This window comes from Tunicatimonas pelagia, assembly GCF_030506325.1.
GTDB classification, from domain to species: Bacteria; Bacteroidota; Bacteroidia; order Cytophagales; family Cyclobacteriaceae; genus Tunicatimonas; species Tunicatimonas pelagia.
Map to the genome: position 1 here is coordinate 5,983,874 of NZ_CP120683.1, position 57,671 is coordinate 6,041,544.

At 44.5% G+C, this 57,671-nt stretch carries 50 protein-coding genes and 1 other RNA gene (2 of these 51 running past the window's edge); 26 read left to right on the forward strand and 25 right to left on the reverse strand.

Translation table 11 applies throughout. The features are described 5' to 3' along the window. Together P0M28_RS25605 and P0M28_RS25610 are read right to left on the reverse strand one after the other, a co-directional pair. Window positions 1-396, reverse strand: partial view of an Nramp family divalent metal transporter gene (locus tag P0M28_RS25605; RefSeq protein WP_302210940.1) — the 5' portion only. It extends 999 nt beyond the left edge of the window; only the first 396 of its 1,395 coding nucleotides appear in the window; its start codon is at window positions 394-396; its stop codon lies off the left edge, out of view. Between the two features lie 80 nt (window positions 397-476). After that, entirely contained in the window at window positions 477-2,027 is a 1,551-nt protein-coding gene (locus tag P0M28_RS25610) for a DUF4301 family protein (RefSeq protein ID WP_302206238.1), read from the reverse strand. A 286-nt stretch (window positions 2,028-2,313) separates the two neighbouring features. Between P0M28_RS25610 and P0M28_RS25615 the strand changes: the two genes are divergently transcribed. From P0M28_RS25615 to P0M28_RS25635, 5 genes are all read left to right on the forward strand, one after another. Beyond that, complete coding sequence (locus P0M28_RS25615; protein WP_302206239.1) at window positions 2,314-3,201, forward strand: lysophospholipid acyltransferase family protein; 888 nt, start codon at window positions 2,314-2,316, stop codon at window positions 3,199-3,201. A gap of 22 nt (window positions 3,202-3,223) precedes the next feature. Continuing rightward, on the forward strand, window positions 3,224-4,237 hold the full coding sequence (locus P0M28_RS25620; protein ID WP_302206241.1) for a fatty acid desaturase family protein: 1,014 nt from the start codon (window positions 3,224-3,226) through the stop codon (window positions 4,235-4,237). A gap of 180 nt (window positions 4,238-4,417) precedes the next feature. Then, window positions 4,418-4,846, forward strand: a complete 429-nt coding sequence (locus tag P0M28_RS25625) for a hypothetical protein (protein WP_302206243.1) — start codon at window positions 4,418-4,420, stop codon at window positions 4,844-4,846. Between the two features lie 21 nt (window positions 4,847-4,867). Next, on the forward strand, window positions 4,868-6,154 hold the full coding sequence (locus tag P0M28_RS25630) for a serine hydrolase domain-containing protein (RefSeq protein ID WP_302206245.1): 1,287 nt from the start codon (window positions 4,868-4,870) through the stop codon (window positions 6,152-6,154). A 14-nt stretch (window positions 6,155-6,168) separates the two neighbouring features. Continuing rightward, a complete protein-coding gene (locus P0M28_RS25635; RefSeq protein ID WP_302206247.1) occupies window positions 6,169-6,669 on the forward strand; it encodes a GNAT family N-acetyltransferase in 501 nt (166 codons plus the stop codon). A 28-nt stretch (window positions 6,670-6,697) separates the two neighbouring features. On the opposite strand, the gene P0M28_RS25640 is transcribed toward P0M28_RS25635, so the two are convergent. Further along, on the reverse strand, window positions 6,698-7,900 hold the full coding sequence (locus P0M28_RS25640) for an FG-GAP-like repeat-containing protein (RefSeq protein ID WP_302206248.1): 1,203 nt from the start codon (window positions 7,898-7,900) through the stop codon (window positions 6,698-6,700). A 177-nt stretch (window positions 7,901-8,077) separates the two neighbouring features. Between P0M28_RS25640 and P0M28_RS25645 the strand changes: the two genes are divergently transcribed. Next, a complete protein-coding gene (locus P0M28_RS25645) occupies window positions 8,078-9,352 on the forward strand; it encodes a hypothetical protein (RefSeq protein ID WP_302206250.1) in 1,275 nt (424 codons plus the stop codon). Window positions 9,353-9,377: 25 nt separating this feature from the next. On the opposite strand, the gene P0M28_RS25650 is transcribed toward P0M28_RS25645, so the two are convergent. The 4 genes from P0M28_RS25650 to P0M28_RS25665 form a co-directional block, all read right to left on the reverse strand. Further along, window positions 9,378-10,361 (reverse strand): DUF4340 domain-containing protein, encoded by a 984-nt coding sequence (locus P0M28_RS25650; protein ID WP_302206252.1) that lies wholly within the window; start codon window positions 10,359-10,361, stop codon window positions 9,378-9,380. Continuing rightward, the gene (locus P0M28_RS25655) at window positions 10,354-11,868 is read right to left on the reverse strand and encodes a GldG family protein (protein ID WP_302206254.1); all 1,515 of its coding nucleotides are present in this window, start codon (window positions 11,866-11,868) and stop codon (window positions 10,354-10,356) included. Before P0M28_RS25655 ends, P0M28_RS25650 begins: the two co-directional genes overlap by 8 nt. A 58-nt stretch (window positions 11,869-11,926) precedes the next feature. Then, on the reverse strand, window positions 11,927-12,649 hold the full coding sequence (locus P0M28_RS25660) for an ABC transporter permease subunit (protein ID WP_302206256.1): 723 nt from the start codon (window positions 12,647-12,649) through the stop codon (window positions 11,927-11,929). A gap of 88 nt (window positions 12,650-12,737) precedes the next feature. Then, on the reverse strand, window positions 12,738-13,667 hold the full coding sequence (locus P0M28_RS25665; RefSeq protein WP_302206257.1) for an ATP-binding cassette domain-containing protein: 930 nt from the start codon (window positions 13,665-13,667) through the stop codon (window positions 12,738-12,740). A 228-nt stretch (window positions 13,668-13,895) separates the two neighbouring features. Between P0M28_RS25665 and P0M28_RS25670 the strand changes: the two genes are divergently transcribed. The 4 genes from P0M28_RS25670 (at window position 13,896) to P0M28_RS25685 (ending at window position 18,079) form a co-directional block, all read left to right on the forward strand. Continuing rightward, window positions 13,896-14,942, forward strand: coding sequence for a DUF3500 domain-containing protein (locus P0M28_RS25670; protein ID WP_302206259.1), 1,047 nt, complete (start codon window positions 13,896-13,898; stop codon window positions 14,940-14,942). Between the two features lie 215 nt (window positions 14,943-15,157). Further along, the gene (locus P0M28_RS25675) at window positions 15,158-16,546 is read left to right on the forward strand and encodes a sensor histidine kinase (protein WP_302206261.1); all 1,389 of its coding nucleotides are present in this window, start codon (window positions 15,158-15,160) and stop codon (window positions 16,544-16,546) included. Continuing rightward, window positions 16,543-17,439: a sugar phosphate isomerase/epimerase family protein gene (locus tag P0M28_RS25680; protein WP_302206262.1), complete on the forward strand. Its 897-nt coding sequence runs from the start codon at window positions 16,543-16,545 to the stop codon at window positions 17,437-17,439. The genes P0M28_RS25675 and P0M28_RS25680 overlap by 4 nt, the downstream gene beginning before the upstream one ends. A gap of 64 nt (window positions 17,440-17,503) precedes the next feature. After that, complete coding sequence (locus tag P0M28_RS25685; protein WP_302206263.1) at window positions 17,504-18,079, forward strand: HD domain-containing protein; 576 nt, start codon at window positions 17,504-17,506, stop codon at window positions 18,077-18,079. Window positions 18,080-18,082: 3 nt separating this feature from the next. Here P0M28_RS25685 and P0M28_RS25690 read toward each other — a convergent pair whose 3' ends face one another. From P0M28_RS25690 to P0M28_RS25705, 4 genes are all read right to left on the reverse strand, one after another. After that, on the reverse strand, window positions 18,083-18,466 hold the full coding sequence (locus tag P0M28_RS25690; RefSeq protein ID WP_302206265.1) for an ester cyclase: 384 nt from the start codon (window positions 18,464-18,466) through the stop codon (window positions 18,083-18,085). 106 nt (window positions 18,467-18,572) lie between these two features. Continuing rightward, complete coding sequence (locus tag P0M28_RS25695) at window positions 18,573-19,394, reverse strand: helix-turn-helix domain-containing protein (protein WP_302206267.1); 822 nt, start codon at window positions 19,392-19,394, stop codon at window positions 18,573-18,575. A gap of 254 nt (window positions 19,395-19,648) precedes the next feature. After that, a complete protein-coding gene (locus P0M28_RS25700; RefSeq protein WP_302206268.1) occupies window positions 19,649-19,915 on the reverse strand; it encodes a DUF2442 domain-containing protein in 267 nt (88 codons plus the stop codon). 370 nt (window positions 19,916-20,285) lie between these two features. Beyond that, complete coding sequence (locus tag P0M28_RS25705; RefSeq protein ID WP_302206269.1) at window positions 20,286-21,530, reverse strand: redoxin domain-containing protein; 1,245 nt, start codon at window positions 21,528-21,530, stop codon at window positions 20,286-20,288. A 242-nt stretch (window positions 21,531-21,772) separates the two neighbouring features. Between P0M28_RS25705 and P0M28_RS25710 the strand changes: the two genes are divergently transcribed. From P0M28_RS25710 to P0M28_RS25760, 11 genes are all read left to right on the forward strand, one after another. Further along, entirely contained in the window at window positions 21,773-22,207 is a 435-nt protein-coding gene (locus P0M28_RS25710; RefSeq protein ID WP_302206271.1) for an Hsp20/alpha crystallin family protein, read from the forward strand. 249 nt (window positions 22,208-22,456) lie between these two features. After that, entirely contained in the window at window positions 22,457-23,407 is a 951-nt protein-coding gene (locus P0M28_RS25715) for a DnaJ C-terminal domain-containing protein (protein WP_302206272.1), read from the forward strand. Window positions 23,408-23,508: 101 nt separating this feature from the next. After that, window positions 23,509-25,065: a sulfatase-like hydrolase/transferase gene (locus tag P0M28_RS25720; protein ID WP_302206273.1), complete on the forward strand. Its 1,557-nt coding sequence runs from the start codon at window positions 23,509-23,511 to the stop codon at window positions 25,063-25,065. Between the two features lie 57 nt (window positions 25,066-25,122). Further along, an RNA gene (ffs, locus tag P0M28_RS25725) (signal recognition particle sRNA small type) lies at window positions 25,123-25,212 on the forward strand. 168 nt (window positions 25,213-25,380) lie between these two features. After that, complete coding sequence (locus P0M28_RS25730; RefSeq protein ID WP_302206275.1) at window positions 25,381-25,584, forward strand: fructose-6-phosphate aldolase; 204 nt, start codon at window positions 25,381-25,383, stop codon at window positions 25,582-25,584. Further along, window positions 25,584-26,303: a cell division ATP-binding protein FtsE gene (locus P0M28_RS25735; protein WP_302206277.1), complete on the forward strand. Its 720-nt coding sequence runs from the start codon at window positions 25,584-25,586 to the stop codon at window positions 26,301-26,303. The genes P0M28_RS25730 and P0M28_RS25735 overlap by 1 nt, the downstream gene beginning before the upstream one ends. A 141-nt stretch (window positions 26,304-26,444) precedes the next feature. Beyond that, on the forward strand, window positions 26,445-27,980 hold the full coding sequence (locus P0M28_RS25740) for a Ppx/GppA phosphatase family protein (protein WP_302206278.1): 1,536 nt from the start codon (window positions 26,445-26,447) through the stop codon (window positions 27,978-27,980). A gap of 240 nt (window positions 27,981-28,220) precedes the next feature. Next, complete coding sequence (locus tag P0M28_RS25745) at window positions 28,221-29,297, forward strand: zinc-binding metallopeptidase family protein (RefSeq protein ID WP_302206279.1); 1,077 nt, start codon at window positions 28,221-28,223, stop codon at window positions 29,295-29,297. A gap of 195 nt (window positions 29,298-29,492) precedes the next feature. After that, a complete protein-coding gene (locus P0M28_RS25750) occupies window positions 29,493-30,863 on the forward strand; it encodes a UDP-N-acetylmuramate--L-alanine ligase (protein WP_302206281.1) in 1,371 nt (456 codons plus the stop codon). A 315-nt stretch (window positions 30,864-31,178) separates the two neighbouring features. Continuing rightward, window positions 31,179-31,988 carry a 3'-5' exonuclease gene (locus P0M28_RS25755; RefSeq protein WP_302210942.1) on the forward strand — a complete coding sequence of 270 codons (810 nt, stop codon included), beginning with the start codon at window positions 31,179-31,181 and terminating at the stop codon, window positions 31,986-31,988. A 95-nt stretch (window positions 31,989-32,083) separates the two neighbouring features. Then, window positions 32,084-34,267, forward strand: a complete 2,184-nt coding sequence (locus P0M28_RS25760) for a bifunctional alpha,alpha-trehalose-phosphate synthase (UDP-forming)/trehalose-phosphatase (protein ID WP_302206282.1) — start codon at window positions 32,084-32,086, stop codon at window positions 34,265-34,267. Window positions 34,268-34,512: 245 nt separating this feature from the next. Here P0M28_RS25760 and P0M28_RS25765 read toward each other — a convergent pair whose 3' ends face one another. Beyond that, a complete protein-coding gene (locus P0M28_RS25765) occupies window positions 34,513-35,922 on the reverse strand; it encodes an ATP-dependent DNA helicase (RefSeq protein ID WP_302206283.1) in 1,410 nt (469 codons plus the stop codon). A gap of 145 nt (window positions 35,923-36,067) precedes the next feature. Here P0M28_RS25765 and P0M28_RS25770 point away from each other — a divergent pair, with 145 nt between their 5' ends. Next, window positions 36,068-38,677, forward strand: a complete 2,610-nt coding sequence (locus P0M28_RS25770) for an MBG domain-containing protein (RefSeq protein ID WP_302206285.1) — start codon at window positions 36,068-36,070, stop codon at window positions 38,675-38,677. A 49-nt stretch (window positions 38,678-38,726) separates the two neighbouring features. On the opposite strand, the gene P0M28_RS25775 is transcribed toward P0M28_RS25770, so the two are convergent. Both P0M28_RS25775 and P0M28_RS25780 read right to left on the reverse strand, forming a co-directional pair. Beyond that, window positions 38,727-40,649, reverse strand: a complete 1,923-nt coding sequence (locus P0M28_RS25775; protein ID WP_302206287.1) for a M23 family metallopeptidase — start codon at window positions 40,647-40,649, stop codon at window positions 38,727-38,729. Continuing rightward, window positions 40,636-41,247, reverse strand: coding sequence for a fumarylacetoacetate hydrolase family protein (locus tag P0M28_RS25780; protein WP_302206288.1), 612 nt, complete (start codon window positions 41,245-41,247; stop codon window positions 40,636-40,638). The genes P0M28_RS25775 and P0M28_RS25780 overlap by 14 nt, the downstream gene beginning before the upstream one ends. A gap of 267 nt (window positions 41,248-41,514) precedes the next feature. Between P0M28_RS25780 and P0M28_RS25785 the strand changes: the two genes are divergently transcribed. Further along, window positions 41,515-43,296, forward strand: coding sequence for a glycoside hydrolase family 15 protein (locus P0M28_RS25785; protein WP_302206290.1), 1,782 nt, complete (start codon window positions 41,515-41,517; stop codon window positions 43,294-43,296). Window positions 43,297-43,386: 90 nt separating this feature from the next. On the opposite strand, the gene P0M28_RS25790 is transcribed toward P0M28_RS25785, so the two are convergent. Together P0M28_RS25790 and P0M28_RS25795 are read right to left on the reverse strand one after the other, a co-directional pair. Further along, window positions 43,387-43,773: a hypothetical protein gene (locus tag P0M28_RS25790; RefSeq protein WP_302206292.1), complete on the reverse strand. Its 387-nt coding sequence runs from the start codon at window positions 43,771-43,773 to the stop codon at window positions 43,387-43,389. A 16-nt stretch (window positions 43,774-43,789) separates the two neighbouring features. Further along, window positions 43,790-44,740 (reverse strand): FKBP-type peptidyl-prolyl cis-trans isomerase, encoded by a 951-nt coding sequence (locus P0M28_RS25795; RefSeq protein ID WP_302206294.1) that lies wholly within the window; start codon window positions 44,738-44,740, stop codon window positions 43,790-43,792. 186 nt (window positions 44,741-44,926) lie between these two features. Here P0M28_RS25795 and P0M28_RS25800 point away from each other — a divergent pair, with 186 nt between their 5' ends. Continuing rightward, window positions 44,927-45,340, forward strand: coding sequence for a DUF1573 domain-containing protein (locus tag P0M28_RS25800; protein WP_302206296.1), 414 nt, complete (start codon window positions 44,927-44,929; stop codon window positions 45,338-45,340). 53 nt (window positions 45,341-45,393) lie between these two features. Here P0M28_RS25800 and P0M28_RS25805 read toward each other — a convergent pair whose 3' ends face one another. The 4 genes from P0M28_RS25805 to modA form a co-directional block, all read right to left on the reverse strand. Then, window positions 45,394-46,809 (reverse strand): sensor histidine kinase, encoded by a 1,416-nt coding sequence (locus P0M28_RS25805; RefSeq protein ID WP_302206298.1) that lies wholly within the window; start codon window positions 46,807-46,809, stop codon window positions 45,394-45,396. Between the two features lie 138 nt (window positions 46,810-46,947). Continuing rightward, on the reverse strand, window positions 46,948-47,799 hold the full coding sequence (locus tag P0M28_RS25810; RefSeq protein ID WP_302206300.1) for a sulfate/molybdate ABC transporter ATP-binding protein: 852 nt from the start codon (window positions 47,797-47,799) through the stop codon (window positions 46,948-46,950). Then, window positions 47,799-48,467 (reverse strand): molybdate ABC transporter permease subunit, encoded by a 669-nt coding sequence (modB, locus tag P0M28_RS25815; protein WP_302206302.1) that lies wholly within the window; start codon window positions 48,465-48,467, stop codon window positions 47,799-47,801. The genes P0M28_RS25810 and modB overlap by 1 nt, the downstream gene beginning before the upstream one ends. Before the next feature lie 5 nt (window positions 48,468-48,472). Next, complete coding sequence (modA, locus tag P0M28_RS25820) at window positions 48,473-49,213, reverse strand: molybdate ABC transporter substrate-binding protein (protein WP_302206304.1); 741 nt, start codon at window positions 49,211-49,213, stop codon at window positions 48,473-48,475. Between the two features lie 120 nt (window positions 49,214-49,333). On the opposite strand from modA, the gene P0M28_RS25825 reads away from it, so the two are divergent. Beyond that, window positions 49,334-50,203, forward strand: a complete 870-nt coding sequence (locus P0M28_RS25825) for a substrate-binding domain-containing protein (protein ID WP_302206306.1) — start codon at window positions 49,334-49,336, stop codon at window positions 50,201-50,203. 32 nt (window positions 50,204-50,235) lie between these two features. Here the strand turns inward: P0M28_RS25825 and P0M28_RS25830 are convergent, their stop codons facing one another. The 5 genes from P0M28_RS25830 to P0M28_RS25850 form a co-directional block, all read right to left on the reverse strand. Then, window positions 50,236-50,679: an ATP-binding protein gene (locus P0M28_RS25830; protein ID WP_302206308.1), complete on the reverse strand. Its 444-nt coding sequence runs from the start codon at window positions 50,677-50,679 to the stop codon at window positions 50,236-50,238. After that, window positions 50,669-51,013, reverse strand: coding sequence for an STAS domain-containing protein (locus P0M28_RS25835; RefSeq protein ID WP_302206310.1), 345 nt, complete (start codon window positions 51,011-51,013; stop codon window positions 50,669-50,671). Before P0M28_RS25835 ends, P0M28_RS25830 begins: the two co-directional genes overlap by 11 nt. 43 nt (window positions 51,014-51,056) lie before the next feature. Continuing rightward, on the reverse strand, window positions 51,057-53,144 hold the full coding sequence (locus tag P0M28_RS25840) for a PP2C family protein-serine/threonine phosphatase (RefSeq protein ID WP_302206312.1): 2,088 nt from the start codon (window positions 53,142-53,144) through the stop codon (window positions 51,057-51,059). A gap of 637 nt (window positions 53,145-53,781) precedes the next feature. Then, the gene (gene guaB / locus P0M28_RS25845) at window positions 53,782-55,251 is read right to left on the reverse strand and encodes an IMP dehydrogenase (RefSeq protein ID WP_302206314.1); all 1,470 of its coding nucleotides are present in this window, start codon (window positions 55,249-55,251) and stop codon (window positions 53,782-53,784) included. Between the two features lie 568 nt (window positions 55,252-55,819). Further along, a complete protein-coding gene (locus P0M28_RS25850) occupies window positions 55,820-56,578 on the reverse strand; it encodes a DUF4197 domain-containing protein (RefSeq protein WP_302206316.1) in 759 nt (252 codons plus the stop codon). Window positions 56,579-56,722: 144 nt separating this feature from the next. On the opposite strand from P0M28_RS25850, the gene P0M28_RS25855 reads away from it, so the two are divergent. Next, window positions 56,723-57,671, forward strand: partial view of a competence/damage-inducible protein A gene (locus P0M28_RS25855; protein WP_302206318.1) — the 5' portion only. 317 nt of this gene lie beyond the right edge of the window; 949 of the gene's 1,266 nt are visible here — the first part of the coding sequence; it begins with the start codon at window positions 56,723-56,725; the stop codon falls past the right edge of the window.

Sequence of the window (57,671 nt, forward strand, 5' to 3'; positions counted from 1 at the left end):
AAGGGCGACGCCACCCACAATTCCGCCCACTTGCAGTAGCTTAAAAAGCTGAATAAACAGCCAAGTCCAGAGAGTCCAGTTAGTTCCTCGCAACCGAGGGCCGGGTAAGCGATTGAAGGCCGTCATCACCGTTTCACCCGAGTAAATAGCGTGCTTACCAAATTCCAGTTGAAGCGTTACTTTCACCAAGCAGCTCAAAATGATGACCCAAAAGGTAACAAATCCGGCTCGAGCTCCTAAGGTAGTGGTAGCGATCAATTCTCCCGAACCCACAATGGCAGCTGATAGAATGAAGCCAGGGCCGAGCTTTTTCAGGGTTCCGCCAAAAGTATTCGGAGGCTCCTGAATAGCTTCTGGCTCAAGTACGTAGGGATTGTTGGTAGTAGTAGCGATAATCTAATATTAGGGAGGCCGGAAACTGGAAGCCGGAGACCAAAAAAATACGGTTTCCAGACTCCGGTCTCCCGTCTCCGTTTTTATTGATGTTGTTCTCGAAGTAGGTCGTTTACAGTTTTTACGGGGTTAAAGGTGATGATCGGTACTTCAACAAAAAGCGTGTTCCAGTCGGCCATGCTGCCGTTCCATAAGCCGGGTAGCTCCTGAGCCTTCAATTCTCTTCCATCTTTTGATTTTTTAGAAACAAATCCGGCTTGAGCATTCACGTAGCGGGTAAGATCAAACTTTTCCCCTCGATGATTTTTCATAGAACAGACAATATCCACCGGGTTGAAGTGGGTAGCATTTTCCCAGACCGACTGTTGCTTCGGATCATTCATATTGATTTGAGCACTTTCTACAATTTGCAGCGAAGTCGATCCATTAGGGTTCACTGCCCAGAATGGTCCACCGCCGGGCTCTCCCTCATTTTTCACCATACCGCATACTCGGATTGGACGATTAAGAGCTTCCTCAACGAATGCCACTTTTTGGGCACCGTCCATGGAGCTAAATACCTGGGCGGGTAGCACACACAACTGGTCTTCCACAAACTCCCGCATCTCCTCCAGTTTGACCTCCAAGATTTCTTCGGATTCATCTATCAAATGAAGGTACTCAAAGATTTTTTGCTGATAGCTCAATAACACTCCGCCAAGCAACTTTTTATTTTGAAAGGTTGCTTCCTTTAGACGATCCGGTACTACATTATCAATATTCTTGATGAAAACGAGATCGGCATCTAAGTCATTTAAGTTCTCAATCAGAGCGCCGTGTCCTCCGGGGCGGAACAGAATCTCTCCGTTTTCTTCCCGAAAGGGTTCGTTGTTCATGTCTACCGCTAAGGTATCGGTAGAAGGTTTCTGCTCGGAGAACGTAACGTAGTAATGCACTCCAAAGTGCTGTTCAAAATGACCTTTTACCAGAGCAATGTGCTCTTCAAATGCTTGACGGTGCTCAGGAGATACCGTGAGGTGCAGATAGACATTGTTATTCTGATCGCGGGCGTAATGGGCACCTTCTACCAGATGTTCTTCTACCGGGGTGCGGGAGGTAGTGCCGTATTTATGAAACTTTAGTAGCCCTTTGGGTAAGCTACCGTAGTTGAGACCATCTTCGTTTAACAGACTATCCAGTACTTCTACGTAACGACGCTGTAATATTGCCTCGTTTAAACCCATTCCTTTTTGCTGATGTACGTGGCTTAGATCGTCGTAGAAGGCAAAGTCATGAATCTGCTTAAAAAACTCAAACACTTTTCGTTGTCCAGGATCGCTTATTAGCTGATCGTACTCCGCATCGCTGCCGGAGTAGTCTTGTTGAAACTGAAACAGGTGTTTGAACATGCGGCTGGCCGCCCCGGAGGCCGGTACAAATTTAACGATCTTTTGCGTGGCGGCTGCACGGTCGTAACTCTTCGCGTATTCTGACGAAAGGTCGTCGCTAAACTTGAGGATGCCGTCATTAATGGTAGCAGCTTTTACAATTTCTAGGTCAGGAAACCCCTCTCGAAAATTTTGGATTTGTTGTTCAGCTACCTCAGTCTGAGTGCCTCGTTGTTTGAATTGGGCTCTATCTTGTTCCGTAAACATAAAAAATCTGGTTAGTTGTGCATTCTACAAAAATAAACCTACCGACACAAAGTACTACGGTAGGGCACTAAAAGTACTAACAATTAGCCGTTCTGTCAAAGGATACTTTCTTCATTAGATATGGATTACAAGAAGAGTAAGTAATCCACAGTCCATAGTCTACGGTCAACAGAGACGTAGCGGTGGACTGTGGATTACTGACCGTGGACTATATTCGCAATTAGGTTATTTTCGTAATAGTTGCGAGATTGCGCTTCTATTATCATTGTAGGGTTGGTCTTTCAATATGCAGGCAGCATTATTCTTTATACTTTATCCGTTTGTTCTACTCATTTCATACAGTCCTTTTTGGTTGTTATATAAGATATCTGATGGGCTCTTCGTACTGATTTACTATGTTGTAAGATACCGAAAATCAGTAGTGCTGACTAATCTTAAAAACTCTTTTCCTGAACGTAGCAACCAGGAAATAGAGGAGGTTTGCAGAAAGTTTTACCGCTATCTCTGTGACTTAGTGGTTGAATCGCTTAAAACAATCACTTGGAATGAGCAGCAAGCGCGAAGCAGGGTTACGATGCATAACGTAGAAATGTTAGATGCGCTCTACGCCCAGGGAAGGAGTATCATCATTGTGATGGGCCACTTAGGGAACTGGGAGTGGGCGGGCCCTGGTTTTTCTCTGAACTGCAAACATCAGCTTTACGTAGTTTATAGGCCATTAGCTAATCCCTATTTTGAAAAGGTTTTTAGTCGCGCCCGAACTAAATTCAGTACGAAGATAGTTGTTAAAAACAATACCCTGCGAAGTATGGTAGCTAACCGAAAAACGATTAGCGCTACGGCTCTGATTGCCGATCAAGCGCCTAGCCCCATTCATTCGGCACTGTGGCTAGAGTTTCTGCATCAGGATACTGCGGTCTTTGCCGGGCCAGAGAAAATTGCTAAGAAGTTAGGCTATCCGGTAGTGTACATGCAGGTTGAGCGGGTTAAACGAGGATACTACGAAGTGCATCCTACGTTACTAGCCGAGCATCCTAAGGAGACGGCCGATATTGAAATAACCCGGGAGTTTAATAAGATTTTAGAAAAGGGGATACGAAAACATCCTGAAACTTGGTTATGGTCGCATAAGCGATGGAAACATAAACGGTCAACAACAAGTATTGCTTCCTGATAGAATATAACACTTATTAAAAATGAGTATGATCGCATATCAAGATATAGTGGAAGAAGAGCCGGTAAAGTTATTGACCGGAAAAGAGCTAATTCTAGCCAGCAAGAAGTATGCAGTAGAAGATCGGCGCAAGAGTTGGTTTTACACATTGAGTACGTTAGTGTTTTTGATCCTCGCTTTTTTAGGCACAGCCCTTGATTTTCATTGGGCCCCACAGCTATTCTTTAGTGTGGTAAGCGGGCTGTTTATCGTTAAGTTCTTTGTAATCTACCATGATTACTTACACGGGGCAATTCTCCGTAAATCTAAGGTAGCCGACTGGATTATGACGATCTTCGGGATTTTTGTGCTCGCCCCTAAAACTATTTGGAAGCGTACTCACGATCATCACCATCAGAATAACTCTAAGCTCTCCAGTGGTGGCATCGGCTCATATCCGTTAGTGAGTAGAGAAAAATTCTACCGTCTGTCTTCCCAGCAGCGGTTCGCGTACTTGGCTGCTCGTCATCCGCTCACCATCTTCGCCGGGTATGTCACGCTCTTTATCTTTGATTTTAACGTCAGCTCGCTGATAAAAAGCCCCCGAAACCATTGGGATTCTTTGGTGGCTTTAGTGCTACATTTTACCATTGCTGGACTCATCTACTACTTTGGTGGGTTAAGTGCCTTGTTCTTTAGCTGGCTGTTACCGTTTATACTGGCACACGGCATCGGCTCTTATCTTTTTTACGCCCAACATAATTTTCCAGGTGCTACCTTCGCTGAGAATCGTGATTGGGACTACGCTAATGCAGCTATCCAGTCGACCAGCTTTTTGGTGATGAACCCGGTGATGAACTGGTTTACTGGAAACATTGGCTACCATCACGTTCACCATATCAACCACCGTATTCCCTTCTACCGACTAAAAGAAGCAATGGATGAAATGCCTGAGCTTCAAGCTCCGACAACAACTACTTTGCATCCCCGCGATGTCGTCGCTTGTTTAAAACTCAAAGTATGGGACCCAGCTAAAGGAGAGATGGTAGGGCTGTAGAACTTACTCAGGTCTCGTTTTGCGAGATACTTTGTAAACTCTTTTGTCAGTAGAAATCCCAGATTAACCAGTCCTGCATTGCAAAGCTAGAGTTTATCGCTAAATTTATTACTAGTCTAGTCAATTCTAATGCTTCCGAACTTCTCGACAACATAACTATCTCTGTTTACACTGGATGATATGGCTCAACATATATCTTTTTACGAGGGTAAAACCGCCAGGGTATATTTTGATACTGAACTTGACACCTTATTTCTGGAGTACTTGAAGGGTGTGAAAAGCCATGACGAATTTGTTAAGATAAACAGCTCAGTGCTTGTTGCTTTCAAAAAGCTGAATACTCAAAAATTTGTCGCTGATATTCGCCATATGGGTATCATTTCGCTCGAGTCGCAACAGTGGGTGGTACAACATCTTCTTCCCGGTATGGTTGATCATCTGAATGGCGCAATGCTATACCACGCTCAGCTCCTAGACCCGTCAGAAGTATTCTCTAAAGTGTCAGGTAGTAGTATAAAGAAGAACTCTTCTGATGAGATAGAAGCGATTGAATTTGAACAGTTTTCAGATAGAAAGTTGCTAGAGGATTATTTAACCAGCATTCAATAATATCGTTCACATATCTTTACAATGCGACACCTACTTACCGCTTTAGTATTTTTCGTTACCATTACCGTTTCGGCTCAAACTAAATCCACTCAGCAATCACCTCCTCTCTCTGAGGCAAAGCCGGAGAGTGTAGGAATGTCTGCTGAACGATTAGCCAGGATTGATGCAATGGCGAAGGAAGCGGTTGAGGATAATGAAGTTCCCGGTTTAGTCGCTCTGGTAGCCAGAAAAGGAAAAATCGTGTATCATAAAGCCTTCGGTACGGCTAACTCATCGGGGCGAAAGCTAGAAAAAGATGCTATTTTTCGGATTGCTTCTCAAACTAAAGCGGTAACGGCTACTGCTGTAATGATGCTGTGGGAGGAAGGACTGTTCCGGCTAGATGATCCAATTTCCAAGTACATTCCGGAATTCAAGAATCCGCAAGTCTTAGATCGCTTTCGCTACGCTGATACCAGCTATACCACTCAACCTGCCGAAAATGAAATTACCATTCGCCATTTGCTGACGCATACTTCTGGCTTGGGCTACGGCTTCATTGACGGCGACGAACGCTTTAAGATGATTTACGAGAAAGCAGGAATCATTGATGCTTTTACTACGCAAGACATTACTATTGAAGAGAACATTAAGAAGTTGGCAAAACTGCCACTACACTTCAATCCGGGAGAAAAGTACTCTTACGCCGAGGGACTAGATGTGCTAGGGTATTTTGTAGAGATTATGTCAGGTCAGCCTTACGACGACTTTTTGCGGGAGCATTTGTTTGAACCACTCGGCATGAACGATACTTGGTTCTATCTTCCTAATAATAAAGCTGATCGGCTAGTAGCGGTACAGCGTTGGAATGACAGCCAGTGGGAACGGTACTCCGGTAATGGCTACGACGCTGATTATCCAGTGAAGGGGGCAAAAACATTCTTCGCGGGCGGGGCGGGCTTAAGTAGCACCGCAAAAGATTACGCTACCTTTTTGCAAATGTATCTCAACGGTGGTGAGCTAAACGGAATTCGAATTTTAAGCCGAATGACGGTGCAATCCATCATGGGTAACCAGATTGGTGATTTTTGGGAAGGCAGCGGCCGTCACTACGGTTTGGCTTTTGGGGTACTTACCCCCGAAGGGCAAGACCAGGGCGGACGAGGTAGCACGGGCACTTTTGATTGGGGCGGCTACTTTAATACCCAATATTTTGCTGACCCGCAGGAAGAGCTAATTGGCATTATTATGAAGCAAACTCGGGGTAGCAACGGCGACGGAACCGGCTGGAAATTCCGTATCTTGGTTAATCAGGCAGTGGATGATTGAAATTATTCTAAGCAATGATTGTCGAGCTGAAGGAAAGGCATATAAGCGATGTAGCGTACGCGCAGATGCTGGCGTGGCAGAAGGCATTCGAGGGTATTTTGAGCGAGGAGCTTTTAGTACGTTTACAGGCCGAAGATTTCGAGAGCAACTGGAAGAAAATAATCCAGCAGACTGAACGAAAAAATCTAGTCTGGTTAAATGAAGAAGATGCTGTCGGATTCGTATCGTTTGGTGAACCTAAAGATGAGAAAGAATCGGCTGATTTCGAGATCTACGGAATCTACGTTCATCCGAACTACTGGAATAGAAAGGTTGGATTTGAACTTATGAAAGCTGCGATTGACCGAATACAGCAGTACAGTCCGGAGAGTACAGTTGTACTCTGGGTAATGAAAGAAAACCTCCGTAGCCGGAAATTCTACGAGCGATTTGGGTTCTCGAGCAATGGCTTAAACAGAACTTCTACTAGAAATAGCGAAGCGTTTGAGGAGGTAAAGTATTCTTTGACTTTTTAAAGTTACTCGTAGAGCATACCGAACCGGTTCACTTGGTCTGATTCAGCCACAACTCATAAAAGGTAGATTCGTGACCATTGTAGCGGAAGAAATCCAGGTCGCCATCGCCTTCAATATCGGCTAGGTAAGAGTTATACGCCCCAGTTTTGGTAAGTACCTGCTCTTCCCAATTTATATTATCTCCTTGATTGATGAAGAGAATCACCGGACTGTTTTCTGGATCGCCTTGGTCGCCATTATTGCCGGAAAGCACATCGTAGTCGCCGTCGCCATCCACATCGCCCACTTGTAGCGTATGGGAAAATGCGTTTTTGCCGATCTCATGCATTGTCCAGTCACCTTCCTGTGGGTTGGGAGAATCGTACCAGGCTATGCGATCCCGGAATTTCTCGGAGCAGCTAATAAACACCTCATCTTGCCCATCATCATCAATATCGGCGCAGAAAATCTTAGTAGAATTATACTCCCAACTGCGGCCTTCGTCGCTGTTCCAGTACGGATCAATATTTCGCACCGTCCAGTCGCCCGTCATATCATCGCCGGGGTTCTCAAACCAGAAAGCGGTAGAAACTACGTCAATATCCCCGTCACCATCCAGGTCACCTACGTGTTGGCCTTCGTGTAGGGTTTCCACAAATACATCAGCAGCCTTTTCCCATTCATCGGGCGAGTCTTGTCGGTATACTACCATCCGATGGGCACTAAAGCAGGTAGCGGCTACATCTAGTTTGCCGTCTTGGTTCAAATCAACTAAGTCTAAGTCTTTAATGAAGGGAGGAAACTCACCCAGATAGTGAGGCTTCCAGGACGGATTTTCGTACCAATATACCTGAACGGGTTGATCGCCCCCTTCCCACTCACCAGCACCTACCGAACCAAGTACATCAATATCACCATCGTTATCAATGTCGCCGGAAGCTAAGTCGCCACTAGCAAAGGTGCCACCTTCGGGGCCTTCATCAGCAATAATATGCAGCTTTGCGCTATTCAAGTCAGCTTGAGTTTCGTACCAACCGAGCCAGCCGCCCCGAGCGTTATTGTTAATCACAAAGAAATCAACTAGTCCGTCTTGGTTCACATCCGCGTGGCTCCGCGCCCACCACCATTCAGCCCCTTCTGCAACCAGTTTCTTCTGCTCAAACGTGATGGATTTATATTTCAAAGCTGCACTTCCTAATAAAGCGATGAGCAATAGTCCGAATAAGTATTTGGGTAGGTTGGTGTAATTCATAGTGTTAGTTGAATAATTTTAGAGCTGTGAAAGTTACCGAAAAAAGCGATGGTTAAAAATAGTAGCAGGGAGAACATGAAGAATTACATAGTCCTGCTGTGATTTTTAGTAATGGTTTATAGAAGGCAAGATTATCTGTTATCTTAGATACTGACAGAAATAGGCATATAAAAAGCAATGAAAAGGAATCTATTAGTGGAATGGAGGAATGAATGTTACGTTTTATCTTCTCCTCTTTCTATAAACAAAAGAATAGAAAGAACCGATGTTGATTCAATCTTCAAAACTCTTTCTGATTACTTTGGAGTAGAGTACTTTGATACTGAAGCGAATAACTCTCCTTCTGATGTAGATAATTGGCTTTATTGCTTATTAGCAAACTCTAAAAAACTTGCCTGTATTGTTGCATTATATGAGGTAGCGTATCTCCTTGATTACACACAGACGTTAAATAAATCGACCCAGAAGAAATTCAAAAGTTTATTTAACGATCCTAGACAGTTTAGAGATATGCTTTTTGAAGTGTATGTGAGACAGGCTTTAGAATACAATAACATCTCCTGTGAAAAACATCCTAAAGAAGGCTCAAAACCACTAGATATAGTTTGTACAATTGATGATAGAAAGTTTCTCTGTGAATGCAGAAAAATATACTCGCCAAATATCAACCTAATTCATACGGAAGTGCATTTGATGAGAACACTTTACGTACAAATTCAGAAAATGAATAAGGGTTTTGGCGTAATCGGAACGATGAGGTTTAAGGACATCAATAGTGGTAAGCTAAAAGAAATCTTTGAAGGCAAAATTACAAGATTTGTTGAGGGCTTTAACAAACACTCACTCCGATCCATAGATTATCACGATGTTGATAAAGATGGTGAACTTCATGTTGTAGACTATTCCGATCCAAATAATATTGAGATAGAAAATAGTTTCTCTCAGCATCATATAGTTTTTAAAATCATTCCTCCATTTACATCAATTCCAGACGTTGCAAATCGCTATAGGGTCGAACTAAAAGCCAATTTTGATGTACCGCAAAGAAAAATCACAAATAAATTATTCAGTGCTATAAGAGGTAAAAATGAACAACATGCTGCCTCAATGTATGAGAAGAAGATATACTTTATAGACAGTGAAACTATCCCTGACTTTAATATGCCCATCTTCAGAGTAGAATCAATGTTCGAGGAAGATAAAATTAGGAAGTTCATTGAGTCTTTTTCAGAAAATGAATTTTTCTGTTTTATCAGAAGAGAGTATGTAGATAGTCTTCCGAAAGTGTCAATAAAAGTGTTGGGAAAGAATATTGACGATAAAATAAAGAACCTTCTCGAAAACCTAGAGATGAACTTTGCTTATGACATTGTTGAGAGTGATCCAATTTGTGGCCTCGCCTCTATCAGAAGAAAGATACCAAACTTAGACAGTACAAGTAGGTCACCTTGAATGTGCGAAATACTAGTGTATTTAGCTACTGCTCCCTTCCTACAAAATTCTCTTTCCCCTTAAACACTCGCGAATACAAACCACTGCTATCGCTGCTAATGAGCACATCAGGCTTGAGGGAGTTGCGGAGGACGAATGAACCATTATTCTGGTAGCCTTCAATGGTTACCGGATTCATATTATTTCCCTCGATCCGGGCTTGAAACGATGGGCTTTGTCCTTGTGCGTTGAAGTCGTCGGCAAAATCGCTGCTGGTGAGGCGGGTGATTTGATTCAGATATTGGGCGGTTTGGGCAGAATCAGCTAGGGTGCCATTGATCGTCCAGATACTATCGGTAAGTGCCAGTGTGAAGCTGCTGTCGGCGGGGTACTGGAAGGAGATGCGGGAAATGTTTTCTTTCTCCAGTTGTAAGAAGTTACGGTCGCGCCAACTGTTGAACGGTTGGTTGAAAGAGGTGGTGAGGAAACCATCTACGGCGTAGACTTCCGCTTCATCGGCCAAACGAACGTAAGAAGTTGCTTTAGGACGTTGCTGCTGCATAGGAGGCATTCCCGGTTGCATCGGTTGCTGCGGAGGAAGTTGCTGCAAGCTGAATTTACCGACGTATACATCAGCTAGTAGATTCTCACCATTGTATGCCTGTACTCGGCTACCAAGCGAGTCAGTTACTTCAAAGGTGTTCCATTTCTCTTCTGAGCGAGCCGCAAGGCGTTGAGGTTCTAGTTGTAGCAGTGTTCCTAGCAGACTTTGTACGGCTTGCTGGTCAGCCTCAGCAGTTTTATCGCCCTGAGCTACCTGCCAAGCACTATCTTTTTGGGTAAAAGTTACAGCCCCACCTTCTTTGGGATTCAGTACCAGGCGGTCAACTGTAGCAGTATCCATCGTCACTAAATCGGTGCGGAAGTTGCGTTCGTTCGCCTCGCCTCCGGTAAATTGAGTAACGAGATACAGTACTAAGAGCACTCCGAAAGTGATGGATAGAATTCGGTTGTTATAGGGTTTATGCATAGCTTTCTTGCATTCGTTTTTGTCGAATAGAACGTTTCATCTGGAAGCGGACTACGCCGTAGCCCACTACCAATAAAATCGGAACTAGGAAATTGGCGTACTTAATCAGCGATTTGGTGGCATCTTCCACTTGCTCCAGCGGGCGGGAAGTGACGCCTTTGGTACGTAACTCAATGAGTCCCGTATCATCCGATAGCCAGTCAATGCCATTGACTAGTAAGTTTACGTTATCACCACCTTGTCCACCACCCTGAGTAGCAAACCCGCCGTCGGCAATCACCACCATTTTAGCTTCGGTATTTCCTTCAATGGTTCCTTCTAAGGCTGCCGCTAGAGGCAAGGTTTCCAACGGAAAATCATTTTCCGTCCACTGCTTGTTGATGTCGAAATAAGCCGGAGCCGGAACGGTTCCCGATTGTTCCGAGGATGTAGCCAGTGGAGTGAATTTCACGGTATTGCTGGTGTCTTGCGATCCGGTGTAAGCTAGTGAACTAACAAACGGCATAATCACGGCTTCCAATCCGGCGGTAACCGGGTGCTCGGCAAAGTTGCTCACAATTGGTAAGTAGGGAAAGGAAACCTGGGTGTTCATGGTAAAAGGCCCTTGCTGCTGCTGTACGGTGACGGCCCCGCAGCTCGCATCCACCACAAAATTTTCTTCCACTTGCACTCCTTTATCAGCTAACCAGCTTTCCAATCCGGTATTGATTACCCTTCCATAGGCATTCTGTAAATCACCTTCCACCCGGTCGAAGGCCAGCAGAATATTTCCGCCCCGCGTCAGAAACGCATCTAGCTGGGCTAAATGACTATCGGGAATAGAATCTGTGGGAGCCAAAACAGCGATGGTTTTAAATTTGGTGGGAATGTCGGTAGAATCGGTTAGTGTCAGTTCTTCTGGGCTGTAGAGGATAAACAGTTCGTTAGCTACCTGCGGAAGCGTGTTAATAGACGGCTCACCGTGCCCCTGCAAAATTCCAATAGAGGGTTTATCCACCGCTGAGATTTTCTTGATGTTGGTAGAGAGCGTGTATTCCATAGCCGCTCCCGGCTGCACAAAGGGAATCACTTCCTGCTCTTCACCCATTTGAATCACCGCTCCTAAAAAAGCTCGCTTCTGGCTGATTTCATCCTGATCGCGCACATTGACCAGCACCGGCGAGATACCGTTTTGCATGGCTTCCTGCTCAACCTCGGGGTCATCGTTGGGGTTCACAAACTCGTACACTACCATATTGTCGGAAGTATTAGCATACTCCACCAGCATATCCCGGAAGTCTGATTTGGTACGGGCAATATCAGGCGGTAGGTCTTCCGAAAAATAAGCGGTCACTGTCACTGGCTCGGCCAGTTCATCCAGAATATCTTCGGTAGCCTGACTCAAAGTATAGCGTTGGTCTTCAGTAAAATCTAGTCGTAGGAAATAGTCAGACGACAGCAGGTTCGCCACAATCAGAATTCCCACAATCAGGGCTACCGAAATGTATAAGGAAGTTTTACGTCGCATGTTTTTAATGAATGATGATTAATGACGAATGATTAATTGGGCTGTCATTGGAAATCGGTCACACTAAATTTCGTTTGGATAGACTCACTTCGGAGAGGACGATGCCGAGGATGATGAGGGAAAAGAAGTAGATTAGGTCTTTGGTATCAATCACTCCTCGGGTAAGCGACTCGTAGTGCGTGGATAAACTGAGCGTGCTGAATACTTCGCCCATCGTTCCGGTGAAACTATCTGCCAGCACATCAAAAATAATGTGGAAGAATAAGCCAATGAAGAGCGCACTGAGAAAAGCCACGATCTGATTATTGGTCGTACTGCTAGTAAAAACACCAATACTGATATAGACCGCGCTCATCAAAATCAAGCCCAGATAACCGCACCAAATGGCTCCGTGGTCTACTTCACCCAAACTATTGATAGTAAAGTAGTACGGCAGCGTGAACAGTAGGGCAATTACAATCAGCAGTAGACAAGCCAGAAACTTACCGATGACTAGCTGGCGGTCGGTCACGGCTTTGGTCAGCAGCAATTCAATGGTGCCCGCTCGCTTTTCTTCGGCTAGCATCCGCATGGTGAGGGCCGGAATGAAGAAGAAGAGCGTCCAGTAAGCGATGCTGAAAAACGATTGCAAACTGGCCTGGCCGACAAAGAACACATCGGAGCCGTAGAGCCAGGTAAAGAATCCGCTAAAGCCCAAAAATGCTACCAGCAAAATATAGGCAATCAGTGAATCAAAGAAAGTTTGTAGTTCTCGTTGAGTGATAATCCAAATTGTTCTCATACAAGTTGACAAGTGATAATTGTAAAGGTGAAAATTAGGTGCTGCTTGGAAAGCTATCGCATGGTGTCCATTTTCAATTTGTGATTTTCTAATTGACAGTTAAGTCGCGGAAGATGTCTTCTAGCTTCGTCTCAATGGGAGTAAGTTCGGTGAGTACCCAGCCTTTTTCTACGCAGAGTTTGAAGATGTCACGGGCGGGCGACGCATCGGGTTTACCCTGAATCTCGAACTGGTCTTGGTGCGAGTTGAAGTAAGTCGCTTGCTCTACCGATGGGAGTTTCTTCAGAGCCTCCAGTGCTTCGTTGGCTGAAGTATCCTCGATTTTAGCCTTGACAATCTCCTGACCTTGGGCTTGTTTACGTAGGGTAGAAGCGGTACCGTCGGCCACGATCTTTCCTTTGTTGATAATTAAGATGCGGTCGCAGGTAGCCTCTACCTCGGGCAGAATGTGGGTGCTCAGAATTACCGTTTTAGCCTGACCAATTTCCCGGATCAGCTTGCGGATTTCTACAATCTGATTGGGATCCAGCCCGGTGGTAGGTTCGTCCAGAATTAGAATTTCTGGATCGTGAATCATGGCTTGAGCTAGCCCAACGCGCTGACGATAACCCTTAGAAAGCTCACCGATCTTTTTGTGCTTCTCAGCATCCAACCCGCACTTTCGTACCATTTCCCGGATTCGCTCGTCCACTTGGGCTTTGGATACGCCTTGCAGCAACGCACAAAATTCCAGATAGTCAATCACCGGCATATCCAGGTACAGCGGATTGTTTTCGGGCAGGTAGCCGATGTGGGATTTGATAAATTCGGGATCGTTTTTTACCGACGTACCACCTACGGTAATGTCACCTTCGCCAATGGCAATGTAGTTGGTGATCATCTTCATGGTGGTGGTTTTACCCGCTCCGTTAGGCCCCAGAAACCCCAAAATCTCCCCGGTTTTTACGGAGAACGAAATGTCGTCTACTGCTTTTTGGGGGCCATACCACTTCGAAAGATGCTCGATCTGAATGTCCATAACCCAGTGTAGGTTTAGTGTAGTTTTATAGGTTTACTATACTTCTTGAATAATTCGCAAATCTGCGTACTGTTTTGAGAATTACCAAATGAAAATAGCCAAAAAGAGTTCCGGCCTGTCGGATTTTAACAAAAATTAAGATTGTCTTTAATCGATGTTAATGCTAAGAAGTTTGGTGCTTATTAAGGAAAAGAAGTATTTTGGCTAATAACCTAATCTACTTAACTCATGAAGATACATTTTTTTTGGCCAATCAGGCTATTAATGCTCGGTAGTATTCTTTGGCAAACGGTGGCCTACGGACAATCAGCAGAAGGAACGGCAGCATTTATTGCCGCTTCGGCCGAAGATGCCCAAAATCTACTGATGAGCTTCAACCGGGAGCGACGAGCGGATATGCTTTTAAGATTTGACGATACCGATCGTCAGGAATGGAGTAACCTTCCCATCAACGAGTATCCCCGGAAGGGAATTCCGCTCAAGGAAATGGACGATACCCAGCGACGACTGGTACAGCAACTGCTACGCACCAGCCTGAGCGATCTGGGCTATCTTCAGATAAACTGGATTTTCTGGAATGATGAGCGGCGTAAACGTGACCGGGAGAAAGCTAACAATCCTACCGCCCTCTACTACGGACACAACAATTACTGGGTAACCATCTTTGGCAATCCATCCGCTACCGAGAACTGGGCTTGGCAATTGGAAGGCCACCATTTATCTATCAATGTTTCGTTCGTAGACGGAAAGGTAGCTACTACCCCGCTGTTTCTGGGGGCCGACCCGGCCGTGGTGCCCGATGGCCCGTTTGCGGGCTTGGAAATACTGGACGTTCCTTCTAACACCAGCCGAGAATTAATGCAATCATTAAACGAGGATCAGCAGCAGCAAGCCCTAGTTTCGGAAGAACTATACGCCGATATTCTGACCCGCACGGGTGACGAACCACATACGCAAAATCCGGCGGGACTACCCGTTCAGAAAATGAGTAATCAGCAACAGCAAATGCTAAGGCAGATTATTGAGCACTACGTGAACACTTTTGAGGAGGCCGCCGCTCAAGCGTATCTGGCAGATTGGAAAAATGGCTTACCAGACGATCTGACTTTTGCCTGGTCGGGATCGACTGACTCTGGTGCTCCTGTTTACTATCGTATTCAAAGTGCTGATTTTTTGATTGAGTACGATAACCGCAGCGGTGAACCTAATCACATCCATTCGGTTTGGTACGATCTGAAAAATAAATTTGGTCAGTCTTTTTTGGGGATGGAATAGCGTGTAGTGTTAGGGTGCAAAGTTTTGAGGTTTGAGTGCATACTTTTGAGTTTTACATATAGTCGTCCGGCTATAATGACTCAGAACTTAAAAACTTGTAAGTTGTAATACTTCGCCTTTAAACACTACTTACCCTAACACCCTAACACCCTAACACCCTAACACCCTAACACCCTAACACCCTAACACCCTAACACCCTAACACTTCGCTCATTATGATTCTCAAGTGGTTTTCGGTACTGGTAGTTTTGCGGGTAGTTCTACTGCTGGCTACCATTACCGGATTGGTATTGATTTTCGGGCGGGCCGATCTGTTCTTCAATCAGATTATTTTAGGTAGTATCATTCTCATTCAGGTGTACGAACTGATTCGCTTTGTTACCCAGACCAACGCTGAGTTGGCTAAGTTTCTGTTAGCCATTAAGTACAACGATTTTACGGTTAACTTTTCGCGGAGCCGCCATTCGGGTTTTAAGCATCTGCACCCGGCTATGCGGGAGATTATGGAAGCCTATCGGCAGGTGAAAATTGAGAAAGAAGCCCAGTTTCAGTATCTACGTTTGCTGGTAAAGCATCTAAAAGTAGGGATTATCTCAGTAAAGGGTAAAGATGAAATTACGCTGATGAATCCTCCGGCCTTAGAACTATTGAGAACCTCGGCCTACCATCATTGGAAAAATATTCAGCTTAATCGTCCGCAGTTGGCCCAGGCAGTAGAAAACATGCAGGATGGCGATAGTCAGCTAGTAGAACTATCACTTCACGGAGAAATCCGAAGGTTATCGGTGCAGCTTAGCCAGGTTCGTTTGCTGAAAGATACGTACCGGATCATTACCCTGCACGATATTGAAGATGAGATAAATCGTAGCGAAACCCAGGCTTACCATCGGCTTATCCGAATTCTGACCCACGAAATTATGAATTCGGTTACGCCTATTTCTTCCCTTTCCGAAACGTTGCTGATGATGCTGGAAAACGATAAAGGTACTGTAAAAACCAAAGAGCAAATAAGTTCGGATTATCTGGAAGACCTGGCGTATTCGTTGCGTACTATTCAAAAGCGAACTGATGGCTTACTTTCCTTCGTAGAAGATTATCGTCGCCTGACCAAAGTTCCGCAGCCGCAGCGCAAACCGCTGTCAGTACAATCGCTGTTTGATACCGTAAGTCTGCTTATGCGAGGTGAGTTTGAAAAACATAACATCGTTTTACGCACGCACTGCCAACCGGAGAGTCTGTCTGTTTTGGCCGACCATCGACAGCTTGAGCAGGTATTTATCAATCTACTTACTAACAGTATCCAAGCAGTGGCAGGTCAACCCGAGCCAACTATTTCGCTCGAGGCATCGCAACAGGGTGAGAAGACAGTACTGGAAGTGGCCGATAATGGTTCGGGTATTCCCCCCGATAAACTAGATCAGATTTTTGTCCCCTTTTTCTCCACTAAAGAGAAAGGCTCAGGAATTGGGTTGAGTCTGTCTCGTCATATTATGGCCTTGCACGGTGGTAGTATTCGGGTACAGTCCCAACCGGGCACACCAACGGTTTTTTCTCTTACTTTCCCACCAGTGGCGGAGCTGCATCCTGAAGTAATTAATTTATGAGAAACAGTTTTGCACTCCTCTTAATTTGGCTGGCGATAGCTTCGGTAGCATCTGGTCAAACGCTGGATAACCCACTTTTCGTTTTCAACAATGGGGTGAAAGACAGTATCTACGATACGGTGGATGAGCAAATACAGCTATTGCTGGACAATGATTATCCTGGTATGGAAAAGCAAGGATTGGATAATTTTGATGAAGTGTACCAGGCACTTCGGGAAGATAATCTCAAACTATATACGGTTTACGTCAATATCAATCTGGATGATCCGGCGCAGCCCTACCATCCGCAGCTAGAAGAAGTGCTCAAAAAAATTGCCGGAACGGGCACTATGCCTTGGTTCTTCGTTACTAGTAAGCAGTATCCGCCTTCTTCGGCTGAGTACGATTCAGTAGCCGTACCAATTTTGCAGCAAGTGGCCGATTTGGCTCAACAGCACGACGTGCGAGTGATGCTGTATCCCCACCGCTACTTTTGGATTGAGAAAGTGGAAGATGCTATCCGGGTAGCCCGTAAAGCAAACCGCCGTAACCTGGGAATCACGTTCAACTTATGCCATTACTTAGCCAATCGTTACAATCTCGACCGAGATCCGTGGGCGGAACTACCCGCTTTGGCAAAAGCGGCTTCTCCGTATCTATTTGCGATCAGTCTCAACGGAGCTGATGCTACTCCATCGGACGCCAGTGACATTTGGGCTTCATTTATTCAACCCTTGGGCGAAGGTAGTTTTGATACCTACGATTTTCTAAAAACTTTCTTAGACTTAGGATTCGACGGGCCGGTAGGTTTACAGTGCTACAGCATTGATCAGGATAAGGCTGTTCACTTGAAGAAGTCTCATCAAACATGGGAGGAATATAAACAGCGCTACGCTTCGGAAGGAAAAAGATAACAGAAACTTAAAAAAGACGATGCAGCTCCGCTCTTGCCATATTATATCTTAGCAGAAAAAATACATGGCTGATTTATCTCCTCAAACGCTTACTGATCAGATTTTCACGCTCTACAAACGCTACGGAAATGATGCTTACGGTGAGTCAGTAACTCAAACCGAGCATATGGTGCAGAGTGCTCATTTAGCTAAACAAGAAGGGTTTGGTGACGAAGTGATACTAGCCGCCTTTTTCCACGACATTGGGCATTTTCTGGAGCATGAACCAGCGGAGCGTATGGGCGAACTAGGAGCCCAGCAGCACGACAGGCTGGGAGGTGACTTTTTACGGAAACGGGGTTTTTCTGAACGAATGGCACGGCTGATAGAAGGCCACGTAGCGGCCAAACGATACCTTACCTTTTGCAACCCCAATTATTACGAAACCCTATCGGAGGCTAGCAAACAAACACTACAGTATCAGGGTGGAGCAATGGCGGCGGACGAAGCCCAAGCCTTTGAACAGGATGAGCTGTTTGATCTGATGATAAAAATGCGCCATTGGGACGATGAGGCCAAAGTACCCAACCGTCCCATAAAAAATCTGGATCGCTACCGAGAGATGTGCCTGAATTACCTTTGCCAGAGGGTAGATCACTAACCGCTACACCACCGCTTTCTCGGCCTGCAACTGTTGGGTTAGCCCTACGGCATCTACCTGCATCCAGTGGTTGATAATCTTGTTATTTTCTAATTGGTAAATGATAATGCCATCCGTTTCAACATCGTTGCCGGTAGCGGGCATTCCCATAAATTCAGCTTTATGCGTCCCCGCAAACCGGAAGCGCACCGTCACTTTATCATCTTCGGCAATTAAATCCTGAATATGCAGACGATAAAGTGGAAACGCAGCTTCGAATACCTCAATGTGCTGCTTTAGTTCCGAATCCTGGTCAGACACATATTTGTCAATCAAATCACGGGTTTTCTCATGTCCGCTAACCGCCTCCAGATACTCTTTTACTAATTGTTTGTTTTGTTCACTCATCACTTAAAAGGTTTAGGTTTATGATAAATTAACCGCCAGAATAATTATACTGACTGCCGCTAAAGTATAGGTTACGTATATCGGAATATTGTAAAAAACGGTCAATTTATGATGAGCGGAGGAGCTGCTCGCGCAGACTCTTACGTTGGTGGATGTATTTCATTGGGTTCTCACCGGAGAGGCCCATAAATTCTTTAATAAAATGAGACTGATCGTAGAATCCTCCGTAGTTAATAAATTCTTTCCACGACAGGTTTGGGTTGCTCGACAAACAGTGGTTTATATAATTAAATCGCTTCAATCGGGCGTAGGTCTTAGGTCCAATACCTACCTTCGTTTTAAACTTTCGGCGCAGCTGACGGGGGCTCATACAAACTTCATTCGCTAATTCATCCATTGAGAGCATACCTCTCTTTCGGAGGATACTGTCTACTGCATGATCAATGGGAGTGTCCGCGTTCGGTGATTTTTCCAGTAAATCCAGCATAAACTGCTCCAGTACCATGATTCGCTCCTGATCACCCGAGGCCGCTTTGATTTGCTCGGTAACTTCATCAGCTTTGTTTCCCAAAAGTACCCGTAGATCTACCCGCCGATCTAGTAGTTCCTCTGCCGGGGGTGTAGGCAATAGATTTTGAAAGGCAGTGCCCCAAAGTAAGATGCCGCAACACCCTACTGTACCGCTAAACCTTAGGATGTAATTGCTCAGCGAGATACCCGTGAGAAAACACGATGGTACCGTTTCGTTACCCACTGTAGGGTTACACAGTTGGTAGCAATCCCCGTAGTTGAACACGAATGCGTAAGTCGGATTAACCGAGCTCTTTACTTCAAAAGGAGTACTAAGTTGCGACGAGTGTTCCAGCACGTAGTATCCCCGAACATACTGCTGAAGACGAGGTGATGGACTGATTTTTTGATAGCGCATACCCTAAGTTAGCTTGTAGTACAGTTTGTTTTTCAAAATCTACCTGGCCTCAAATCCAAAGATTCCAAACCTTCACCACTCTTTCAGAAAAATAATAAGGTGACTGGTTAAAATTAGTATTGTAGCGACCCATGCAGCAGCCGGGCCGGGTTGTTTGCGCTTTCTGTTCGTGGTTTCATTTTCAGCACTTAGAGAAACAAACTTCCGAATACGTTTCAAAGAGGCATGGCTGGTACATAATGTTACCTGCCGTTTTAGCTTTTTTCAGTCATTAATGCTTTTTCATTCGCCTGATATTGATGCAGAAAGTCGGGGCAAAAATCATAGTCATTAGGCCAGTAGATTCCCCGTCCATTTTCATATAACTCCACCTTTCGAAAATAAGCTGGGTCTGACAAAGGTCTACTTAATTTGTCTTCCCCAATAAATGGTTTAAAGTCAATTGTTTTCTCTGTACCATCGCTGAAATTGAAATGAATTTTCTTGTCATCTATTATTCTAAAATTCTTTATACTTATCATATTATTTTCGTTTCAGTCTAATGGTTCAATTTTGTCTAAAGTCTCATGATCCCTGGCTTTTTGCTAATTGCTTAACAATTCATCCCGATGTTCTATTGCCCATTCAATTGTAGAACATCCGTATGATGATTCCATAAAATCTGCTTATTTCTGGCATCTTTTGATTTTTTGTTCATAAGCAAATTTAATCATTTTTTCTATGGTAGGTAACAATTGTATAATGGCAATATCTCCGTTATACGCCTGATATTAGCGGGTAACGGATATACATTGCCGTTATTTTTCTTATATCATCGGTGCTCTGCGAGTCAATCTAGCGGAATTTTGATACTTCGCTGGATGGAAAATGACCTGGAAAAATCGCCAATGATTAATAGTAACGTCCCATTATTTCATGCTCCACAATGGTTTTACGAAGTGCGAGGGGTTCAATGGTGCCTTGCTGGCTGTAGATGCGCTTTCCGCCGGGTTCAACTAGAACAGTGTAGGGCAACGCTCCTTCCCACTCGGGGTCTATGGCTTCAATGAGGGCGTATTTGTCATCTTTGGCAAAGAGGTAGTTCGGTACGGCTGAGTTCTCCTTCTCTAAAAACTTCTGCGCCTTTTCTTTCTGCTCGGGCCGGTCGGCACTAATGGAGATAAACTCAAAAGCGCGATCTTTATACATGCGGTGCATTACTACAAACTCAGGGTACTCCAGCACGCATGGGCCACACCAAGTAGCCCACACATTGATTAAGCGAAGTTTATCTGTATCGTTCTTCAGCAGGTCGGCAATACCCGCTTCGTCTATCATTTCCAGGTTCACCGGTTTCTCTTCCCACTCGGCATATACTTTTTCCTTGTATTCATCTTTCCAGGCCCACTTCACCGAACAGCCAAAAGTTTTGGTTTTAGGTTCAGACACCGCTTCTCCCGACAAAACGGCATCTATTGCTGCGCGAGCATCTTCAGCATTCGCTGAGCCTGGTTTCTCGGAGCCATCCAATCGTCCGACGTACTGTAGAGTTCGAGACTTATCAAAAACAAAAATGTGTGGTGTCGCCACAGGTCCGTACTGGATAGACATGGCGTGATCGTCGCCATCGTAGAGATACGGAAAATTGTAGTTCATATCCTCGGCCCGAACCTGCATATCTTCGTAGGTATCGCCCAAATCAGAATAACCCAATTCACCGTAAAGCAGCGAGAGCGGACTATTGGGCGAAATGGCAACCACCGCTACTCCTTGGCCTTCATAATCATTGGCTAGGTCAATCACCCGTTGCTCGTAAGCTTGGGCGGTAGGGCAGTGGTTACAGGTGAAAACAATGGCTAGTACTTCGGTATCATCAAAATCAGCTAGTTCGTAATATTTTCCGTCTACTCCGGGTAAACGAAAATCCGGGGCTTTAGCCCCAACTTCTAACGTATTGACTTCTACTTCTTCCACTGCTTGGGGCGACGCTTCAAAAGAGGCGGTGGTGGCGGGAGTCGTCTCAGCTTCCTCAGTAGTGTTTTTGCTAGTCTGTTCCGGATTTGACTGGCAGCCGACTACCAGAGAAAATGCTGCCAAATAAGTTAATACGTTAGAAAGAGGGTGACCGTAAGATATTTTTGAAAGTGAAAGTTGCATAGTGGTTAGGTTTGCGTCAGCAAAAGATACATTTTCAGTTAAGAGGAAGCAAACCAGTGACAAAGTGTATGATAACTTTTATGATTGAAGATGTCAATATGACATAAAATAATCGAGTACTTCTCAAAAATAAGACATTTTGTCATTAATAAAGCTCTAATTTCGTGATTTTCGGCATTGGTATTCAGTTTGTTTCTACAATAGCGTAATCAATTAAACCAATAATTAAAATACTAAATACTATGAACTTGATACGTTATAACACAGCATTCCCTCGATTCTTTGATGATTTTGTGACCAAAGAATTAGATCAATTATTTGACACTAGTGGTCAGCGTGGTCGTCGCTTGCCAGCAACGAATGTAAAAGAAACTGAAGATCACTTTGCCCTGGAATTAGCCGTGCCTGGTTTTGAGAAAGACGATTTCAAAGTACAGTTAGACCAAGATGTACTAACTGTTTCAGTAGAGAAAGAAGAGAGTACAGAGGATAAGAATGACAACTTTGTGAAGCGAGAATTTCGTTATCACAACTTTAGCCGAAGCTTCCGCTTGCCCGAAAATGCAGTGGATGGCGATAAAGTAGCCGCCAAGTACGAAGCCGGTATTCTTACCTTAACCTTGCCCAAGCGAGAAGAGATGAAGCCTAAGCCAGCACGTACTATTGAGATTGGCTAAGTAAATATGTACATAGCATGTGGTAAAGAGGCGGGTAATTTACTCGCCTTTTTTTTGCCTAGCCCAACACCAACCACCTTTTTTCGTGATAATTAGCACGTAACCAGAAATATGATAAGTTAGAAGTACAATAAGAAATAACTACTATTGACAAACAGAACCAAGACGGAAAAGACAATGAATAATGTTTTGGGTAATGATAGAGGAGCTTGAGAAGTTGCGGAAGGAAAATGAAAGCTAATAATGCATATGGAATACAAAGACTACTATAAAGTATTGGGAGTAAGCAAAACTGCTTCGCAGGAGGAAATTAAAAAAAAGTACCGCAAGTTGGCGGTAAAGTATCATCCTGATAAAAATAAAGGCGATAAAGCCAAAGAGGAGAAGTTCAAAGAAATTACCGAAGCCTACGAGGTGCTGAAAGACCCCGAGAAGCGCAAGCAGTACGATGAACTGGGGGCCAACTGGAAGCAATACCAGCAGCAGGGAACCAACGGTGGTTACCGAGGTAACCCCTACGCCGGACGGGGCGGAGCTACTCAGTACGACGGTGATTTTTCTGATTTGTTTGGCGATGGGGGCGGTTTCTCCGATTTCTTCGAGAGCTTTTTTGGGCGAGGACCCGGTCATACCCGCGATCCGAGGGGAAGAGAAAGTGGGGCTTTTAAGGGAGCCGATATTCAAGCGAATGTGACCATTACCCTGGAAGATGCTTACGAAGGTGGTACCCGATTGATTAACCTAAATGGAAATCGGTTGCGCTTAAAGCTTAAGCCGGGTATTGAAGATGGTCAGACACTCAAAATCAAAGGAAAGGGGCAACCCAGCATTCAGGGTGGGCCAGCGGGTGATTTGTACTTAACGGTGGAAGTGGCTCGCCATCCGTATTTTAAGCGTAAAGGACATGACTTATATAGTACGCAGGAAGTAGATATGTATACGGCTACCCTGGGTGGCAAAGTGGAGATTAAAACGCTGAAGGGTAGTACAGTTAGCGTTACTATTCCTAAAGGTACCGATAGTGGAAAAGTTCTTCGGCTGAAGGGCTTAGGAATGCCAGTTTACCAGAAAAAGGAACAAACAGGTAACTTGTTTGTGGAAGTAAAAATAGTAACGCCTAAAAATCTGACGAAGGAAGAGGAGGAGTTACTAAAAAAGCTACAGAAGCTCGGTAGCAGTGCGTATACCTATGCTACTTAGATCAAACTCCGGGCCGAGCTAGGAGGCGTGTTGACCAAGTTATAATCTATAAAGTAATCAAATTTATTCTCAGAGAACCGCCTTACCCAAGTAACTTCGCTATGGCTAATACGACTACTTACTTAGCGCACCTAATAGCATTGTGGTTAATTTGGCCTATACTTCTAACTACTCATTCGCTCTGGGCTCAGAATTCCGACCAAGCTCAGCCCAATGTTATTGTTATTCTAGTAGATGATTTAGGCTACGGTGATGTGAATTTTGGTTTAGCCGAAGGCAAGGCGTTTCGTAACCCCTACGTGCAGACCCCAAACTTAGCAAAGCTAGCCGGCGAAAGTCTCGTATTACAGCATCACTACGCAGCTTCGCCGGTATGTTCGCCTTCTCGGGCTGGCTTGCTCACAGGTAGAACTCCCACTCGTTACAATATCAATTTGTACATCCGCGACAATCGGGATGATGACCTCATTTTTTTACCCGGCCGAGAAGTTACAATTGCTGAAGTGCTACAGTCAGCGGGTTATCAAACGGCTATTTTCGGAAAATGGCACCTAAACGGAGCTGATTGGGAAGACCCAAAGAGTTGGACTGGCTGGACGGGCTCTTTTCCTAAACAACAAGGCTTCGAGGCAGGTATGGTTAGCAAGGAAAATCCGCATTTCACTCGACTTCTGAAAACAAACACCCAACAACATCCAGGCGATTTCTTCAGCGTAGATGGAAAGCCACTGGGACCAATTAAGGGCTACACTAGCGATATTATTACCGAAGCAGCCACAAATTGGTTAAAAGAGGAACGAGATGTATCCCGTCCGTTTTTTCTGTATCTACCGTACGATGCAGTGCATATTCGCGTAGCCGCGGCGGACGAATACGTTAGCAGGTACAATACGGGCGATGCCCGAAAAGATGCTTACTACGCTAATATCACCCATCTGGATGCGACTATCGGCAATTTGCTTAGTAGTTTGGATTCACTTAATCTTACTGACAATACCCTGCTCTTCTTTTCTAGTGATAATGGTCCCGATGTACTAAAAAAGTGGGAAGCTACTTACTACTGTTACGGAACCTCTTACCCTTTGGCAGGGCAGAAGTATCAGCTTTACGAAGGGGGAATTCGCGTACTGGGTTTAGTTCGTTGGCCCGGTAAAATCGCTCCCGGAATCTCGGATGCTCCCAACAGCACTTTGGATATCTTACCAACCTTCTGCGAACTAGTAAGGCAACCCTTGCCCAATGATCGTCCGCTAGACGGAGTTAGTATTCTGAGTCATTTGACTGAAGGAAAACCTATTGAGCGGGAAAAGCCCCTGTACTGGCAGTTTGAAGATCCTCGGGAGTTTGTCACGATAGGTGAGGGGTATGACCGTCGGCTAGATGGTAGTCAGAAAGTAGATAAGCCAAGTCCGGTAGTTGCGATTCGGGAAGGGAATTATGTGCTACGAGGATTTCAAAACAAAGCATTCACGCTGCCCACTGAATTTACGCTGTACGATGTAGTGAATGACCCCGAAGAGCTAGAGGAACTATCTAAGGTAAAAAGCGATCTATTTGCCTCGATGAAGCAACAGCTACTGGAAATGTATCGAGCGGTAAATGCTGAACGGGAAAAAACGGCTGTCGAGATTGAGCAAAAAGTATCACAACTAGAATAGTAAGGAGCATACTTGCATTTAGTACTTTGGCAAACCATAAAATTCTTATACCTTTGCACTGCGGGTACGACCAGCTCCTGCTGAACTCCCCCAGGCCAGGAATGGAGCAAGGGTAGGCGGTCGTAGCGGTGCGATACCCGCTTTTTTTTGTCCTTTGTCAACAGTTGTTTAAGAATCGTTTGAGAATCTAATTCTCTCTAGTCCACAGTCCATCATCAGTTACTCAAGGCTTCTATCTTCTGATTCCGGTTTCCCGTCTCCATTCTCCGGTTTCCGTTTTTTCATTACCTTCACCCTGAAAAAGTGCGTGGGAATATGTACATCATTAAAGTAAAGGGAAAAGCGAAAATACCGGATTACATTCAGTTACGGGACAATAATTTTGTACTGATTGCCTACTTTCGGGCTGATCGGGCACTAAAAAATCTACATAAATACGGACTGGAAGGAAAAGAAGAGGCGCTGGAAAAGGTGATTGCCGGATTGCCGTTCGGAAAAATTCAAAAACTGGAGATATAATGAAAGACAACTCTTTCTCAGGTCAGCCGGTGGTAGACGTTCGAAATGCCTGTATTTTTCAGGAGCATCAGGTAGTGCTGGAAGATGTACACTTTTCAGTAGCCCGGGGGGAGTTTGTGTACTTAGTAGGTCGTACCGGAAGCGGGAAAAGCTCGCTGATGCGAACCCTCTACGCCGATCTGCCTCTCCGGATTGGCGAGATGGATGTAGCGGGCTACGCCATTAAAAATATTAGCCGTTCAGATGTGCCCTACCTTCGGCGCAAGCTGGGTATTATCTTTCAGGACTTTCAACTTTTTGCCGACCGTACGGTAGATGAGAACCTCAATTTTGTAATGCGAGCCACGGGTTGGAAAGAGCGAGCTAGTATGAAAAAACGCTTGGTAGAAGTGCTCATGCAAGTGGGCTTAGGTTCAGCCGGAACCAAACTGCCCCACCAGTTATCTGGCGGAGAGCAACAAAGGGTGGCTATTGCTCGCTCATTAATTAATCGTCCTATTCTACTGGTAGCTGACGAGCCAACCGGAAATCTCGACCCCAGTGTATCCGAAGGTATTCTTAGTCTGTTTCGAGAAATAAACCAGCAGGGCACTACCGTGCTGATGGCTACCCATAGCCACGAGTTTGTCCGAAACTACCCCGCCCGGGTGCTCAAGTGCGAGCACGGTCGTCTCCTCGATTCCCAGCGGGAAGATTTTGAGCTCAATAGTACCTATTGATGGAGTCCGGAGAAGGGAGACCGGGGAAATATAAAATGTTCAAATTTTTGGACTCCGGTTTCTGGTCTCCGATGTTACTATTTCTGTTAGGGTTCAATTTCTGCTAATTTTAACCAATAGTCCATAAATCCTAAATAATTCATGAAACTAGCCGCTATCGATATTGGTACTAACTCTATCCACATGATTGTGGTACAAGTTCAGCGTAACAATACTTTTGACGTGATTGAGCGGGAGAAGGAAATGGTGAAACTAGGGGAGGGGGTATTTGCTACCAATCGACTGAGTGATCGGGCGTACGAGGAAGGGTTGGAAGTAATTAGAAGGTACGTACAATTGGCCGACCAGCTAGGGGTAGATGAGATTATTACTGCGGCTACCAGTGCCACTCGAGAAGCGCGTAACGGAGGTGAATTTTTGGATGCTATCGTGAAGGAAACCGGGATTGCTCCGCAAGTGATCTCAGGTAAAGAAGAAGCTCGACTTATCTTTTTAGCGGTTCGGCAAGCGATTGCTTTACAAGGAAAGAAAGCGTTAGTGCTGGATATTGGTGGCGGTAGCACCGAAGTTGTGGTAGGCGATGAAAAAGAAGTACTATTTCGTAGTAGCGTTAAGTTAGGGGTGCGCCGCTTGCTGGACATGTTCGACCATCAGGGGCCTATCGGGAAAGAAGCACTGAAGGTACTGGAAGCGCATATCAAACAAGTAGCTCGCGATGTGATTAATGAAGCGAAGCAGCACGGATTTAGCCAGATGATCGGTACTTCTGGGACAATCCGCACACTGGGCGAAGCGGTATTAATTGAAACCGGAGAAGAAAGCCTACAGTCAGTCAACGCGGAGAAAGTATCTCGCGCTGACCTGGAAAAGCTCACTAAAAAGCTACTTAAATTAGAAGCCGATGAGCGTACGGATGTGAAGGCCGTCAGTTCCCGTCGGGCCGATGCTATTCATCTGGGAGGAGTGCTGCTAACGCAACTGCTTCAACTCGCTGAGGCTAAAGAAATCACGCTCTGTGATGCCTCGCTGCGCGAAGGATTGATTATTGACCATATTCAGCAGTACGCCAAAAAAGGAGCAGATTTATCTGAGCACGAAGATTTACGCTATCGTAGTGCCGCTCAACTGGCACTGAAGTACGATGTTGATCTGGAGCAGGCATCGCATGTGGCTGCTTTAAGCACGCAACTCTTCTGCGGACTTTCTTCGCTACATTCGTTGAAAGTATACGAGCAAAACATTTTAGAATATGCAGCTTTACTGCATGAGGTAGGGCAGTACATCAGCTTTAAACGCTACCATAAAAATTCCCGTTACATTATCAAACACGCTCGTTTGAGAGGCTTTACCAATGAGGAGATACTACTGGTTGGTCACGTAGCCCGCTACCATCGTAAAGCCGAACCATCTAAATCCCAGAAAAAGTATCGTAAACTCAGTAAGCGACAGCGAAATATAGTTGCTATCCTAGCAGGAATTCTTCGTATTGCCACCGGGCTTAATACCACCAAGAACCAGTTGGTTCGGAATGTACGTTGTCAGATTTCAAAAAAAGAAGTTAAAATTATTCCTTCCGGTTCATCTACTCTAGATATTGAACTGTGGGCGGCTGATCGCAATAAAAAGGTGCTAGAAGAAGCATTAGACCGAAAGATTACAGTGCTGGTGAATACCTAAGCCGATGATTTTAGTGTTCTATCAAATTTGAAATTGAGGCTGAAGGTGTTTGAGTTTGATGCGGTGTGCTGTTAGTACCCGATCTGTCATCGCGATCATTCCATGATGGTGATACGAAGCGACTTCACGTACCAGCGGGTGGGGAAATCAGAAACAATTGTTCTCGTTTTTAGTGAACATTGAGGCGAGTTTTGCGTATTGATTGGGCTGGGAAATCCTGCAAATTAGGGTGGTTTAACTATGAAATTATTCAGTTGTCAGAAGTGCGGTCAGTTGTTGTACTTTGAAAATGTTCGCTGCGAACGCTGCCATAGTCCATTAGGGTTCACTCCTGATTCAATGGACTTACTAACGCTAGTCTCGGCCGGTGATAAGACGTTTCAGGCCTACGACAATCAGGCAGAGGTTTATCGATACTGCGCCAATGCCCAGTATGACGCCTGTAATTGGTTAATTCCGGCTTATGATTCAAATAATTACTGTACTGCTTGTCAGCTTAACCGAACCGTGCCCGATTTGGCAGACAAAAACAATCTGAAGCTCTGGCGAAAACTGGAAACTGCCAAGCATCGCTTGGTCTACACGTTACTAAAAATGAAACTACCGCTAACCCCCAAACCGGTAAGTACTACTACTGGATTGGCTTTTGATTTTCTGGCCGACTGGATTGATGTAAAAGGCGAAATACAGAAAGTTCTTACCGGACATGCTCAGGGGTTGGTTACCATCAATATTAACGAAGCGGATGATGCTCATCGAGCCCAAATGAGGCAAGATATGGGCGAACGTTATCGCACTTTGTTAGGACACTTTCGGCACGAAGTAGGGCACTACTACTGGGAACTGCTCATTGCCGATAGCAATAACCTACCGGAGTATCGCGCTCTCTTCGGCGATGAGCGACAGAACTACGGTGAGGCTCTGCAATCGCACTATCAGCAAGGGCCACCGCTTGGCTGGCGCGATAGTTTTATTAGCTCCTACGCTACAGCTCATTCTTGGGAAGATTGGGCGGAAACCTGGGCGCATTACCTGCACATGGTAGACACCCTAGCTACCGCTTATGCGTTTGGTCTGCAAATACAACCTCGGGTAACCGAAGAGGAAAAACTAATCGCCGAGATAGATCGCGACCCCTACCGGATAAGAAGGTTTGATCGTATCTTAGAGCTATGGCTTCCCCTGACCATTGCGATGAATAGCATTAACCGTAGCATGGGTCAGCCCGATATGTATCCGTTCGTAATATCCGATGCAGTAGCTGCCAAGCTATCGTTTATTCATAATATAGTTCGTGCTTCCGCAAGTGATGACTGATGACTAATGAATAGTGAGTAATGAATAATGAGTGGTGAATGTTGGATGGCAGGTAGCGAAAAATTAACTTCCATCAATCATCAATCATCAATCATCAATCATCAATCATCAATCATCGCTCATTGTACATTGCTATTGCTCGTCAGGCTTTTTGTCCTAACTTTGCCATAACTCTGGAAAAACGATGTTCCTTCTATGTCTAATTCATTAAAAAGAGTGCATTTTATCGCCATCGGCGGTAGTGTAATGCATGATCTGGCGTTGCATATTGCCCAAAAAGGGGTACAAGTAAGCGGTTCTGACGACGAAATTTACGATCCCGCCCGAGGTGCTCTCGCTAAGGCTGGACTACTACCGGAACAAACCGGTTGGTTCCCTGAGAAAATCACCAAAGAACTGGATGCCGTAATCTTAGGGATGCACGCCCGGCCCGATAACCCTGAGTTACAGAAGGCGCAAGAATTGAACATTCCTATTTTATCGTACCCCGATTTTATCTACGAAAACAGTCGTGATAAACAACGGGTCGTGGTTGCGGGTAGTCATGGTAAGACAACCATCACCTCCATAATTGTGCATGTTCTAAGCCAACTAAACCGGAGCTTCGACTATGTTATTGGTGCCAAGATTGATGCTTTACCAGGGCGAGTACAACTTAGTGATGCGCCGCTTATTATTATTGAGGGTGACGAATACCTTTCCTCTCCCATTGACCGTAGCCCGAAAATTCTGAAATATCACCACCATATTGGGCTGATCAGTGGCATTGCTTGGGATCATTACAATGTATTTAAGACGGAAGATGAATACGTGCAGCAGTTTGATCGCTTTGCCGATGCCTCGCCCAAAGCCGGAGTACTAATTTACTGCGAAGAGGATGATATGGCGACTGTAATCGGCCGAAAAGAGCGAGCCGATGTTGCCCGAATAGAATATAAAACCCATTCGCACCAAGTGCGCGACGGAAAAAGTTATCTTACCACGCCCGAAGGCGAAGTGCCTGTTAAGTTGTTCGGATCGCACAATATGCAAAATATTAGCGGAGCCCTGGAAGTATGCAAGCGGATTGGCGTAACCGAAGCGCAGTTCTACTCAGCTATTGGTTCGTTCCAGGGTGCAAATATGCGCCTGGAACTAGTAGTTGAAAACGAGGGTACTCGGTTGTACAAAGACTTTGCTCACGCCCCGTCAAAATTGCTAGCCACCACCAAAGCAGTAAAAAACCAATTTCCTGACCGAACATTGGTGGCTTGTGTAGAACTGCACACCTACAGTAGCTTAAATCCTGAGTTTGTAGGGCAGTACCAAGATACGCTGAAAGATGCCGACGTAGCCATCGTCTATCATAACCCTGAAGTTTCTAAACATAAAAAATTAATTCCACTAACTGACGAACAGCTCAAAACCGCTTTTAACCAAAATAATATTCTCATCTTTACTCAGACCGACGAACTCAAAAAGTATCTGACAGAACAAGAGTGGCCCAATAAAAACCTACTAATGATGAGCTCCGGCACCTTTGGCGGATTAGATTTGGTTGAGCTTGGCAAAGAAGTTATCGGGTAGATAGAGAACGGTTGGCGCGGGGAGTAATGACTAAGGGAAAACGGAGCACGGAGAACGGAATTCAAAACCGATGGTTGATGAAACTAACGAGTCCATAAATAATGACTGATAATTAATACCCAATACCACAACATTTTAACACTTCAAATTTCTAAACCTGTGGACTGTAGACTATCGACCGTGGACTAATAACCATTCAACAATTTAGCAATCGGACATCAACACCTGAACACTTCAGGCTTCTAAACTTGTAGACTGTAGACTATTGACCGTGGACTAAAAAGCAATTAAATAATCGAATTCCATGAAAGCATGATAAATTTAAAACTGAAGAACCCTTTAACATTTTTTGACCTGGAGAGCACAGGAGTTAATGTTACCAAAGACCGCATAGTAGAGTATTCTTTCATCAAAATACTGCCTAATCAGCAGACAGAAACGCTTACCCAACGGATTAACCCCGGGGTGCCGATTCCGCAGGAAACCAGCTTAATTCACGGCATTTACGATGAAGATGTAAAGGATGCTCCTACGTTTAAGGAAGTGGCTCGTAAACTGCATAAGTTTCTGGAGGGTAGCGACTTAGCTGGGTTCAATATCATTAAATTTGATGTACCCATGCTGGTAGAATCTTTTCTTCGGGAGAATATTGAGTTTGACGTAAGCCGAAGGAAGTTGGTAGATGCTCAGAAAATATTCCATATGATGGAAAAGCGTACGCTATCGGCGGCCTACAAATTTTACTGCCAGAAGAATCTGGAAGACGCTCACAGTGCCGAAGCAGATACTCAGGCCACGCTAGAAGTGTTGAAAGCCCAAGTGGAAAAGTATGCTGGCGAAGAAGTGGTGGATTTACAAGGTAATAAGGTAGGCGTAATTCGTGATGATGTGGAATCGCTACACCAAGTATCTACTACTAAAATGGTAGATTTAGCCGGGCGATTTAGCTTCAACAATAATGGTGTCGAAATTATCAACTTCGGAAAACACAAAAATAGGCCAATAGAGGAAGTGCTAGCTTCTGAACCAGCTTTTTACGACTGGATGATGAAAGGTGACTTTCCACTGGATACTAAGCGCATTCTTACTGAAATAAAGCTGCGAGGTTTAAAATCTAGATTTTAGCCTTCTTCCTTCGGGTTTTACCTACTTTTTATAGTAACTTTAAGGTAAACTTTTTAAGCTTACACTAATCAACTACGCGTACAACCTGCTGTTTTATGGCCAAGACCATCATTGTATCGAATCGCCTCCCCATTAAAATATCCCGTAACGAAAATGAACAACTAGAGTATCAAACCAGTGCCGGTGGGTTGGCTACTGGTTTGGGTTCAATTTACAAAGAAGGGAACAACTTATGGATTGGCTGGCCTGGACTAGTTACTAGCAAAAAGGAGGAGAAAAAAGAAATTACCGAATCCATTGGGAAAGAGAGTATGTTCCCGATCTTTTTGACCGAAGACGATATTCGAGACTTTTACGAAGGCTTCAGTAACGAAACCCTCTGGCCTAACTTTCACTACTTCACGCAGTATGCCATCTACGAGCCTCGGCTGTGGGAAGCCTACAAACGAGTGAACCGTAAGTTTGCCGATGAAATTCTGAAGAAAACTGAGCCGGGCGATACACTCTGGGTGCACGATTATCAGTTGATGTTGGTGCCCGGTATGCTACGTGAGGCTCAGCCTGAACTAAGCATTGGCTTCTTTTTGCATATTCCGTTCCCTTCTTACGAGATATTTCGGTTACTACCCTGGCGACGCGAGCTTCTAAACGGAGTGTTGGGTTCTGATTTGGTAGGCTTTCATACCTACGATGATATGCGCCACTTCCTTAGTTCGGCCAGCCGATTAGCCGGATTAAGCAGCTCCCAGGGGCTGGTAGTGGTAAACAACCGGCAGGTAATGGTAGACTCTTTCCCAATGGGAATTGACTACGACAAATACGCCGAGGCCGCCGCTTCTCCCGGTGCTTTAGAGAAAGAAGTATACTACCGGATTTCTTTGGGCGATCAGAAACTCATCTTATCTATCGACCGACTAGATTACTCCAAAGGAATTCCTCAGCGACTGGAAGCCTTTGAAATGTTCTTTGATCGCTACCCCAAATACCGCGATAAAGTATCGCTTATTATGGTGGTGGTTCCCTCGCGCGACTCAGTAGGAAAATATAAAGAACTGAAAGAGGAGGTAGATCGTTTGGTGGGGCGTATCAACGGAAAGTACGGGAAAATTAACTGGACTCCGGTGCACTTTTTCTATCGCTCGTTTCCGCTGGAAGAACTGTCGGCCTTTTACCGAATGGCTGACGTGGCGTTGGTAACTCCAATGCGCGATGGTATGAATCTGGTCTGTAAAGAGTTTATTGCCAGCAAAATAAATAAGAAGGGCGTACTGATTCTGAGTGAGATGTGCGGTGCTTCTAAAGAACTTTCGGATGCTATTCTGATTAACCCGAATGATACCAACCAGCTGGTTGAAGCAATTAATGAGGCGTTAACCATGCCCGAAGAAGAGCAGATTCAGCACAACACCAACATGCAGAATTCATTAAAGCGTTATAATATTTCTCACTGGGTAAACCTATTTATGAAAAGTCTAACCACAATTAAGGAAATGCAGCACAGTATGCAAACCCGCCACTTAGATGAGCTGTCGCAAGAAAAAATGTTAAAGGAGTTTAGTAAGGCTAACGAGCGACTTATTTTTCTGGATTACGACGGAACCCTCACCGGGTTTCACAGCGATCCGCGCGATGCCAAGCCTGACGATGAGCTGAAGGAAATCATGCAGAATTTGGTGAAGGAAGAAAAAAACAAAGTAGTGGTGATAAGCGGTCGCGATAAAGACACGCTTGGTGGCTGGATGGGTGAATTTGATGTGACCCTGATTGCTGAGCACGGAATCTGGATGCGGGAAGTGGAAAAAGACTGGCGCACCGTAGTACCCATTAAAGGTGATTGGAAAAAGGAAATTATGCCAATTCTGGAGATGTACGTGCAACGTACTCCCGGCTCATTCATTGAAGAAAAAGACTTCTCGCTGGTCTGGCATTACCGCAAAGTAGAAACCGGCTTGGGCGAATTACGAACTCGCGAGTTAGCTAGTCACTTGAAGTACATTTCATCCAACAGCAACTTGCAGGTGCTAGAAGGCGACCATGTGGTGGAAATTAAAGATCGGGAAGTAAACAAAGGGCGTACGGCTCACCAGTGGCTCAACCAAACCTCCCACGATTTTGTGTTCGCCATTGGCGATGATGCTACGGACGAAGATACCTTCAAAGCTATGCCTCAAGAGGCCTACACTATAAAGGTAGGTAGTAAAACCTCGGCAGCTCGCTTCAACGTTAATTCTTACAAAGATGTACGAGCCTTGCTGAAAGAAATGATTGCCGAAGGCTGAAGAAGCGAATAGCTTTATCATGAATTGCTGAAGGTAGTCACGGAGACCGGAAACCGGAGTCGGGAGACCGAAGTAAGAAGGTAACGAATAGTGAATAATGGTTAATGAATAATTAGTGGTGAATGTTGGATGGCGGGTAGTAAAAAATTAAATTTCATCAATCATCAATCATCAATCATCAATCATCAATCATCAATCATCGCTGCTGTAAGATTTGTTGTGAAGTACTTGTTTCTAGGATAGTTTTAGTCGGCGAAAAATTCTGCTTGGAAATTCATAAGAAATAGCTCTTGTTGAGAGCGGGTTACCGCCGTATAGAGCCAGCGAAGATATTCGGTATTGAGTCTCTCCTCTGGCAAATAACCTTGGTCTACGAACACCGCATCCCATTGCCCGCCCTGCGATTTATGGCAGGTGAGCGCGTAGGCGTACTTTACCTGAAGGGCATTTAGGTATATATCGTTGCGGATGGCTTCTTGTTGCTGCTGATGCGTTTCTTTATCTTGATATTCTTCCAACACATGCTGATAAAGATCGCGATACTTTTCTTCTTCTAAGGCCACGCTGGGAGAATGCAGCACATCCAGCATAATCTTAGCATCAAAGGGTGGCTGGTCGGGATAGTCCAGTAACTGTAGTTCTAAATCGGCGAAGCGCAATCCGTACTTCTCTTCCAGATTAAATACTTTGATAATTTCTACAAAATCACCATTGGCTAAAAAAGAAATGTCGCTGTTTTCTTCGGTGAAGAAATAGTTGTTCTTCACAATCATCAGGTAATCGCCTACTTCTAGCTCATTCTCGTAAAAAAATATCTGGTGGCGAATAAACCGATTGTATTGCACCGACGCTTTGTTTGATCGGCAGATAACGGCGGTATTTTCTCTTCCAAACTTATCGTAGGCGTAGCGTAACCCATCTTCTAACTTTCTTCCTTCCATTCGGTAGACATCAGGAAAGCCCTTCGTTTTCATCTGAATACTAAACTCGTTTAGAATGAGTTGCTTCCGAAGCTGGGTGGCATTATCTAAAATACCGGAGTTTTGCTCCTGGCGCATCACCTCAATAAGCTCAGTTTCAAAAATAGTAAGTCCGTAAAAATGCTCCAGGTGCTCAGCATCTAAGCCCTGGCTAAGGGTTTGACCCACCGGGGGAAGCTGAGCGGAATCGCCAATAAGCATCAGCCGGTTGCTAGGTTGTTCAAATACGTAATCAATTAAATCGGAGAGTAAACCACTACGGCTCGCCCCAATGTCATTAGAAAGCATGGAAGCTTCGTCGATGACGAACAGTGTGTTTTTCTGATAATTTTTTCGGCGGGAGAACTGCAATCGTCCCGAAATCGGATCGGCTACTCGCTGATAAATAATTTTATGAATGGTGAATGCGCTACGCTCCGAATAGCTGGCCATTACCTTCGCAGCTCGTCCGGTAGGGGCTAGTAGCATTAGTTTTAGATCAAACACGGGCAGTGCTTTCACCAGCGCACTTACCACCGAAGTTTTACCGGTGCCAGCGTAGCCTTTGAGCAACAAAGCGGTTTTTCGGTCAGCTTTCTGAGCTAAAAAAAGATCGAATAATAAAAATAAGTTTTGTTGTCCTTCGGTAGGCTGATGAGGAAAATACGAAGCAATCACTTCCGAAGGCTTGGGCATAGAATTGATAATATTATAACTTTATAAATATTTATTTGTATATTTATAATAATTATTTGCAAATAGAAATTTAGTTACCATGTATTTATAAGTTCTACTGAGAGCTTTTGAACTGATTTTTTACAAGGTAAAAATTATTAATACTATGCTAATATTAAGGCGATATTATATTTTACTGCTCTTCACATTCTTATCTATTTATAGTTCTCAATTAGCTAATGCACAGACTACCCTGAATTGGGCACAACATTATAACGGGAGCAGCGGTGGCATAGGAAAAAACGGTACCAATTCCGTAGAAGTAGACCGAAAGGGAAACGTAGCCATTTGTGGTTATTTCAAGAATCAGATTACGATTAACGGACAGAGCTACGAGGCTACTGATTTTGGTTCTTTTATCGTAAAATTTGATCCTGTAGGGCAACTTTTGTGGTCTAAAACCTTGGACGCTCAACTGGTCACGTACGCTAGTCGCTTGTTTTACGATAGCCAGGATAACCTATACTTTACCGGACAATTAAAAAGTGGATCAATTGACTTTAGCGAAGGCGCAAGTGCAGAGAGTCACTCAACGTTGTCCGGCACAAACATTTTTTTTATTAGCAAATTTAACCAGGACGGAGCTTTTCAATGGGTTAAGGTGGTGCCGGGGGTAGCTACTTTAAGCCACGACTACTTCTATATCAACGAAGGTGGTAGCTTGTATAAGTTAGACTTAAACGCTGAGTTAATATGGGAGCGTCCGGGTATTCAAAATTACCGAAAGATCAGTATTTCTGCTTCACCCAAGGGCATTATCTGGATCGCTGGTGATTTTTATAAGGATAGCGAGCTAACGATAGGTAGCACAGTCCATTTATCAGCCAGCGCTGCTACTGATTTATTTCTGGTGAAATTCAGTGCCGACGGCACTTACGAAAAAGCAAAATCTATCGTAGGTAATTCTTCCGATCAGTTTAATGATATGATCGTTCAGGATAATGGGAATGTAGTCATCACGGGCGGATTTAAGGGTAGATTACACCTGGATGACGACCATCCTGAGGGGATAATTACCTCCAAAGGAAGCTATGACATATTTGTGGCAGCCTATAACGCAAACCTAGCGTTGAATTGGGGACATTCCATAGGAAAGAATGGCTGGGATGATGGCCGGGCATTGACTCGTGACAGACACGGGCAAATTTACCTTACGGGAGCTTTTCAATATACCGTTGATTTCGATCCTAGTTCCAACCAGGCCAATCTCTCAACTCCACCGGTTTGCGTTTCAAATGTTTACCTTCTGAAGCTCAACGAGAACGGCAATTACCTGGGTGCTCTGCGCTTCGGTAACAGCCGGATAGGTTATGGTAATAAGTTAGCAGTATTCAGCGATCACTTGTTTTTAGGAGGAGATTTTGAAAGGGTAATAAATTTTAATCCGGTCGGTGGGCAATCTACTACTTTGACAGCAAGTGGTCGCGACCAGTTTCTATTACAACTGAAAGGCTTCTCACCTATAACAAAGTGGCCCCAAGCTATCACGATGGATGAATTTCCGGATGTGAGCTATGCTACCGAAAGCTTCACGTTAAGTGCAACGACGAATGCTGATCTACCCTTATCGTATTCCAGCACTAATCCAACAGTAGCTACTATCGTAGGAGACACTGTTATGGTACACAGTGCAGGAGTCACAAAAATTACGGTTTCTCAGGAAGGTAGTAGTACATACGAGGCAGCAACTCCGGTGAGCCAATCCTTAGAAGTAGACAAGGTACCCTTGACTGTTACGACTGCTGACTACCATAAGATAGCGGGGGAGCCAAATCCACAGTTCGTCATAAGTTACTCAGGGTGGGTAAGAGGTGACAGTTCCAGCCAGATTGATGCTTTGCCTCAGGCATCCGCAGTAGCGGATCAGAATAGCCTTCCTGGTGAATACGATATCGTTTTAGGAGAAGGTGCTGATAGGAATTATGCATTCGATTATATCCCAGGAAAGCTCATCATACAGAAAGAGCTACAAAGTATCACGTTTGAAGCCATCCCGAAAGTAAGCTACGGTGACGCTTCCGTACTGCTTTCGGCTCAATCAAGTGCTGGTTTGCCATTGAGCTACGTGAGTTCCAATCCTGAGATAGCTCGGGTAGAAAACGGCGAGGTAGTCATTCTTGGAGCTGGTAGTACCACCATTGAAGCTTCTCAGCAGGGTAACGATTGGTATAAACCAGCAGCTTCAGTAAGTCAGGATTTAACCGTTAGTAAGGCAGTGTTATCAGTTACCGCAAAAGACGTTAAGCGAGAACAGGGCTTACCAAACCCTGAGTTCTTGCTAACCTATACAGGGTGGATCGGAGATGACAGTATTGAGGAGCTATCTGAACAACCTATAGCTTTCACTGATGCAAACAGACTGGATCCAATAGGAAGCTATCCTATACAAATTGGTGGGGGGAGTGATGAAAATTATGCCTTTCAATATAACGAAGGAACGTTGTTGATAGAGCCACATATAATCACTGGCTTGCCTAGCTTTTCTGTTACCCTTTCCAAGGTCTACCCTAACCCTACTACTGGATTGCTGAATGTAATACCAATCAATACTCATCACGGGCTTATACGGTTGTATAATCCTTTAGGAGCATGTGTAATCCACGATGAACTGAAAGCAACTACAGTACTCGACTTAAGTGAATACGCAACAGGAGTGTACCTTTTAGAGGTCATTTCCGGGGACTACCGCCAAGCAATACGAATAGCTAAAGACTGATAAAGCTACCATAACAGATTTATGATAGAGTAACATAGTGTGTTATGGATTACGGACCTATTGTTTTAGTAAACACATTCTCATTCCCCACCATGTCGCGCACTCGAAGTTTTACTTCACCCCGGAGCGGTTTAGAATCGTCTAGTCGATCCGACCAGATTAGGTCTCGTTTGTAATCGTAGTGCATTAGCAGCCACTCTCCATCTACGTAGACTTCATATTCCCGAATGCCCGAGGTTACGTCTTCAATTTTAAAACGCAGTCGGTCAGAACTAATGCTGAGCGGAGTAATTACCGGAGCGATAGTATCTACTTCCAGAATGAAATCGCCAAAGTTACGGGTGCGGAAGCTGATATTATTATTTTTCCAGTCGCCACCCTCGTAACCCAAATCGCCCTTGGTATCTATCCGATACACCGACGTTTTATCGCGAGGCCCCGCCGGAAATTGCCGGGGTTTTAGCAGTACTTGCATATTCTGCCGGAGCGGTACGTTGCCCTGATGAATACGAAATAGCTCTCGTCCCGCATCAATCTGATAATCCATCTGGAGAAACAGCGTATCAAACAGAGCAGATTTGGGAAAGGTAACATTCATTTGCGGTTGATAAAAGCTGAACGCATTTCGAGAAGGCACACGTACTTTAATGGGCAAACTGCTTATATCCCCGCACATATCAACCGAATCGGGAATACCCCGGTTGAGGTTCCACAAATAGACCGCAACGTCGTTCACCACGTAGGCCGGAGGTTCTTCAAAAGTAAGGCGACTAGAAAAAAACGTGGCCAGCTTGCGCTGGTAAACTCCTTCCGGATTCTTATCTACCGGAGCAAATAGCTGCAATATGTTGCCTCGAACGTGGTAATTTTGGCTGGAATACGGTTTGCTAAAGTAGCGGGTGTTAATGGATTTATCGGTTTCTGTCTGGCCTTGCAGGGTGAAATTCACTTGGCTCTGGTTACCGCTAATATCAGCCAGCGTGATGCTTGCCTGATGGAGCTGATCGTCGTTAATTGTAATTTTTCCCTGTTGAGCATTTGTTTTATAAAACGGGAGGGTATTGCCATCATCTACGTACAACTTGTAAAAAGTGCGGTTCTGACGATAACGCTCCTCGTAGTTGGTGTGAACGTGGATATTCTTGGCCTGGGAGAAAGAAAACTTCTTCATGTTGCAGTGAAACTGCGATTGGCCGTCCAACGTCAGCTTAGTTTCTTTTACACCGTACACATTTCGTGCTCCGGTAGCTTTATCGAAGGCCGCCACTTCAACGCCTACGGTGCCTCGCACTGCAATGGGTTCGTCTACTACGTATTTACCGCCTTTATCTTTTAGGCTAAACTCGAAGCGACCAAACTGCCCATTGATTCGGGCACCTTCGTCTAAGGTAGTCAGTGCAATACGGCGAACGTAAGGGCGCACATTATCCACAATTTCTTTAAATCCGAATTTGAGCGGGTCCATCGGTTGCTGGTTAGCATCCCGAATCTCGAAGTGCAGATGTGGCCCACCTGAAGAACCGGAATTTCCGGCTTTGCCAATCACTTCGCCTCGCTTTACCGCTAATTCGTTTTTCTGCGGAAACAGCTCAATGGTAAAGGATTTTTTTCGGTACTGCGCCTGCTTAATGTACGCTTGAATTTGGTCATTAAATTCGTGTAAGTGGGCGTACACACTGCTAGTTCCGTTGGGATGCTGGATGTAAATAGCGTTACCGTAGCCACCGTAGGAAATTTTGATGCGATTCACAAAACCATCAGCGGTGGCGTGAACCGGAGAGCCAACTACTCCGCCGACTTTAATATCTATTCCGGCGTGCAGGTGAGAACTCCGAAGCTCGCAAAAGTTGCCCGACAGATAATTTTGCTCACCCGGCCGGATAGGAAACAGATAATAATCATCGTTCTCAAACCCCACCGAAGCGAACAGCACCGGAATACAAATTAGTACAACAACCCTACTTAATTTCACAAGTCAACATTTTTTGATCTTCAATAAATGCCTCTAACACATTGCCCCGCTGAATTGGCCCCACACCTTTGGGAGTGCCGGTAAACAAAATATCGCCCTTTTTAAGCGTAATAAACTGAGAAACATAGGCAATCAACGAATCAACGGTATACAACATCAAATTGGTATTACCGTCTTGCTTGGTGTCCCCGTCCACTTTCAAGCTAAAGTTTAGGTTCTGCAAATCAGGGTATTTCTCCTTCGGGACAAACTCCGATATTGGTGCCGATCCGTTAAAGCCTTTGGCCAGCAGCCAGGGCAAACCTTTCTCTTTTGCTTTCTGCTGCAAATCTCTTGCCGTGAAGTCAATACCAATACCGATGCTATCGTAATATTTAGGGGCAAACTTCTCCTGAATATACTTTCCTTCCTGACAAATCTTCACAAGAATCTCTACTTCGTAGTGAATGTTTTGAGTGTATTCCGGGTAATACAGCGGGTCATCATTTCTTAGCAAAGCCGTATCGGGTTTCATAAAAACCACTGGCTCGTCAGGCTTTTCGTTCTTGAGTTCTTGGATGTGGTCTGCGTAATTGCGCCCAATAGCGATAATTTTCATGGTTTAGAGGCTTGGTTAGTAATAACTGTTACGGGAGATACTTATCGGTGACTTTTGTCTTATTCCCTACTTTTTCGATGGTAAAAATTAGCACACTTCGAGCAGAAAAACCATAAAATTGGTTGAAACAACTTCTTACAGTTTCTTACTAACGTAAGTAAAACGGATAAAAACGTACTATTTACTGGTATAACTGACGTATCGTTTGAATTTACCCGAGTGCTTCGTTATTATGCACTTTATTTTCTAGGTAGTATATACAAAACAATGAGCAAACATACTTACGAGTACGGAGTGATTGGAAATTGTGCTTTTCTGGCGCACATTGGTAAAGATACGAATGTAGCTTGGCTGTGCTGGCCCCGCTTCGACAGCAGCTTCGTTTTCGGGGGTATTTTGGATAAAGAAAAGGGGGGAGAGTTTAGTATTCAACCTAAATCTACTTCTTTCGATACTCATCAGTACTACCAAGAGAATACCAATGTACTATGCACTGAAATTACTACTGACGAAGGAAAGTATCGGGTCACTGATTTTGCCCCTCGCTTCTTGCAGTACGACCGGAATTTCAAACCACTCATGCTGATTCGCAAGCTAGAGCCATTGTCGGGTACACCCTTAGTGAAAGTTACCTGCAACCCAGTAGGCGAATACGGTGATCTGAAGCTGGTAAATAATCAGGCTAGCAATCATATCAAATTTTTAGGGTTAGAGCGGGAGATTCGTCTGACTACTGATATTTCGCTCACTCATATTATCGAGAACAATTATTTTGTACTGAACGATACTAAGTATTTGGTGCTAACGTACGGAGCCCCGTTAGAAGCTCCGGTACGAAGTACTTCTGAAGCGTTTCTACAGAGCACAACCAATTATTGGCGCAACTGGGTAAAGAGCACCAGCATTAAAAACTTTGGTCAGCGCGAAGTGCTGCGTTCCGCCTTGGTACTAAAAATTCATCAGTACGAAGATACCGGAGGAATTATTGCCGCAGCTACTACCAGCTTACCCGAGTCGCCGGGCAGTGGCCGTAACTGGGATTACCGTTACTGCTGGCTGAGGGATACCTACTATACTTTGAATGCGTTTAATAATATTGGGCACTTTGAAGAGTTAGAGCGGTACTTCCATTACATCGCTAATATTTCGGCTACGCAAGGAGACCGTTATCAGCCGCTGTATGCTATTGGGGGGCGTAACCAGCTCGTAGAGCGAATTATTGACTTAGAGGGCTACAAAGGTAACAAACCAGTACGCGTTGGTAACCAAGCTTACGAACATATTCAGAACGATGTGTACGGCCAGGTACTGCTTTCGCTGCTGCCGCTCTACGTTGATTTTCGCTTCAATCAGGACGAACGGGCTGGCTCTGATAAGCTGGCTGCCGATGTGCTCAACCGAATTGAAATGTTTATTCAGGAGCCAGATGCCGGTCTGTGGGAATTCCGAGATTTTAAGCAACTGCACTGCTATACCTATCTTTTCCACTGGGCAGGAAGTTCAGCAGCGGTGAAGATTGCCGATTTTATGAAGGATGATCGTCTCAAGAAAAAGGCAGTGCACTTACGCGATTTGGCGGCTAATAAGATTGAAGCTTGCTACGATCCGGTTCGGAAAGTGTACACACAGGCTATTGGTACCAGCAATCTGGATGCGAGTACCTTGCAGCTTATCATGATGAATTATCTGGATAGCAACTCTGACCTAGCGAAAAATCATTTAATTAACCTGGAGAAAGAACTTCGTTCCGAAGGGGGCTTATTCTATCGCTATAAACACACCGACGATTTTGGTACTCCAGAAACGACTTTTTTGATTTGCGCTTTCTGGTACGTAGAAGCCCTGGCCTGTGTAGGTAGGCTAGATGAAGCCATTGAGACCTTTGAGAGTATTATGAAGTTCAGCAACCACGTAGGACTATTTAGTGAAGATGTAGATGCTGAAACGGGGAGCCAGTGGGGGAACTTCCCACAGGCCTACAGCCACGTGGGTTTGGTCAACGCCGCATTTCGCATTGCTACCCGTCTGGATAATCCAACGTTTTTGTAAAATGTGAAATATGAAAACCCTTGTCTTACATCTCATATTTCTTATTTCACATTTTAATCAGTGAGTACCTGTCCTACGGTTCAACGCCTATTACAGCTTATCAAAAGTTAGAAGTTCTGGGTTAATAGTATCTTTCTGATAAAAATCACCGATCATCAATCTATCGCTCTCAATTTTTATGAACACCTCACGATATATTGAGGAGCTTGATACAGAATTGCGAACGGAAATTGTATCTGTTCGTAACTCGTAAAAGTAAAGACCCGCCCCATATTTGGGCAGCAAGTGACCGTTCCGTTCTTCTCTACCTCGGTTGAGTATGAAAGAGTTTTCGCCTTCAAACACTAGGGTATCTGCTTGATCCCTAGACTCGACCCAGGTGCCATCCAAAGTATTAGTGCTAACTTCATCTTCCCGGCAACCAGTGCCGAACAATAGGGCTGCAATAGCTACGAGAGGAAATAGTTTTTTTACCATATCTAGCGTATAACTACTAAAAGTCAACCAGTTCTAGTTCAAAGATTACGGGCTCATAGGGTCGCCAATTGCGTGCATTGAGTTCTTCCAAAAAATTCTTTCGGATGGCCGGAGGTATTACTTGAACGCCCTCAGCAAATCCCAGATGTGACGGAATAAAAATTCGGGCTTTCGCTCCTTTGTTCATAGCCTCAACTCCATCTTCAAAACCCGGAATAACCTTTGTTTTTCCTACGTAAAACGCATACGGATTGTCTTTTTCCGATTCGCTAAATACCGCATCGTCGAGGTAGTAGCCTTTAAAGTTAACTTTAGCCAGCGCTCCGGTGGTTGGTTGTTCACCACTACCTTCTTCCAGCAACTGAAAGAAAACACCCGAAGGTAACTTCTGTACATCGGTAAGATTATGTTCTTCTACATAGTTAGTAATAATTTGCTCTTCTTCTTCCTCAATGGCCTTCTTGGTTATGATCTCTTCAACCTCTATATCGGCTACTAAAATGGCATTTCGAGGAAGATACTGCCCAAATGAATAAGACTCAAACGCTTGGTAGGAAGGAAGGTAAAGCCGATACTGCTCTCCCGTTCGCATGTGGCCTACCCCAATATTAATGCCTCGGGGATACAAGGCATTCGGGTATTTTTGGGCGTGGAAAAACCGTAGCGAGGAAGCAGCACTATCGAGACTATCAATCGCTTTTCCAGCTAATGTTCGTAATCGGTAGCGAACAGCTACAATCGACTCATTTTCTACGGCTGTGCCACCAGGGTTTTCGCGTAAAGGCTCAATGTAGATGCCGCTATTTAATCGTTCGGCTTTAATTTCATGTTCTGCAAGATAATTTTCCAGGGCTGAGTCGTCTTCTCGTATCTGTCGCTCAAAATCAGATTCGGTGTCCTCCATACATCCGGAAAACAGAAGAGTGATGGTAAAAAAAACAATGCTGTAGATGTGTACTAGCTTCATTACTGATGGTATTTTTAGATTGTTGTTAGATTGACCCTGTTTAGCAAGAAAGCGTTGGAAGAAGGGATAAAATTTTAGAGAAAAAACTACAGAACCATACGTGCTTTCAGAAAATTGGCCACGCTGGAAATTATTTCAGGATTGATTTTTGTTACCCCTTTAAATCAGACTAATAAACGTAATACCATGAAATTTGCTTTCGCACTACTGTTCAGTTTTGTTTTTATTGGCTCGGTAGTAGCCCAAGAAGAGGCCACTACTGAAGATCTCGCGGGTCCTCAAATTACTTTTGCTCAGGATACTAAAGATTTTGGTGATATCATTCAAGGCGATAAAGTAAGCCACTCTTTTGAGTTTGAAAACACTGGAACTGAACCACTGATCTTATCTAACGTGCTTACTACCTGTGGTTGCACGGCTACTGCGTGGCCTCGCGAACCTATTGCGCCCGGTGAAAGTGCGAAGATTGAGGTATCATTTAATAGCACCGGAAAAAAAGGGCGACAGAACAAGGTGGTTACTGTAGTATCGAATGCAGTAAATGCTCAAGAGCGGGTAAAGCTTATCACCAATGTACTTCCTAACAAAGATGTTCAGTAGCCGATATAGAATTTTAGCTAGCACTGGCCTCGCTTATTTGAAGTGAGGCTTTTTTATTGCGGAAATTTTAGATATACCTGAGTGCCCTTCTGATTATCAATACTGATAGTGCCATTAAGCTGCCGAGTTAGACTTGAAATTAGCTGAAAACCTAGCGTAGTCCCATCAATTAGGTTAAACTCAGTCGGTAAGCCTACTCCATTATCCTGAATAGTTATATGTATGCAACTCTCCTTAAAAAAAGCCTGAATATGGATTTTAGGTGAATCAGTTGAAGTGGGAGGGAAGGCGTATTTAAAGCTGTTAGTAATTACTTCATTAATAATTAGTCCGCAGGCAATAGCTCGGTCTACATCGAGAGGTTTGTTAGTGACTTCTTGCTCAACATGAATCTCTTCAGCTTTTTCCCGAAATAGTTTTTGCACGTTACTAACCAACGATTGAATGTAATTTCTTAAGTTAATGAATGTATAATTATCGCTACGGTAAAGCTGCTCTTGAATAAGGGCGAGCGTTTTAATACGAGTCATGCTTTCTTGAAACAGATCGTATACAAACGGCTGGCTCTTTACTTTTTCTGCTTGCAAATACAGTAAGCCCGAGACAATGGTCATGTTGTTTTTTACTCGGTGATGAACCTCGTGAGCGTACGAATCTTTTTCATCTAAAGCCTGAGTTAGCCTCCGCACATCATCTTTGCGTTTGGTAATATCACTCACTGTCTCAAGCTTGAACCGCTGACCATTATCACCAACTAGCCTACCCACTTGGATAGAGACATCTTTAAAGTTTCCGTGTTTATCAATTGTTTGCCATTCTCCGCTATTTTCTTCGGTGCCACCAGCAAGATACTCCTGATGCTGCGCTTGGGCATATTTGTGAATATTCTTAGGAAGCACCAGTGTGATGGACTGTCCAATCAGCTCGGGCTTGGAGTAGCCATAAATGGTACAGTAGGCTTTGTTCACTTTCACAAAATTTCCTTCATCGTTGGTTATACAAACCCCTACCGTAGTTGTGTTCAAAATCTGGTCTAGCATGGACTGAGTGTCCAATACACTTGCTTCCTCCTGGCACTCTCGGTAGTTTATGGCACCCTCAATCGTTTTCTGGAGTGTAGCTAAATCGTAGGGCTTGTTAAGAATACTGTAGGGGTCACAGTCAAGGGCTTGCCGGACTGTTCGCTGGTCAGTGCTGGCAGTTAGAAAAATGAAGGGAAGCAGCGGGTTAATATCTTTGATATGTTGAGCCGTTTCTAACCCACTCATACTACCTCGAATGCGAATATCCAGAAAAGCTATATCTATGGTCGAGGTTCTAACTGCATCCAAGGCCTCTGAGCCATTGTTTACTACCACAACATTATGGTAATCCAAATCTCGTAGATACTGTACGAAAGTTAGTTGAGCAATGGCATTATCTTCTACGATTAAAATATTAGTGTCGTGCATAAAAAAATCCCCAATCAAAACAGCGTAGGGTAAGCAATATGAATGATAAAGATAAGAATATAGTTAAAAATGCGCTGATTACCCACAAAAAGGAGGCTTAATACAACTGCCTTAATTAGAAAAGAAATTGATAGATAATACTAAGAAATAATAAAATTATACTTCCTTTTTCCGTTGAACATGGTATTGATCGGCTGTAATATAGAGCGTATCACCAACTCGGTAGCGGTCAGAGTCTTCAGGAAGATGAATAATACTAAGCGAATTTTTCACCACTAGCGTAATTTGCCCGTTGTGTACGGTGAGCACTTCACCCTCTAGTAGCGTAGCGGGGTCAGTATTGCTTAATACGGTAGAGGGGTGCCCCTGCTGTACCACTTTGCCATTTTGCAGTAAAAAAGCCCGGTTGGCCAGTCGAGCAACTTCTGAGGGGGTATGGCTTACTAACACGGTAATTGTTTGATAACGATGGTGCAATGTCATTAAGTCTTGTTGTAGCTTACTTCGCATCTCCTCGTCTAAGGCAGCAAAAGGTTCGTCGAGCAAGAGTACTTTAGGGCGACGTAATAATGCCCTAGCCAGGGCCACCCGCTGTTGTTGTCCACCCGAAAGATCAGTCGGTTTTTGACCAGCTAAATTCTGAATATGGATTAGCTCCAAAATATCGTCGATGGCACGAGGTGGTTGGTCAGCGGGTAGGGCGTATTCTAGATTCTGGCGAACATTCATATTCGGGAACAGCGCGTAATCCTGAAATACGTAGCCAATAGAGCGTTGTTGCGTTCTCAGGTTAACACGAGGGTGGCTGTTAAACCAAGTACGGTTACCTACCGTAATTTGTCCTTGGTCAGGCAAGAGCAATCCGGCAATCATTTTCAGAATACTAGTTTTTCCGGCACCCGATGGACCCATAATGGCAATAATTTCTCCGGGCTGAATCTCAAAAGAAACATCCAGATAAATAGGTTGGGTACTGCCTCTTAGCTGTTTTTGTAAATGAACGGTCATTAAATAATGCCTCGGGTACGCTGGTGCTGGTACGAATAAACCAAAATAAGTACGATAAAAGAAAAAAGCAGTAAGATTACCGCGTATACATTCGCATTCGCGTAATTCAGCATTTCCACTTCGTTGTAGATAGCAATAGAAGCTACGCGGGTTTCATTAGGAATGCTTCCCCCAATCATCAGGATTACGCCAAACTCCCCAATGGTATGAGCAAAAGTCATAACGCCACCCACCCACAAGGATGCTTTGATGTTGGGCAACAACACATTAATAAGGGTATTCCACCGAGATTTTCCCAAGGTGTAGGCTGCCTCCCGGTAGGTATTGGGTAAACTTTCTAGGGCAGAAAGCACCGGATTGACCATAAAGGGCAAACTAAAAATGATAGAGGCAATAACTAGACCGCTGAAGCTAAACACCAAGCGAAGATCAAACCACCGCTGGCTAAGCTGGCCTAACCACCCGTCGGGACGGAGTAAGAGAAGCAAATAGTATCCTAAAACGGTGGGAGGAAGTACTAAAGGAAGGCTAACAAAGGCTTTGAGTACCGGGCGAATATTTTTTCCGTAGAAATAAATAACGTATACCAGTGGCAGACTAATCAAGAAAAGTAATACGGTAGTGATAGATGCAAGCTTAAGGCTTAACCAAAACGGCGACCAATCCATAGACACTACGGCAATTGGTAGCCGAAATCTTGAAAAACCTTTTGGGCCACCGGAGAAACAATAAACTCTAAGAACTGATCGACGGTGAATTCAGCAGCTTCAGCGTTACGAAGCAACACCATGCCGTGGGGCAGGGGAGAGGCACCCTCAACTTCTTGCCAACTACCACCCTTTTGTTGGATAGATTCAATATGTTGGGCAGAATTAGCTGTAAAGGCAGTTATCACCGCTTCGGTAGCAATGTACTGATTTACTTGGCTGATATTCTCGGCGTATACTAACTTATCCTTCACTTCATCCCACCAGCCGTGCTGTTGCAGCCACTGGCGGGTTATTTTTCCGTAGGGGGCTAAATCTGGTTGGGCGATAGCAATTGTTTTGGCTTTTTGCATTCTTTTCTCAACAGAGGTGATATTTGGCTTTGCCGACCAAAAATATAGGGTACCGTAGGCCAGCACCTCCGGCTTTTGTTGAGCCAGGCCTTGTTCGTAGATGTTTTCAGGATACTTCATGTCAGCCGAAATGAAGAAATCGTAAGGGGCACCGTTCGTAATTTGGGCTGTTAATTTTCCTGATGAGGCTACGATAAGCGTAAGGGTGCCTTGAAATTTTTCTTCGTACAGTGCCTTCACCTGATTCATAGGAGGAAGAAAGTTAGCGGCTACCGCAATCTTTAGATCGCTAGTCTGCCCAAAAGCGGAAGTAAATCCATCGAAAGTAAGTAGAAAAAATAATAGAAAACGCATCTAATCGTGATTTCAAGTTGAAAACAACAAATTACGAATTGTTAAGTATTTGATTATTAAAAAACTGCATAATTTGCAGGACATAGTCGTTCTACAACGCAAGCACAATGTATACAAGGTATGGATCAATTTAACGTCGGTAGTGTCCCCGAGCATTTTATGTTACCCTGGCATCTGGCCATTGAAAACGGTGACTTTCAAGCCCACGGGTTATCGGTCAATTGGCAAGATTACCCGGGCGGTACCGGAGCTATGATGGCTGATCTTCACGATGGTCAGCTCGACATTGCTATTGCGCTTACCGAAGGCGTAATAGCCGATATTGTTAAACAGCGAGCAAGTAAATTAGTCCAGGTATTTATTAGTAGCCCCCTTACCTGGGGTATTCATGTAGCGGCAAATTCTGCTTATCAGTCGGTAGAAGAGTTAGCAAGCGCAACATTTGCTATTAGTCGCATGGGTTCAGGTTCGCACCTCATGGCCGTAGTAATGGCGAAGCATCGAGGCTGGCCGCTTGACAAGATGCAACTGAAAGTGGTAGGGGGAATGGAGGGCGCCCGCCAAGCCTTACCCGGCGGAGAGGCTGATGCTTTTATGTGGGAGAAATACATGACCCAACCCATTGTAGAGCAAGGCGATTTTCGTCGGGTAGGCGAATTTGATACGCCCTGGCCTTGCTTTGTCGTAGTTGTTCGTAATGAAGTACTGCAAAGTTCATTGGCTCAGGTTGAAGTGCTGCTAAAAATAGCGCAACAATCAGCCAAGAGCTTTACCAGCCGGGATGATGCCACTACGCTAGTAGCCCAGCGATATGGCCTTACTTATGAAGATGCTGAAAGTTGGTTTGGAAGAACAAAATGGCAAACGAACTTTCGTGTTTCTCGTGCTATGCTCGAACAGGTGATGAATGCGCTGATGAACTGCCAAATTATTGACCAAAAAGTTGAGCCACACCAACTGTGTAGCTCGCTTACTGTGTTAGAGCAGTGAGCGAGATAAAGCAGGTGACATTTCTACTTAGCTTAAGCTCGATGAGTGGGTTGAACAGCCAGCTCTTTGTAGAGGCGATAAATATTGCGCTTTGACTTCGGATGGAAATCATGGTCAATATGATCCATAATTCGGCGAACGAGCAACAAACCCACTCCGCCTTTGCGCCTATCTTTGATAATTTGCTTAATGCAAGGCTCTTTGTACTGATCGAAATTAAAGCCCTTCTTGCCAGAATCATGAATCTCGAAGGTGATTCCCCGATCTTCGCCAATCTTGATCTTCAGCTCTATGCTATGGCGAGAATTACACTGGTGGGAGTGGATCATCAAGTTAGAGCAAATCTCATCTACTGCTAGCACCAGTTGATGCATTTCTACGTCAGAGATTGTATAATTTCGTAGAGTTTCCCTTACAAAGTCGCGCACTCCCTGCAGCTCATCTTTACAACACGATACTTTGTAACTATAATTCATCAGCTTTAGCCTTTGCTTGTTCTTTGGTTTCAACAATCGTGAGCAGTTGGTGAAGTCCTAGTATCTCAAAGACTTTATACACTTTATCACTCATATGGTACAAAACCATTTTCTTCTCTTTAGTTTCTAACTCTTGGATGTAAGACATAAAAACTCCTAATCCAGCCGAAGAAATGTAATTGAGATGTTGACAGTCTACCAGAATTCTGACAACATTTGAGCCTATCGCTTTTTCTAAAGCCTCATCTAAGTAGATAGATGAACTGGCATCTACCTCTCCGTTAATTGTGATAAGGCAGCTATCGCCCTCAAAATCAGTACTTACCTTCACCATAGCTAAACTATTATACGCTGTGTTCTCATTTAGGTTCTTTTACTTAAGTAAACTTCATTATCAATGCAGTATAATCGTCATTTAAGGGCCGATGGTTACAAAAAGCGTAAAGTTCTTCAATAAGTTTCTTTTGTAGCACTTGCGACGATTCGCCAATGTTTTTGAGAATAACATCTTTTAACCGATCGTAGCCAAACTCCTCATTATCTTCGTTCGTTGCTTCGGTTATCCCATCGGTGTAAAGCACAATAATATCCCCAGGCTCATAGTGCCTTCTACTTACCTCAATGTATTGATCAAATTTTTCGTTACGAATAATCCCTAACCCTAACCCCCGAGTCTCGAGGTAGCACGCTTGCTGCGTTTTATTGCTATAATATAAGGTTGGGGTGTGGCCCGCTCGGGCAAAGCTAAGCACTCGCTTTTGGGTATCTACCACAAAAAAAGACGCGGTAATAAATGAGGTTTTTTCCATGCAACGCCCCAGCGCATTATTAGCGTAGGCTAAAAACTTATCTGGGGGTAAATCAAGCTGAGCCAAGCTATGAAAAACACCCTTCATTTGCGACATATTGAATGCCGCTGAGGTGCCTTTTCCCGAAACATCTCCAATAATAATAATAAATTTATGGTCATCAATCTGGTACTGATCGTAGTAGTCGCCACCTACCTGATCGGCTGATTCGGAGAAAGCGGAGATATCAAAGGCTTCATTAGTGATCGGCTTATTGGGGAGTAGGCTTCGGTGCACTCGGTTAGCAATCTTTAGCTCTTCTTGGTAGCGTTCGTTGGCTAGGGTTTCATTCATCAGCTGAACATTCTCAATAGAAATAGAGGCTTGGCTGGCAAACGTAGTGATGATACTAATCATCTCCTTATTAAAACCATCGCTTACTCCCTTCATTAGCACTAGATTACCGACAATGGCGTTCTTCACCACCAGCGGAATCCACAGTACCGAGTGGTACTCCGGTAGTTTTAAGATACGGTGTTTCCGTTGGCGTTGCTCAAAATCTTGCCGTTGTAAGCGGGGGCGAGGCAGTGGGTTAATTATTTCAGGCTGGTCGGTATTGGCCTGTAGACGTTTCTTCAGTACCTCCACTTTTTCTCGAGTACTATTTTTAATAAGTAAATGATCCTCGCCATTGTGATGAACTTCAATCCAACCAGCATCAGCAATTACTGCCTTGGCGGCACTCTCTAGTAAAATATCGTAAATTTGGGCCGTATTGTATTCTGATTGAGAAGACTGGCTTAATCGCTGAAAGTTGATAATCTCCTCTAATTTTTGCTCGAACACCGAAGAAGTAGGAAGGTTAAAAATAATGACCAGCAGTGAGAAAATGCTGTAGATAAGTACAAAGCCGGTGGTAGCAATAACAAACGGGTTGAAAACAAATATCTCCAGGTTTACCAGCTCGTCCAGGGCATCACGATGTCCGTTAAGCTCCTGAACATGATAAATAATAAAAATAGCAATGGCGAGCATAATTGAAATGCTCTTCCATTTTTGGCGGAAATCTAAGTAGGCGATCCACTTCAAGTTTACCGACAGGACTAGCCCCAGCAGCAATAAAGGCAACAATACGAACAAAAAGACACTCCAATTACCCTGGGTTGGGAAGAAAATAAAAATAGTGCTAGCCAGAAGAGAATACTCGAAAACCTGCCACAAAAAGATGAGACGCCTAGATTTTTGGTACAGAATCAGCTGTTTCCATACCATAAACGTGGAGATAATAAACGCCGAGAACAGTCCGAAGCGGATGTAGAAGAAAAAGCTTTGTAGCGGAATCTTACTAACCAATGTGCCTTCGCCCAGTAGCTGATTAAATAAGAAAATGGCCAGAGAGATGATAGTAGCAAACAAACCTGTGGCAAATACCCGCCACAGCAAGTCAATAAAGTTTACCCGCTCGGCACGTCCGGTAATAAACCGATAATACACAGCTACCGATAGCAAAAATAAGATTAAGAAGATATGAGCAAACTCCGATCTGAAGCCCGAGGGTACATTGTGGTTGCGGGCAAACTGCGTTAAAAGACTTACAGTGACCAGCCCCACCCAGCCGACAATGCCCAGAAAAAGTGATAATCGGATTATATTCTTATGAAAGTGCAACTTGACCATAGTAGTTCAGCCCTTCCACATCAACGGATTTGTAGTTAGGCTTACAGGTGCAAAACTAACATAAATTTTGTAACTGGGTGCTTGAGGCTGGGAGCAGGGAGGTACAGGTGGGAAGCGTATAGTTTAGATTAAAGGTGAGAAGAAAAGGGGCGAGATAAGTGTAAGGAAACAAAAAGCTGGGAGCCAAGTGTAAGAAGGTAAAAGATGCTCAGCATTAGCTAGCTTGGTGCCTAAATCCTAGCCCCCAGCTTCCAAAAGCATAATGGCTAATCCACCTGCTCGAAAGATTTGTAGGCTCAAACAATTTCAGCCAGCCGCTTGATGGCTTTCTCACCTGCCTCGGCGGTGTTAGAATTAATGATGGCAGCGGAGCCAGATTGAGTATTAAGGTCAAATCCTAAAAAGGCAGTTGAACCAATATCTCCGCCGGTGTGCCCAATTCTACCGGAAGTAGACCATACCCAAAATACTCCGTAGTTTGCTTCCCGGTCGGGTAGGCCCGGAGGGCGAGTATTTAACTTTTGGGCAAAGAGCGTTTGATACGAAGCTTTCTAATCACTCGAGCTTCCGATTTTTGCCTAATTCAAGGGACTAATTCCGAGAGCAACAAGTAATCTATGGTGTATTATTAAGAAAATCAAGGACTATAGTTAGGTGCCTCTCGGGTGATGGTAATATCGTGGGGGTGACTTTCTCGAACGCCAGCGGCTGTAATCTTTACGAATTTAGCCTGTTGCAGCGCGGGAATATCAGTTGCTCCGCAGTACCCCATGCCGGAGCGTAACCCGCCTTCCATTTGGTAGAGCACTTCCTCAACCAAACCTTTGTAGGGAACCCGGCCAACGATTCCTTCGGGAACTAGTTTTTTGACATCATCTTCAGCATCCTGGAAGTAGCGATCCTTGGAACCTTCTTCCATCGCTTCAATGGAACCCATGCCTCGGTACGACTTAAATTTGCGCCCTTCGTAGAGAATCACCTCGCCAGGGGCTTCGTCGGTACCCGCTAGCAGTGAACCAATCATTACGCAGTTGGCGCCGGCCACAATGGCTTTTACTACATCGCCCGAGAAGCGAATACCTCCGTCGGCAATAACCGGAATACCCGAACCTTGGGCGGCTTTCGCTGCTTCGTAAACGGCGGAGAGTTGCGGAACACCAACCCCGGCGATGATGCGAGTTGTGCAGATACTTCCGGGGCCAACTCCCACTTTAAGCGCATCCGCTCCGGCTTTCACCAGAGCTTTCGCTGCTTCGGCGGTAGCGATGTTACCCACCACTACATCTAGTTCAGGAAACTTACGCTTTACAGCAATGCACGCGTCAATTACGCCTTTAGAATGCCCGTGAGCCGTATCTACACTAATGATATCGACTCCGGCATTTTTAAGAACTTCAACCCGCTCGGTAATATCAGGAGTAACGCCTACGGCAGCTCCCACTCGGAGGCGACCAAATTCATCTTTACAGGCATTGGGTCGATCTTTATTTTTTAGAATATCTTTATACGTGATAAGCCCAGTCAGGCGACCGTGTTCATCGACGATAGGCAGTTTTTCAATCTTATGTTCTTGCAGAATATCTTCGGCTTCTTCCAAACCTACGCCTAGTTTAGCAGTTACCAAATTGTTTCGGGTCATCACCTCCTGCACCGGTTGAGCAGAGTCTTTCAGAAATCTCAGATCACGATTTGTGATAATACCAATCAGTTTTTGCTCGCTATCTACCACCGGAATACCCCCGATTTTATTCTCTCGCATAATGTTGCGGGCATCGGCCACGGTAGAGTTAGCACTTAGGGTAATCGGATCTAGGATCATTCCGCTTTGCGAACGTTTTACCTTCCGCACCTGATGAGCCTGAGCCTCAATAGACATATTCTTGTGAATAAACCCAAGTCCGCCAGCAAGTGCCATCGCAATGGCTAGATCACTTTCAGTCACGGTGTCCATCGCGGCTGAAACTAACGGAATGTTCAGTTGGATTTTATGGGTTAGAAAGGTAGAGGTATCGGTATCGCGGGGAAGAACTTCGGAATAATTGGGTACGAGCAGCACATCGTCGTAGGTGAGAGCTTCGTACAGAAGTTTATCGGTAGCGTTATTCATGGCAAATAATCTAGCGTTATTTGCCGGACAAAGATACTTAGCAATACTGAAAAGAAAAAACCACTTCAGCTAATAAAATAATAATTGATGGTTAGCAGTGATGATTAATGAATGATGAGTGGTGAATGATGAGTAATGGGTAGTTGACGGGAGGCTTGGAGACCGGAGACCGGAGACCGGAGACCGGAGACCGGAGACCGGAGACCGGAGACCGGAGACCGGAGACCGGAGACCGGAGACCGGAGACCGGAGACCGGAGACCGGAGACCGGAATTTAAAATTGATCGCTGATGAAACCAACGAGATGCATCTTTTAATTTAATGCCCCATTTTCTAATCTGTAATTTTCAATTTTTCTTACCTAATGCCTACTATGGACTGTCGACCGTGGACTATTAACTAATGTCCAAAACTCTGTAACCTTCAACCTGCTAAACTTGCTGCCCAAAGCCCGTGAACTATGGACGATGGACTGTTGACTATTAACCAAGCCACGAAACTCAGAAAAAACTGTAGACTACAGACTGTTGACCATCGACTAATACCATCAGCCACTCAATCTTTCTTACTACAACCCGCTCTTCTGACTGCCGAATACTTGCCGAATAATAGATTGACTATATGAATACGGATCGCGTCGAATTTTCTTCTCTTCAATAGAAACCAAGGTGAATAAACCTTCCAGTGCTTTGTCGGTAGCGTAATCTTCCAATTCAGGTAATTCACGTACATTTACGTTAATATCGTTGGCTAGCGGAGTTCGGTTATAGGTGCCAATCGCATCTTTTAGCCCATCGTAATACCTAGTGGCCTTCACCTGATCGAGAGCTTTTTTAATAACTGGCCGAAAAGCTTGTTCCAGATTAGCAGTGGTGGTACGCTTGAGATAATTGGTAGCCGCGGTGCTATCGCCTCGTAGAATATTGGCGGCATCGTTGATCGTCATAGATGTGATCGCTTTTACAAAAATGGGAGCTGCTTCTTTGGCTGCTTGTTCGGCTCCCCGGTTCATGGCCTCCACAAAATCATCCACCACTCTATCTCCTACTAGTGGAATTCTCCGAATGTTGCGTTCAACCTTCCTTAGCTCCGGGGGCATTAGTATTCGAATATCGACAATCGGATTGTTTAAGTAACCGCTTTTCTGAGAAGCGTTCTTACCTGCAAAGCGAGCCCCGGTTTTTAGGGCTTCTTTCAATCCAGCGGTAATCTGGCTGGTGGTTAATCCCCCGGTACTCATATCTTTCAGAACTTGGTTTACTGTGTCGCAGGCCATCGTAGCAATTAGCCCTAACATCAGCAGGGTAGTTTGTATTTGTATTCTCATGATTTTATAGTCAAAATGGATGAATAATAATCTGGTCTAAAGTATCTTTTTGCAAAATGCCTACCAACTAAAAGAACAAAACTTGCCTACATGTTCTTTACTTTACGATTAATTTTATGATTCAAATATTATTCCACTACTACCATGAAAGCAGTTTGGGCTGAAGTAATTACCATCGGTGACGAAATTTTGTATGGACAGACGCTAGACACGAACACCCAATGGATGGGTACGCAACTCAATACTATAGGAGTTAAAATAATTCGAAAAGTGGCGGTGGGCGATCAGCAAGAGGAGATAATTAAAGCCTTAGATGCCGCTTCGCAGCGAGCGGATATCATACTGATTACCGGGGGCTTAGGGCCAACCAAGGACGATATTACCAAAAAAACACTGGCTGACTACTTTAATACTTCGCTAGTTACCGACGAAGAGGTGCTAGAGTACATTCGAGATCTTTTCTCAAAGAGAAATCTGCCAATGAATGCTCTAAACGAAGCTCAGGCACTAGTGCCCGAAGGCTGTACGGTAATTACCAATAGTATGGGAACGGCGCCCGGCATGTGGTTTGAGCAAGATGGAAGAGTATATGTTTCTATGCCGGGCGTGCCATATGAGATGGAGACCATGATGGAGCAAAGCATTTTGCCTAAACTACAGTTAACCTTTGCGCTACCAGTCATTTACCACCAGATGATTCAGACGGTAGGCATTGGTGAATCGTGGCTGGCCGAACAAATTGAGTTTTGGGAAGATGCCTTACCTTCGCATATTCGCTTGGCGTATCTCCCTAGTTTTGGCCGGGTAAAATTACGCTTAACCGCTGAAGGTATCGATCGTTTACAGCTAGAGGGTGAGGTGGCCGAACAAGTGAAAAAAGTATTTCCTACTATTGAAAAATACATTTTTGGTTACGGAGACATAACATTGGAAGAGGCGGTAGGGGAGATTTTAGCTAAAGCCGGAAAAACACTAGCAGTGGCTGAAAGTTGCACTGGTGGTTTTCTGGCGCATACTATTACCAGCGTTCCAGGTTGCTCTCGCTATTTTCAGGGTGGGGTAGTTGCGTACAGTAATCAATTGAAAACAAACT

Coding starts and splice junctions, on each gene's coding strand:
- P0M28_RS25790 (WP_302206292.1), bottom strand. CDS start 43,773: ATGGTAAAAAAACTATTTCCTCTCGTAGCTATTGCAGCCCTATTGTTC.
- P0M28_RS25700 (WP_302206268.1), bottom strand. CDS start 19,915: ATGATAAGTATAAAGAATTTTAGAATAATAGATGACAAGAAAATTCAT.
- P0M28_RS25660 (WP_302206256.1), bottom strand. CDS start 12,649: ATGAGAACAATTTGGATTATCACTCAACGAGAACTACAAACTTTCTTT.
- P0M28_RS25715 (WP_302206272.1), top strand. CDS start 22,457: ATGGAATACAAAGACTACTATAAAGTATTGGGAGTAAGCAAAACTGCT.
- P0M28_RS25835 (WP_302206310.1), bottom strand. CDS start 51,013: ATGGTGAAGGTAAGTACTGATTTTGAGGGCGATAGCTGCCTTATCACA.
- P0M28_RS25735 (WP_302206277.1), top strand. CDS start 25,584: ATGAAAGACAACTCTTTCTCAGGTCAGCCGGTGGTAGACGTTCGAAAT.
- guaB (WP_302206314.1), bottom strand. CDS start 55,251: ATGAATAACGCTACCGATAAACTTCTGTACGAAGCTCTCACCTACGAC.
- P0M28_RS25625 (WP_302206243.1), top strand. CDS start 4,418: ATGGCTCAACATATATCTTTTTACGAGGGTAAAACCGCCAGGGTATAT.
- P0M28_RS25710 (WP_302206271.1), top strand. CDS start 21,773: ATGAACTTGATACGTTATAACACAGCATTCCCTCGATTCTTTGATGAT.
- P0M28_RS25810 (WP_302206300.1), bottom strand. CDS start 47,799: ATGACCGTTCATTTACAAAAACAGCTAAGAGGCAGTACCCAACCTATT.
- P0M28_RS25730 (WP_302206275.1), top strand. CDS start 25,381: ATGTACATCATTAAAGTAAAGGGAAAAGCGAAAATACCGGATTACATT.
- P0M28_RS25630 (WP_302206245.1), top strand. CDS start 4,868: ATGCGACACCTACTTACCGCTTTAGTATTTTTCGTTACCATTACCGTT.
- P0M28_RS25770 (WP_302206285.1), top strand. CDS start 36,068: ATGCTAATATTAAGGCGATATTATATTTTACTGCTCTTCACATTCTTA.
- P0M28_RS25685 (WP_302206263.1), top strand. CDS start 17,504: ATGGCTGATTTATCTCCTCAAACGCTTACTGATCAGATTTTCACGCTC.
- P0M28_RS25675 (WP_302206261.1), top strand. CDS start 15,158: ATGATTCTCAAGTGGTTTTCGGTACTGGTAGTTTTGCGGGTAGTTCTA.
- P0M28_RS25640 (WP_302206248.1), bottom strand. CDS start 7,900: ATGAATTACACCAACCTACCCAAATACTTATTCGGACTATTGCTCATC.
- modA (WP_302206304.1), bottom strand. CDS start 49,213: ATGCGTTTTCTATTATTTTTTCTACTTACTTTCGATGGATTTACTTCC.
- P0M28_RS25695 (WP_302206267.1), bottom strand. CDS start 19,394: ATGCGCTATCAAAAAATCAGTCCATCACCTCGTCTTCAGCAGTATGTT.
- P0M28_RS25635 (WP_302206247.1), top strand. CDS start 6,169: ATGATTGTCGAGCTGAAGGAAAGGCATATAAGCGATGTAGCGTACGCG.
- P0M28_RS25615 (WP_302206239.1), top strand. CDS start 2,314: ATGCAGGCAGCATTATTCTTTATACTTTATCCGTTTGTTCTACTCATT.
- P0M28_RS25690 (WP_302206265.1), bottom strand. CDS start 18,466: ATGAGTGAACAAAACAAACAATTAGTAAAAGAGTATCTGGAGGCGGTT.
- P0M28_RS25750 (WP_302206281.1), top strand. CDS start 29,493: ATGTCTAATTCATTAAAAAGAGTGCATTTTATCGCCATCGGCGGTAGT.
- P0M28_RS25765 (WP_302206283.1), bottom strand. CDS start 35,922: ATGCCCAAGCCTTCGGAAGTGATTGCTTCGTATTTTCCTCATCAGCCT.
- P0M28_RS25650 (WP_302206252.1), bottom strand. CDS start 10,361: ATGCATAAACCCTATAACAACCGAATTCTATCCATCACTTTCGGAGTG.
- P0M28_RS25825 (WP_302206306.1), top strand. CDS start 49,334: ATGGATCAATTTAACGTCGGTAGTGTCCCCGAGCATTTTATGTTACCC.
- P0M28_RS25665 (WP_302206257.1), bottom strand. CDS start 13,667: ATGGACATTCAGATCGAGCATCTTTCGAAGTGGTATGGCCCCCAAAAA.
- P0M28_RS25740 (WP_302206278.1), top strand. CDS start 26,445: ATGAAACTAGCCGCTATCGATATTGGTACTAACTCTATCCACATGATT.
- P0M28_RS25745 (WP_302206279.1), top strand. CDS start 28,221: ATGAAATTATTCAGTTGTCAGAAGTGCGGTCAGTTGTTGTACTTTGAA.
- P0M28_RS25800 (WP_302206296.1), top strand. CDS start 44,927: ATGAAATTTGCTTTCGCACTACTGTTCAGTTTTGTTTTTATTGGCTCG.
- P0M28_RS25850 (WP_302206316.1), bottom strand. CDS start 56,578: ATGAGAATACAAATACAAACTACCCTGCTGATGTTAGGGCTAATTGCT.
- P0M28_RS25610 (WP_302206238.1), bottom strand. CDS start 2,027: ATGTTTACGGAACAAGATAGAGCCCAATTCAAACAACGAGGCACTCAG.
- P0M28_RS25795 (WP_302206294.1), bottom strand. CDS start 44,740: ATGAAGCTAGTACACATCTACAGCATTGTTTTTTTTACCATCACTCTT.
- P0M28_RS25780 (WP_302206288.1), bottom strand. CDS start 41,247: ATGAAAATTATCGCTATTGGGCGCAATTACGCAGACCACATCCAAGAA.
- P0M28_RS25645 (WP_302206250.1), top strand. CDS start 8,078: ATGAAAAGGAATCTATTAGTGGAATGGAGGAATGAATGTTACGTTTTA.
- P0M28_RS25680 (WP_302206262.1), top strand. CDS start 16,543: ATGAGAAACAGTTTTGCACTCCTCTTAATTTGGCTGGCGATAGCTTCG.
- P0M28_RS25655 (WP_302206254.1), bottom strand. CDS start 11,868: ATGCGACGTAAAACTTCCTTATACATTTCGGTAGCCCTGATTGTGGGA.
- P0M28_RS25705 (WP_302206269.1), bottom strand. CDS start 21,530: ATGCAACTTTCACTTTCAAAAATATCTTACGGTCACCCTCTTTCTAAC.
- P0M28_RS25785 (WP_302206290.1), top strand. CDS start 41,515: ATGAGCAAACATACTTACGAGTACGGAGTGATTGGAAATTGTGCTTTT.
- modB (WP_302206302.1), bottom strand. CDS start 48,467: ATGGATTGGTCGCCGTTTTGGTTAAGCCTTAAGCTTGCATCTATCACT.
- P0M28_RS25620 (WP_302206241.1), top strand. CDS start 3,224: ATGAGTATGATCGCATATCAAGATATAGTGGAAGAAGAGCCGGTAAAG.
- P0M28_RS25670 (WP_302206259.1), top strand. CDS start 13,896: ATGAAGATACATTTTTTTTGGCCAATCAGGCTATTAATGCTCGGTAGT.
- P0M28_RS25830 (WP_302206308.1), bottom strand. CDS start 50,679: ATGAATTATAGTTACAAAGTATCGTGTTGTAAAGATGAGCTGCAGGGA.
- P0M28_RS25720 (WP_302206273.1), top strand. CDS start 23,509: ATGGCTAATACGACTACTTACTTAGCGCACCTAATAGCATTGTGGTTA.
- P0M28_RS25760 (WP_302206282.1), top strand. CDS start 32,084: ATGGCCAAGACCATCATTGTATCGAATCGCCTCCCCATTAAAATATCC.
- P0M28_RS25840 (WP_302206312.1), bottom strand. CDS start 53,144: ATGGTCAAGTTGCACTTTCATAAGAATATAATCCGATTATCACTTTTT.